The 56,818-nt window shown below is 72.0% G+C and carries 54 protein-coding genes and 1 riboswitch (2 of these 55 only partly in view); of the genes, 24 read left to right on the top strand and 30 right to left on the bottom strand.

Annotated features, from left to right (window positions below):
* Together NIE79_RS31260 and NIE79_RS31255 are read left to right on the top strand one after the other, a co-directional pair.
* Positions 1-1,882, top strand: the 3' portion of a protein-coding gene (locus tag NIE79_RS31260) for a 3-hydroxyacyl-CoA dehydrogenase NAD-binding domain-containing protein (RefSeq protein WP_238681987.1). It extends 275 nt beyond the left edge of the window; only the last 1,882 of its 2,157 coding nucleotides appear in the window; the start codon falls outside the window, past its left edge; the stop codon is at positions 1,880-1,882.
* Positions 1,879-3,000 (top strand): CaiB/BaiF CoA transferase family protein, encoded by a 1,122-nt coding sequence (locus NIE79_RS31255; protein WP_238681986.1) that lies wholly within the window; start codon positions 1,879-1,881, stop codon positions 2,998-3,000. The genes NIE79_RS31260 and NIE79_RS31255 overlap by 4 nt, the downstream gene beginning before the upstream one ends.
* Positions 3,001-3,039: 39 nt before the next feature.
* Here NIE79_RS31255 and NIE79_RS31250 read toward each other — a convergent pair whose 3' ends face one another.
* Positions 3,040-3,915 carry a cytochrome c oxidase assembly protein gene (locus NIE79_RS31250; protein WP_238681985.1) on the bottom strand — a complete coding sequence of 292 codons (876 nt, stop codon included), beginning with the start codon at positions 3,913-3,915 and terminating at the stop codon, positions 3,040-3,042.
* Positions 3,912-4,394: a DUF2243 domain-containing protein gene (locus tag NIE79_RS31245; RefSeq protein WP_238681984.1), complete on the bottom strand. Its 483-nt coding sequence runs from the start codon at positions 4,392-4,394 to the stop codon at positions 3,912-3,914. Before NIE79_RS31245 ends, NIE79_RS31250 begins: the two co-directional genes overlap by 4 nt.
* 189 nt (positions 4,395-4,583) lie before the next feature.
* Between NIE79_RS31245 and NIE79_RS31240 the strand changes: the two genes are divergently transcribed.
* The 4 genes from NIE79_RS31240 to NIE79_RS31225 all read left to right on the top strand — a co-directional run bounded on the left by NIE79_RS31240 (position 4,584) and on the right by NIE79_RS31225 (position 8,348).
* A complete protein-coding gene (locus NIE79_RS31240; protein ID WP_238681983.1) occupies positions 4,584-5,846 on the top strand; it encodes a DUF2786 domain-containing protein in 1,263 nt (420 codons plus the stop codon).
* Positions 5,847-5,993: 147 nt separating this feature from the next.
* A complete protein-coding gene (locus NIE79_RS31235) occupies positions 5,994-6,350 on the top strand; it encodes a YciI family protein (RefSeq protein WP_238682127.1) in 357 nt (118 codons plus the stop codon).
* Entirely contained in the window at positions 6,347-7,600 is a 1,254-nt protein-coding gene (locus NIE79_RS31230) for an RNA polymerase sigma factor (RefSeq protein WP_238681982.1), read from the top strand. The genes NIE79_RS31235 and NIE79_RS31230 overlap by 4 nt, the downstream gene beginning before the upstream one ends.
* 91 nt (positions 7,601-7,691) lie before the next feature.
* Positions 7,692-8,348 carry a class I SAM-dependent methyltransferase gene (locus NIE79_RS31225; RefSeq protein WP_238681981.1) on the top strand — a complete coding sequence of 219 codons (657 nt, stop codon included), beginning with the start codon at positions 7,692-7,694 and terminating at the stop codon, positions 8,346-8,348.
* A gap of 108 nt (positions 8,349-8,456) precedes the next feature.
* Here NIE79_RS31225 and NIE79_RS31220 read toward each other — a convergent pair whose 3' ends face one another.
* The 4 genes from NIE79_RS31220 to NIE79_RS31205 all read right to left on the bottom strand — a co-directional run bounded on the left by NIE79_RS31220 (position 8,457) and on the right by NIE79_RS31205 (position 12,134).
* A complete protein-coding gene (locus NIE79_RS31220; RefSeq protein WP_238681980.1) occupies positions 8,457-8,630 on the bottom strand; it encodes a CsbD family protein in 174 nt (57 codons plus the stop codon).
* A gap of 74 nt (positions 8,631-8,704) precedes the next feature.
* On the bottom strand, positions 8,705-10,951 hold the full coding sequence (locus tag NIE79_RS31215) for a heavy metal translocating P-type ATPase (protein WP_238681979.1): 2,247 nt from the start codon (positions 10,949-10,951) through the stop codon (positions 8,705-8,707).
* 12 nt (positions 10,952-10,963) lie between these two features.
* Positions 10,964-11,911 carry a DUF8832 domain-containing protein gene (locus NIE79_RS31210; protein WP_238681978.1) on the bottom strand — a complete coding sequence of 316 codons (948 nt, stop codon included), beginning with the start codon at positions 11,909-11,911 and terminating at the stop codon, positions 10,964-10,966.
* A 13-nt stretch (positions 11,912-11,924) separates the two neighbouring features.
* Positions 11,925-12,134 carry a heavy-metal-associated domain-containing protein gene (locus NIE79_RS31205; protein ID WP_238681977.1) on the bottom strand — a complete coding sequence of 70 codons (210 nt, stop codon included), beginning with the start codon at positions 12,132-12,134 and terminating at the stop codon, positions 11,925-11,927.
* 95 nt (positions 12,135-12,229) lie between these two features.
* Here NIE79_RS31205 and NIE79_RS31200 point away from each other — a divergent pair, with 95 nt between their 5' ends.
* The 3 genes from NIE79_RS31200 (at position 12,230) to NIE79_RS31190 (ending at position 15,513) form a co-directional block, all read left to right on the top strand.
* A complete protein-coding gene (locus NIE79_RS31200; RefSeq protein WP_030329541.1) occupies positions 12,230-12,526 on the top strand; it encodes a metal-sensitive transcriptional regulator in 297 nt (98 codons plus the stop codon).
* 295 nt (positions 12,527-12,821) lie between these two features.
* On the top strand, positions 12,822-14,192 hold the full coding sequence (locus NIE79_RS31195; protein ID WP_238681976.1) for a YibE/F family protein: 1,371 nt from the start codon (positions 12,822-12,824) through the stop codon (positions 14,190-14,192).
* A gap of 166 nt (positions 14,193-14,358) precedes the next feature.
* Positions 14,359-14,489: riboswitch (cyclic di-AMP (ydaO/yuaA leader) on the top strand.
* A 4-nt stretch (positions 14,490-14,493) separates the two neighbouring features.
* Positions 14,494-15,513 (top strand): coiled-coil domain-containing protein, encoded by a 1,020-nt coding sequence (locus NIE79_RS31190; protein WP_238681975.1) that lies wholly within the window; start codon positions 14,494-14,496, stop codon positions 15,511-15,513.
* 56 nt (positions 15,514-15,569) lie between these two features.
* Here the strand turns inward: NIE79_RS31190 and NIE79_RS31185 are convergent, their stop codons facing one another.
* Positions 15,570-16,307 (bottom strand): carbonic anhydrase, encoded by a 738-nt coding sequence (locus NIE79_RS31185; protein ID WP_238681974.1) that lies wholly within the window; start codon positions 16,305-16,307, stop codon positions 15,570-15,572.
* A gap of 228 nt (positions 16,308-16,535) precedes the next feature.
* Here NIE79_RS31185 and NIE79_RS31180 point away from each other — a divergent pair, with 228 nt between their 5' ends.
* Together NIE79_RS31180 and mycP are read left to right on the top strand one after the other, a co-directional pair.
* Complete coding sequence (locus NIE79_RS31180; RefSeq protein ID WP_238681973.1) at positions 16,536-16,871, top strand: helix-turn-helix transcriptional regulator; 336 nt, start codon at positions 16,536-16,538, stop codon at positions 16,869-16,871.
* Between the two features lie 52 nt (positions 16,872-16,923).
* Positions 16,924-18,153, top strand: a complete 1,230-nt coding sequence (gene mycP, locus NIE79_RS31175; RefSeq protein ID WP_238681972.1) for a type VII secretion-associated serine protease mycosin — start codon at positions 16,924-16,926, stop codon at positions 18,151-18,153.
* Between the two features lie 96 nt (positions 18,154-18,249).
* Here mycP and NIE79_RS31170 read toward each other — a convergent pair whose 3' ends face one another.
* The 3 genes from NIE79_RS31170 to eccCa form a co-directional block, all read right to left on the bottom strand.
* Positions 18,250-18,528 carry a WXG100 family type VII secretion target gene (locus tag NIE79_RS31170; protein ID WP_030329555.1) on the bottom strand — a complete coding sequence of 93 codons (279 nt, stop codon included), beginning with the start codon at positions 18,526-18,528 and terminating at the stop codon, positions 18,250-18,252.
* Positions 18,529-18,553: 25 nt separating this feature from the next.
* Positions 18,554-18,862, bottom strand: a complete 309-nt coding sequence (locus NIE79_RS31165) for a WXG100 family type VII secretion target (RefSeq protein ID WP_030329557.1) — start codon at positions 18,860-18,862, stop codon at positions 18,554-18,556.
* A gap of 203 nt (positions 18,863-19,065) precedes the next feature.
* A complete protein-coding gene (gene eccCa, locus NIE79_RS31160; protein WP_238681971.1) occupies positions 19,066-23,031 on the bottom strand; it encodes a type VII secretion protein EccCa in 3,966 nt (1,321 codons plus the stop codon).
* A gap of 166 nt (positions 23,032-23,197) precedes the next feature.
* Between eccCa and eccD the strand changes: the two genes are divergently transcribed.
* The gene (eccD, locus tag NIE79_RS31155; protein WP_238681970.1) at positions 23,198-24,595 is read left to right on the top strand and encodes a type VII secretion integral membrane protein EccD; all 1,398 of its coding nucleotides are present in this window, start codon (positions 23,198-23,200) and stop codon (positions 24,593-24,595) included.
* A 22-nt stretch (positions 24,596-24,617) separates the two neighbouring features.
* On the opposite strand, the gene NIE79_RS31150 is transcribed toward eccD, so the two are convergent.
* Complete coding sequence (locus tag NIE79_RS31150) at positions 24,618-25,805, bottom strand: type VII secretion protein EccE (RefSeq protein WP_238681969.1); 1,188 nt, start codon at positions 25,803-25,805, stop codon at positions 24,618-24,620.
* A gap of 162 nt (positions 25,806-25,967) precedes the next feature.
* Between NIE79_RS31150 and eccB the strand changes: the two genes are divergently transcribed.
* The 8 genes from eccB (at position 25,968) to NIE79_RS31110 (ending at position 32,531) form a co-directional block, all read left to right on the top strand.
* The gene (gene eccB / locus NIE79_RS31145) at positions 25,968-27,560 is read left to right on the top strand and encodes a type VII secretion protein EccB (protein ID WP_238681968.1); all 1,593 of its coding nucleotides are present in this window, start codon (positions 25,968-25,970) and stop codon (positions 27,558-27,560) included.
* 46 nt (positions 27,561-27,606) lie between these two features.
* Positions 27,607-28,017, top strand: coding sequence for a hypothetical protein (locus NIE79_RS31140; protein ID WP_238681967.1), 411 nt, complete (start codon positions 27,607-27,609; stop codon positions 28,015-28,017).
* Positions 28,010-29,305, top strand: coding sequence for a WXG100 family type VII secretion target (locus tag NIE79_RS31135; protein ID WP_238681966.1), 1,296 nt, complete (start codon positions 28,010-28,012; stop codon positions 29,303-29,305). The genes NIE79_RS31140 and NIE79_RS31135 overlap by 8 nt, the downstream gene beginning before the upstream one ends.
* Positions 29,306-29,550: 245 nt before the next feature.
* The gene (locus NIE79_RS31130; RefSeq protein ID WP_238681965.1) at positions 29,551-29,871 is read left to right on the top strand and encodes a hypothetical protein; all 321 of its coding nucleotides are present in this window, start codon (positions 29,551-29,553) and stop codon (positions 29,869-29,871) included.
* A gap of 158 nt (positions 29,872-30,029) precedes the next feature.
* Positions 30,030-30,848, top strand: coding sequence for a hypothetical protein (locus tag NIE79_RS31125; protein WP_238681964.1), 819 nt, complete (start codon positions 30,030-30,032; stop codon positions 30,846-30,848).
* 33 nt (positions 30,849-30,881) lie between these two features.
* The gene (locus tag NIE79_RS31120; protein WP_091395179.1) at positions 30,882-31,223 is read left to right on the top strand and encodes a YkvA family protein; all 342 of its coding nucleotides are present in this window, start codon (positions 30,882-30,884) and stop codon (positions 31,221-31,223) included.
* Positions 31,224-31,254: 31 nt separating this feature from the next.
* Positions 31,255-31,662, top strand: coding sequence for a pyridoxamine 5'-phosphate oxidase family protein (locus NIE79_RS31115; protein ID WP_238681963.1), 408 nt, complete (start codon positions 31,255-31,257; stop codon positions 31,660-31,662).
* 224 nt (positions 31,663-31,886) lie between these two features.
* Positions 31,887-32,531, top strand: a complete 645-nt coding sequence (locus NIE79_RS31110) for a C39 family peptidase (RefSeq protein WP_238681962.1) — start codon at positions 31,887-31,889, stop codon at positions 32,529-32,531.
* Between the two features lie 10 nt (positions 32,532-32,541).
* On the opposite strand, the gene NIE79_RS31105 is transcribed toward NIE79_RS31110, so the two are convergent.
* A complete protein-coding gene (locus tag NIE79_RS31105; protein ID WP_238681961.1) occupies positions 32,542-33,945 on the bottom strand; it encodes an FUSC family protein in 1,404 nt (467 codons plus the stop codon).
* An 84-nt stretch (positions 33,946-34,029) separates the two neighbouring features.
* Here NIE79_RS31105 and NIE79_RS31100 point away from each other — a divergent pair, with 84 nt between their 5' ends.
* Positions 34,030-34,629 (top strand): hemerythrin domain-containing protein, encoded by a 600-nt coding sequence (locus NIE79_RS31100; RefSeq protein ID WP_238681960.1) that lies wholly within the window; start codon positions 34,030-34,032, stop codon positions 34,627-34,629.
* 72 nt (positions 34,630-34,701) lie between these two features.
* Here NIE79_RS31100 and NIE79_RS31095 read toward each other — a convergent pair whose 3' ends face one another.
* Entirely contained in the window at positions 34,702-34,872 is a 171-nt protein-coding gene (locus NIE79_RS31095; protein WP_231393380.1) for an antitoxin, read from the bottom strand.
* Positions 34,873-35,085: 213 nt separating this feature from the next.
* Between NIE79_RS31095 and NIE79_RS31090 the strand changes: the two genes are divergently transcribed.
* The gene (locus NIE79_RS31090) at positions 35,086-36,186 is read left to right on the top strand and encodes an AI-2E family transporter (protein ID WP_238681959.1); all 1,101 of its coding nucleotides are present in this window, start codon (positions 35,086-35,088) and stop codon (positions 36,184-36,186) included.
* On the opposite strand, the gene NIE79_RS31085 is transcribed toward NIE79_RS31090, so the two are convergent.
* Positions 36,187-36,837 (bottom strand): dienelactone hydrolase family protein, encoded by a 651-nt coding sequence (locus NIE79_RS31085; RefSeq protein WP_238681958.1) that lies wholly within the window; start codon positions 36,835-36,837, stop codon positions 36,187-36,189.
* 189 nt (positions 36,838-37,026) lie between these two features.
* Between NIE79_RS31085 and NIE79_RS31080 the strand changes: the two genes are divergently transcribed.
* Positions 37,027-37,221 (top strand): hypothetical protein, encoded by a 195-nt coding sequence (locus tag NIE79_RS31080; protein ID WP_091395197.1) that lies wholly within the window; start codon positions 37,027-37,029, stop codon positions 37,219-37,221.
* A gap of 45 nt (positions 37,222-37,266) precedes the next feature.
* On the opposite strand, the gene NIE79_RS31075 is transcribed toward NIE79_RS31080, so the two are convergent.
* The 10 genes from NIE79_RS31075 to NIE79_RS31030 form a co-directional block, all read right to left on the bottom strand.
* A complete protein-coding gene (locus tag NIE79_RS31075; protein WP_238681957.1) occupies positions 37,267-39,639 on the bottom strand; it encodes a glycoside hydrolase family 65 protein in 2,373 nt (790 codons plus the stop codon).
* Positions 39,636-40,439 (bottom strand): HAD family hydrolase, encoded by an 804-nt coding sequence (locus NIE79_RS31070; RefSeq protein ID WP_238681956.1) that lies wholly within the window; start codon positions 40,437-40,439, stop codon positions 39,636-39,638. Before NIE79_RS31070 ends, NIE79_RS31075 begins: the two co-directional genes overlap by 4 nt.
* Positions 40,440-40,498: 59 nt before the next feature.
* Positions 40,499-40,963, bottom strand: coding sequence for a DUF4442 domain-containing protein (locus NIE79_RS31065; RefSeq protein WP_238681955.1), 465 nt, complete (start codon positions 40,961-40,963; stop codon positions 40,499-40,501).
* 62 nt (positions 40,964-41,025) lie between these two features.
* Complete coding sequence (locus NIE79_RS31060) at positions 41,026-42,036, bottom strand: hypothetical protein (RefSeq protein WP_238681954.1); 1,011 nt, start codon at positions 42,034-42,036, stop codon at positions 41,026-41,028.
* A 93-nt stretch (positions 42,037-42,129) separates the two neighbouring features.
* Positions 42,130-43,428, bottom strand: coding sequence for an ABC transporter ATP-binding protein (locus NIE79_RS31055; protein WP_238681953.1), 1,299 nt, complete (start codon positions 43,426-43,428; stop codon positions 42,130-42,132).
* A gap of 124 nt (positions 43,429-43,552) precedes the next feature.
* Positions 43,553-45,763 carry a bifunctional glycosyltransferase/CDP-glycerol:glycerophosphate glycerophosphotransferase gene (locus NIE79_RS31050; RefSeq protein WP_238681952.1) on the bottom strand — a complete coding sequence of 737 codons (2,211 nt, stop codon included), beginning with the start codon at positions 45,761-45,763 and terminating at the stop codon, positions 43,553-43,555.
* 14 nt (positions 45,764-45,777) lie between these two features.
* Positions 45,778-47,838 (bottom strand): DUF5941 domain-containing protein, encoded by a 2,061-nt coding sequence (locus tag NIE79_RS31045; RefSeq protein ID WP_372471915.1) that lies wholly within the window; start codon positions 47,836-47,838, stop codon positions 45,778-45,780.
* Positions 47,835-48,581 (bottom strand): ABC transporter ATP-binding protein, encoded by a 747-nt coding sequence (locus NIE79_RS31040; RefSeq protein ID WP_238681951.1) that lies wholly within the window; start codon positions 48,579-48,581, stop codon positions 47,835-47,837. Before NIE79_RS31040 ends, NIE79_RS31045 begins: the two co-directional genes overlap by 4 nt.
* 1 nt (position 48,582) lies before the next feature.
* Positions 48,583-49,410, bottom strand: a complete 828-nt coding sequence (locus NIE79_RS31035; RefSeq protein WP_238681950.1) for an ABC transporter permease — start codon at positions 49,408-49,410, stop codon at positions 48,583-48,585.
* A 71-nt stretch (positions 49,411-49,481) separates the two neighbouring features.
* Complete coding sequence (locus NIE79_RS31030; RefSeq protein WP_238681949.1) at positions 49,482-50,852, bottom strand: L-serine ammonia-lyase; 1,371 nt, start codon at positions 50,850-50,852, stop codon at positions 49,482-49,484.
* Positions 50,853-51,212: 360 nt separating this feature from the next.
* On the opposite strand from NIE79_RS31030, the gene NIE79_RS31025 reads away from it, so the two are divergent.
* On the top strand, positions 51,213-51,422 hold the full coding sequence (locus tag NIE79_RS31025; RefSeq protein ID WP_238681948.1) for a PspC domain-containing protein: 210 nt from the start codon (positions 51,213-51,215) through the stop codon (positions 51,420-51,422).
* Positions 51,423-51,603: 181 nt separating this feature from the next.
* On the opposite strand, the gene NIE79_RS31020 is transcribed toward NIE79_RS31025, so the two are convergent.
* The 6 genes from NIE79_RS31020 to NIE79_RS30995 all read right to left on the bottom strand — a co-directional run.
* Positions 51,604-52,467 (bottom strand): DUF4230 domain-containing protein, encoded by an 864-nt coding sequence (locus NIE79_RS31020; protein ID WP_238681947.1) that lies wholly within the window; start codon positions 52,465-52,467, stop codon positions 51,604-51,606.
* Between the two features lie 99 nt (positions 52,468-52,566).
* Positions 52,567-53,730 carry an acyl-CoA dehydrogenase family protein gene (locus NIE79_RS31015; RefSeq protein WP_238681946.1) on the bottom strand — a complete coding sequence of 388 codons (1,164 nt, stop codon included), beginning with the start codon at positions 53,728-53,730 and terminating at the stop codon, positions 52,567-52,569.
* Positions 53,731-53,774: 44 nt separating this feature from the next.
* Complete coding sequence (locus tag NIE79_RS31010; RefSeq protein ID WP_030329612.1) at positions 53,775-54,080, bottom strand: type II toxin-antitoxin system VapB family antitoxin; 306 nt, start codon at positions 54,078-54,080, stop codon at positions 53,775-53,777.
* Positions 54,081-54,267: 187 nt separating this feature from the next.
* Positions 54,268-54,870, bottom strand: coding sequence for a nitroreductase family protein (locus NIE79_RS31005; RefSeq protein WP_238681945.1), 603 nt, complete (start codon positions 54,868-54,870; stop codon positions 54,268-54,270).
* Positions 54,870-55,799 carry an aldose 1-epimerase family protein gene (locus NIE79_RS31000; protein ID WP_238681944.1) on the bottom strand — a complete coding sequence of 310 codons (930 nt, stop codon included), beginning with the start codon at positions 55,797-55,799 and terminating at the stop codon, positions 54,870-54,872. Before NIE79_RS31000 ends, NIE79_RS31005 begins: the two co-directional genes overlap by 1 nt.
* An 18-nt stretch (positions 55,800-55,817) precedes the next feature.
* Positions 55,818-56,818, bottom strand: partial view of an MFS transporter gene (locus tag NIE79_RS30995; RefSeq protein WP_238681943.1) — the 3' portion only. 298 nt of this gene lie beyond the right edge of the window; the window shows 1,001 of its 1,299 coding nt (coding positions 299-1,299); its start codon lies off the right edge, out of view; it ends in the stop codon at positions 55,818-55,820.

The following is a 56,818-nucleotide window of genomic DNA, read 5'->3' as shown; positions in this document are numbered from 1 at the left end:
CCTGCGCCGGCTGGAGACGCTGGGCCGGCCGGTGGTCGCCGCTGTCAACGGCTCGGCGCTCGGCGGTGGCCTGGAGATCGCGCTCGCCTGCCACCACCGGATCGCGCTGGACGCGCCGGGCAGCCGACTCGGGCTGCCCGAGGTGACCCTGGGCCTGCTGCCCGGGGCGGGCGGCGTCACCCGGACCGTACGGATGCTCGGCCTGGCCGGCGCGCTGACCACAGTGCTGCTGACCGGCCGGCGGATGCGCCCGGCCGACGCCCTGTCCGCCGGGCTGGTCGACGAGGTGGTCGCCACGCCCACCGAACTGTTCGAGCACGCCCGGGCCTGGATCGCTGCGAACCCGCACCCGGCGCAGCCGTGGGACCGGCCGGACTATCGGATGCCGGGTGGCACCCCGGCCAGCCGCTCGCTGGCCGCCCAACTGCCCGCCTTTCCGGCGACGCTGCGCAAGCAACTCAAGGGCGCCCGGCTGCCCGCGCCCGAGGCGATCCTGGCCGCGGCCGTCGAGGGCGCACAGGTCGACCTGGAGACCGCCCTGACCGTGGAGACCCGGCATCTGATCGGCCTGCTCACCGGGCAGGTCGCCAAGAACATGATCGGTGCGTTCTTCTTCGACCTGAAGGCCGTCAACGGTGGCGCGGCCCGACCTGCCGATGTGGACGCCGCACCGGTACGCCGGGTGGCGGTGCTCGGGGCCGGCATGATGGGCGCGGGCATCGCGTACGCCTGCGCGAGCGCCGGGCTGGACGTCGTGGTCAAGGACGTCACGCCGGAGGCCGCCGGCCGGGCCCGTGAGCACGCCGAGCGACTGCTGACCCGGGCGGTTCGCAAGGGCCGCACGACCGAGGCCGACGCCCGCGCCGTACTGGACCGGATCACCACCACCGACCAGGTGGACGCGCTGGCTGGCTGTGACGCGGTCATCGAGGCGGTCTTCGAGGACCCGGCGCTGAAACAGCAGGTCTTCGCCGAGGTGCTGCCCGTGCTGGCGCCCGACGCGCTGCTCGCGTCCAACACCTCCACCCTGCCGATCACCGGGCTGGCCTCCGGCATGGACCGGCCGGCGGACTTCATCGGCATGCACTTCTTCTCCCCGGTGGACCGGATGCCGTTGCTGGAGATCGTGGTGGGCGAACGGACCGGGGACGTGGCACTGGCCCGGGCCTTCGACCTGGGCCGGCGGATCGGCAAGACCCCGATCGTGGTCAACGACGGCCGGGGTTTCTTCACCAGCCGGGTGATCGGCAAGTTCATCGACGAGGCGGTCGGCATGGTCGCCGAGGGTGTCCCCGCCGCATCTGTGGAGCAGGCCGCCCTTCAGGCCGGCTACCCGACCGGGCCGCTGGCACTGGCCGACGAGGTCAGTCTCACGCTGATCCAGCGGATCCGCCGCCAGTTCGAGGCGGCCAGCGAGGAATTCCGACCGCTGCCGGCGCACCGCCTGGTGGACGAACTGGTCGACGCGTACGACCGGCCGGGGCGCGCCGCCGGACGCGGCTTCTACTCCTACGACGACGGCACCCGGGGCCGGCTGTGGCCCGGTCTCGCCGACCTGAGCACCGACGCGGGTCGGGCGGTGCCGTTCACCGACCTCCAGGAGCGGATGCTCTTCGCCGAGGCGCTGGACGCGCTGCGCTGCCTCGACGAGGGGGTGCTGCGCACCGAGACCGACGCCAACATCGGCTCGATCTTCGGCATCGGCTTCCCGGCCTGGACGGGAGGGGTGATCCGTTACGTCCGGCAGTACGCGGGCGGCCCGGCCGGCTTCGCGGCCCGTGCCACCGAATTGGCCGGCCGCTACGGCGACCGGTTCACGCCCCCCGCCGACCTGGCCGACCGGCTCGACGCCCGTCGGGCCGAACCGGTGGACGTCGCGTGACGGCGGCACGCGGCGGGCCGCTGGCCGGGGTGCGGGTGGTCGAGCTGGCCAGCCTCGCCCCGGCGCCGTTCGGCTGCATGGTGCTCGCCGACCTCGGGGCGGACGTGGTGCGGGTGGACCGGCCGGGCGCCCCGGGAGCGGGCCGGCTGGCCGCACCGACCAGCGGGCCGTTGCAACGGGGGCGGCGGGTCGCCGCACTTGACCTGAAGTCCCCGGCCGGGGTGGCGGACCTGCTGCGCCTGGCCGAACGTGCGGACGTGCTGGTCGAGGCGTACCGGCCCGGGGTGGCCGAGCGGCTCGGCATCGGGCCGGAGGTGTGCCAGGCCCGCAACCCCCGACTGGTGTACGCGCGAATGACCGGCTGGGGTCAGGACGGCCCGCTGGCAGCCCGCGCCGGGCACGACATCGACTACATCGCTGTGGCCGGGGCGTTGGAGCCGCTGGGACGGGCCGGCGAACGCCCGTACGCGCCGATGAACCTGCTCGGCGACTTCGGTGGCGGCGGCATGCTGCTCGCCGTCGGGGTGCTGGCCGCGCTGCTGGAGCGGGAGCGCTCCGGCTTCGGCCAGGTGGTCGACGCGGCGATGGTGGACGGCTCCGCGCTGCTCACCTCGTTCCTGCACGGGCTGCTCGGCACCGGCCTGTGGGCCGCCCCGCGTGGGCGCAACATGTTCGACGGCGGGGCGCCGTTCTACGACACGTACGCCACCGCCGACGGTGGATACATGGCCGTCGGCGCGATGGAACCGGCCTTCTACGCCGTACTGCTCAGCGGCCTCGACCTCGCCGACGACCCGGACCTGCCCGCCCAGTACGACCCGAGTGGCTGGGACGAACTGCGCCGCCGGTTCACCGAGCGGTTCGCCGAGCGCTCCCGGGACGAGTGGACGGCGGTCTTCGCCGACCTGGACGCCTGCGTCGCGCCGGTGCTCGCCCCCGGCGAGGCGCATGAGCACCCGCACAACGCGGCACGGGGCACGTTCGTCGAGGTGGGCGGCGAGATCCAGCCGGCTCCCGCACCCCGCTTCGACCGCACGCCGACCGACCGGCCAACCCCGGCACCCGACCCGGAGCAGGACGTCCTACCCGTCGAGGAGATCCTCACCAACTGGCAGTGAGGACGAGATCCGCCCGTTCTTCCGCCGACTCTGAGCTGATCAAGAGCTTTGCGTCAAGGAACCGCCTTCCGGTGACGCAAACCTCTTGATCAACGGGGACGGGGACGGGGATGGGGACGGGGACGGGGACGGGGACGGGCGGGGGCGGCGGGAGTGGTACCAGGCGGCGAAGAGGGCTGCTGCCAGGAGCAGTTCGGCCAGGTCGCCGCCGTAGTACATGAGTTGGGCGGCGGAGCGGAACGCTTCCGGGTCCCGATCGGTGAGGCCGGGCGGGAGGCTGTCGGCCTGGGCGTACAGGTACTTGGCCAGCACGGCGTGGCCGGCCGACGCGGCCAGTAACGCGCCGACCCGTACCGCCAGTCCGGGACGACGCGGCGCAGGGTCGGGCCCGGCCAACGACCAGGCGAAGAGGTACCCGGCGGCCAGGTAGTGCAGGTGCACGGCGTGGTGCAGGACGGGTTGCCGTTCGGCCGCCGCGTACAGCGGGGTGAGCAGCACGAACGCCAACCCGCCGGTCGTCAGCAGCGCGGCGGTGAACGGGTGGGCGAGCAGGTGCAGCGGGCGGGAGCGCAGCAGCCGGCCGACAGCCCGGCGTACCGGCGGCGGCGCCACCCGCAGCAGCAGCGTCACCGGGGCGGCGAGCACCAGCCCCAGCGGGGCCAGCATGCCGAGCAGCAGGTGCTGCGCCATGTGCCCGCGCGGGTTGTCGGGGAGTTGGGCCAGCGGCCCGACGGCTACCGCCAGCAGGGCGCAGCCGACCAACCAGGAGGCGGTGCGGCGGTGGTCCCAACCCCGTGAATTCCGGACGGCGGCCAGCACGTAGCCGGCCGCCAACAACGCGACCGGGAACAGCGGGAGCCAGGTCGGCCCGGCCGCGCCGTGCCCAGCGTGCGCCAGCGGCCCGGCCGCCGTCATCGGGGGCCGGCGCCGGGCCTGCGGGAACGGGCCCGCCACAGGACAGCGGCGCCGGCCAGCAGCAGCACCGCGCCGGCCACGTTCCAGACCACGTCGTACGGCACCAGGTGGACGCCGTAGCGGATCTGGTGCAGCCGGAGCACCTTGTGGTCGACGAGCCCGTCGAAGAGCTGGAATCCGCCGGCGCCGAGCAGGAAGCCACCCCAGGCCGGCCGGCTCGACAGGGCACGCCGTCGACGCAGGTCGGCGAACCAGAAGAATCCGCCGACCAGGGTGATCACCTCGGCGGCGTGCAGCAGCCCGTCCGAGAGCAGCGCCACCGAGGGGGTGGAGCGGTCGTAGAAGTGGTGCCAGGCGAGAAGTTGGTGAAAGACGATCTCGTCCACCGCGGCCATGATGGCGATGCCGATCAGGACGCCGACGAGGGTGGAGGAACGAACGTCGGCGGTACGGGTCCTCGGCAGTGTCGAATCGACCACCACACACCTCGCAGTCAGCTCGAATGAGGTGGCAAATACCCCGAACCGCATGAAACATGCCAGGTCAACGAGGCGGGAAGGCCCAATGGGCCGGTGGCACATCCCCGTTTCGTGACTCCCGGGCCACTGACGGCATGATCATGGAGCCTGGAGGGGCAGCGACAGCCAGATCCCGAGAAGGAGGTGCCCGTGCCGGACGCGGACGAACTCGTCGCCAACGCGCTCGCGGCGGTGCGCGGCACTGACGTACGGCAGGCCGAACGGCAGCTGGACCAACTGATGGTCGGCACCGGCGCCGCGGACGGCACCACGGCGGTGGACGCCGCTCTGCTGCGTCGCCTGGTCCGCGGCCTGAGCTGGCTCTGGCCTCGCGGTTGGCAGCCGGTCGACGTGGACCGGATCACCTGTCGACGGCTCGACGCCCGCGCGGCCCGGCTGGTGCGTGCCGCGATGGCCGCCCAGCGGCGCGACCAGGCCGAGCCGGTCCCGGCCTGGTGGGACGACCAGCTACGCGAGCTGGCGGCCACCGAGGGTGGCGCCGACGGCAGCGAGTTGACCGGCTGGGCCAGCCGGGAGGGTCTGGACCGGGCCGACGCGCTCCGCGCGGCCGTGGACACTCTCGCGCTGGTGGAGAGCCTGCCGCCGATCGCGGTGCTGCGCCCACCGCCGGGCACGAGCGGCGCGGCACTGCCCCGCACGGCGGGCACGGCTCGCAGCGGGTCGCCGATGCTGGATCGGGTACGCGCGCTGCTGGCGAAGGCCGAGTCGACCACCTTCCCGGCGGAGGCGGAGGCGCTGACCGGGAAGGCCCAGGAGCTGATCGCCAGGCACAGCATCGACGAGGCGCTGCTGGCGGCCGGGTCGGAGCGCGGGGACCTGCCCGGCGGGGTGCGCCTGAGCACCGACACCCCGTACGCGGGGGCGAAGGCGCTGCTGGTGCAGGAGGTGGCGGCGGCGAACCGGTGCGAGGCGGTCTGGTCCGACGATCTCGGCTTCGCCACGGTGCTGGGCTGGCCGGCCGATCTGGTGGCGGTGGAGCTGCTCTACACGTCGCTGCTGGTCCAGGCCACGGCGGCGATGCTGCGGGGGCGTGCCGAGCGCCGGGCGGGATCGGGGCGGCGGACGAAGGTCTGGGACGAGTCCTTCCTCAACGCGTTCGCGCTGCGGATCGGCGAGCGGCTGCGGACGGCCACCGAGGCGGCGACCGAAGCGGCGGACCAGGCGGCGGCCGAGACGGCCGGGGCGGAACGGCTGTTGCCGGTGCTCGCGGCGAGGGGCGAGGCGGTCCGGGAGCGGTTGGACACGCTCTTCCCCGGCGTCACCCGCCACCGGCTCAGCGTGCGCGACGCCGAGGGCTGGTCGTCCGGCACCTCGGCCGCCGACCGGGCTTCGCTGGACGTCGGCGGCGCCCGGAAGCCCCGACAGGTGCCCGGCCGACCCGGTCCGCGCTGAACCATTCGGCGTGGGACCGCCCCCGGCGGACGTTTCTGCGATTTTCTTCGGTACGCGGTAGGGATCGGGGGAACGGCTCCGACCCTCCGGTGAGCCGCGCCCCGCTCGGGGTGCGACCAGAGCCTGAGGAGCATCGCCGTGAAGTACATGCTGCTGATCTGGAACCGGCCCGGCTTCACCGAGGAGCTGAGCGAGCAGGAGCGCACAGCCCTCTTCGGTGAGGTCGACGAGATCATGAAGGAGCTGACCGAGACCGGCGAGCTGATCGGCGGCCAGGCGCTGGCCAATCCGTCGCAGTCGTTGACGGTCCGGCTCGTGGACGGCAGCCCCGAGGTCCTCGACGGCCCGTTCATGGAGAGCAAGGAGCAGTTCGCCGGTTACCTGGCCGTCGACTGCGACAGCCCGCAGCGGGCCGCCGAGATCGCCGCCCGCTGGCCGGACGTCCGTTACGGCGGCGCGATGGAGGTCCGCCCGATCATGGACGAGGCCGGGACGGAGATGTGACCGGGGACCGGACGGTCGAGGACCTGCTGCGCACGTTCGCGCCGCAGGTCCTCGGCCTGCTGGTCCGTCGGCACGGACAGTTCGACAGGTGCGAGGACGCGGTTCAGGAGGCCCTGCTCGCCGCCGCGACGCAGTGGCCCGGGCAGGGCGTACCGGATAGTCCGCGCGCCTGGTTGCTCACGGTGGCCACCCGTCGGCTCACCGACGAGTGGCGTAGCGAGAGCGCGCGCCGGGACCGCGAGATGGCGGTGGCGCGGCGCGAACCGGCGTACGCGGGGGTGGCGCCGGCGGCGGACGCGGAGCCCGCCGTCGCGGCCGAGGACGACACCCTCACGCTGCTGTTCCTCTGCTGCCACCCGGCGCTGCCCGGTTCGGCGCAGGTGGCGCTCACCCTGCGAGCGGTCGGCGGTCTCAGCACCGCCCAGATCGCCCGGGCGCACCTGGTGCCCGAGGCGACGATGAGTCAACGGATCCGGCGGGCCAAGCAGCGGATCGAGGCCGCCGGGGCACGGTTCACAATGCCCGGGCCGGCCGAGCGGGGCGAACGGCTGGGAACTGTGCTGCGGGTGCTGTACCTGATCTTCAACGAGGGCTACACCGCGTCCAGTGGCCCGGACCTGCGCCGGGCCGAGCTGACCGGCGAGGCGATCCGGCTGGCTCGCATCCTGCGCGGGCTGCTGCCCGACGACGGCGAGGTCGCCGGGCTGCTGGCGCTGATGCTGCTGACCGACGCGCACCGGGCGGCCCGGGTGGGGCCGGACGGGGATCTGGTGCCGCTGGCGGAGCAGGACCGTTCCCGGTGGGACGCCGCGGCCATCGCGGAGGGGGTCGCGCTGATCACCGAGGCGTTGACGTGGTCGCCGCCCGGCCCGTACCAGCTCCAGGCGGCGATCGCCGCTGTGCACGCCGAGGCGTCGACGGCGGCGGAGACGGACTGGCGGCAGATCGTCGCGCTCTACCGACTGCTGGCCCGGATCGCGCCGAATCCGATGGTCACACTCAATCAGGCGGTGGCGGTGGCCATGGTCGACGGACCCCGGGCCGGGCTCGCCCTGCTCACACCGCTGGACGCCGACGAACGCACGGCCGGGCACCACCGGCTGGCCGCCGTCCGGGCTCACCTGTTGGACCTGGCCGGGGACGTCGGTGCGGCCCGGGAGGCGTACCTGGCGGCGGCGCGGGGCACCACGAGCCGGCCCGAGCAGCGCTACCTGGAGGTGCGGGCGGCCCGGTTGACCGGGCAGGGGTGAGCGACGCCGCGTTGCCGTTTTGGCAACAATCTTTGCACATTTGCCCGGTCGGCGGTCACAGTCGTGGGCGACCCGCGAAGGAGCAGGACAGATGACCGAGCAGCACGAGTTCGACAAGGACTACTGGGAGCGGCACTGGCACCAGGCGCACCACGACCGCCCCGGTGCGATGAGCACGAGTCCCGCGCACCCGTACCTGGCCCGGGAGACCAACACTCTGGTGCCGGGCTCGGCGTTGGACGCCGGGTGCGGCGCCGGCGCCGAGGCGATCTGGCTCGCCTCCCAGGGCTGGCAGGTCACCGCAGTCGACATCGCACCCGTCGCCCTCGCCCGGGCCGCGGAGCGCGCGACGGAGAGCGGGGTGTCCGAGCGGGTGCGGTGGGTGGAGGCGGACCTGACGGCCTGGGCGCCGGAGACGCGGTTCGACCTGGTCACGACGCACTACGCGCACCCCGCGATGCCGCAGCTGGCCTTCTACGACCGCATCGCCGGGTGGGTGGCCCCCGGCGGCACCCTCCTGATCGTCGGGCATCTGCACACCTCGGACGCCACCGAGGCGGGGCACGGACACGGGCAGGGGCACGGGCACCACCCGCCGGACGAGGCATCGGTCACCCTCGCGGACATCACCGCCGGCCTGGACAGCAGCACCTGGGAGATCAGCACCGCCGAGGAGCACCGCCGCACGATGCCGGGCCGGGAAGCTCCGCTGCACGACGTGGTCGTACGCGCCACCCGACGCCCCTGAGCACACAGCGGGTTCGATGGCCGGGCAGCTGCCGCCCCGGACGGGCCGGACACACAGCACGCCGGGCCGGTGATCATCACCGGCCCGGCGTGCGGGGTACGTCGTACGTCAGCTCTTGAAGGCGTCCTTGATCTTCTCGCCCGCCTGCTTGAGCTTGGCGGTGGACTGGTCAGCGCGACCCTCCGCCTCCAGCTGCTCGTTGTCGGTGGCCCGACCGGCGCCTTCCTTCAGCTTGCCGGTCGTGTCCTCGGCGGCGTTGTTGATCTTATCGTCGATACCCATTGCCAACCTCCATTGCAAGCGTCGCTACAACCACAGAGGTACCCCCGTCGTCACCGGCCCAACCATTACCGTCGTCACAGATCGGCGGCAGCCGGACGAAAGCGACGCAGCCGCAGGCTGTTGGCCACCACGAAGACCGAGGACAGCGCCATCGTGGCGCCGGCGATCATCGGGTTGAGCAGCCCGGCGGCGGCCAACGGCAGGGCCGCCACGTTGTAGCCGAACGCCCAGACCAGGTTGCCCCGGATGATGCCGAGCGTGCGTCGGGACAACCGGATGGCGTCCACCGCGGCGTCCAGGTCGCCCCGGACGAGGGTGAGGTCGGCCGCCTCGATCGCCACGTCGGTGCCGGTGCCCATGGCCAACCCCAGGTCGGCCTGGGCCAGCGCCGGGGCGTCGTTGACCCCGTCACCGACCATCGCCACCGACCGCCCCTCGGCCTGGAGACGCTTGATCACGTCGACCTTCCCGGCCGGCAGCACCTCGGCGATCACCTCGTCGACACCCACCTCGGCGGCGACCGCGCGAGCCACGGTGGTGTTGTCACCGGTCAGCAGGACCGGGGTCAGCCCCAGCCCTCGCAGCCGGGCCACCGCCGCCCGGCTGGTCGGCCGGACCACGTCGGCGACGGTGAGCACGCCGCGGGCCCGTCCGTCCCAGCCGGCGACGATCGCCGTACGTCCGGCAGCCTCCGCGTCTCGCACGGCCCACTCGACCTCCGGCGGTACGTCGATCTCGTGCTCGCGCAGCAGCCGGACCCGGCCGACCAGCACGGCACGCCCGTCGACGGTGCCGGTCACCCCGAGCCCTTCGAGGTTGCCGAAGGCGGTCACCGGCGGCAGCGCGCCGGCGTCGGTGGCAGCGGCGGCGACCGCACGGGCGATCGGGTGCTCGGAGGCGGCCTCCACCGCCCCGGCGAGCCGGAGCAGCTCGGCCCGGTCCACACCGCTCGCCGGCACCACGTCCACCAGTGTCATCCGGCCGGTCGTCACGGTGCCGGTCTTGTCGAGCACCACGGTGTCGACCCGACGGGTCGACTCCAGCACCTCCGGGCCCTTGATCAGCACGCCGAGCTGAGCGCCCCGACCGGTGCCGACCAGCAGCGCGGTCGGGGTCGCCAGGCCGAGCGCGCACGGACAGGCGATGATCAGCACGGCCACGGCGGCGGTGAACGCGGCGGTCGGGCCGGCCCCGGTGCCGAGCCACCAGCCGAGCGTGCCGACCGCGAGGGTGATGACGATCGGCACGAAGACCCCGGAGATCCGGTCCGCCAACCGCTGGACGGCCGCCTTGCCGCTCTGCGCCTGCTCCACCAGGTCGGCCATCCGGGCCAGCTGGGTGTCCGCGCCGACCCGGGTGGCGGTGACGATCAGCCGACCACCCGCGTTGATCGTGGCGCCGACCACGCCGTCGCCCGGGGCGACCTCGACCGGCACCGACTCACCGGTGAGCATGCTGGCGTCGACAGCGGAGGTGCCCTCGTCGACCACCCCGTCGGTGGCGATCTTCTCCCCGGGGCGGACCACGAACCGGTCACCGACGGCGAGCTGGCCCACAGGAATCAGGGTCTCCACGCCGTCGCGCAGGACCGCCACGTCCTTGGCGCCGAGGTCGAGCAGAGCGCGCAGGGCGGCGCCGGCGGTCCGCTTGGACCGGGCCTCGAAGTAGCGGCCGGCCAGGATGAACACAGTGACGCCGGCGGCCGCCTCCAGGTAGATGTTGCCGGCGCCGTCGGTCCGGGTGATGTCGAAGCGGAACGGGTGCGTCATCCCGGGCATCCCCGCGTCACCGAGGAAGAGCGCCCAGAGCGACCAGCCGAACGCGGCCAGGGTGCCGAGCGACACCAGCGTGTCCATGGTGGCCGCGCCGTGCCGCAGGTTCGTCCAGGCGGCCCTGTGGAACGGCAGCCCACCCCAGATCACCACCGGGGCGGCCAGCGTCAACGACAGCCACTGCCAGTAGTCGAACTGCCAGGCCGGGACCATGGCCAGCAGGACCACCGGCACGCTCAGGGCCACCGACACCCAGAGCCGGGTACGCGGCCCCCGCAATGGGTCCACCGGAGGTTCCGCGCTGGGCGGGGCCGGCAACGCCGCTGTGTAGCCGGTCTTCTGCACCGTCCCGATCAGGTCGTCCGGCGTGACACCGTCGGCGTACCGGACGGTCGCCTTCTCGGTGGCGTAGTTGACGGTGGCGCTCACCCCGTCCATCCGGTTGAGCTTCTTCTCGATCCGGGCTGCGCACGCGGCGCAGGTCATCCCGCCGATCGCCAGTTCGATCCGGTTCGGCGCCTCGGGCAGCGGTCTGCTGGTGGTGGTCATCGTCTGGTCCCGTCAGTTGTGTCCGTGCCCGGGGGTGCCGTGGCCGGCCCCGCCGGTCGGTGCGGGTCCGCTCGGGGTGGGGGCGTCTGCGGTCGGGGCAGCGCCGGCGACCACCGTGAACTCGGCAGTGTGCACTCGCCCCCCGTGTTGGAAGTCGAGGTAGAGCCGGTAGCTGCCGGCCGAGGGCACCTCGGCGAGGAAGGTGACGGCCGGACCGGGCCGGGTGCGCCCATCGCCAGGCGTCCCGTCCGGGTGCACGTGCAGGTAGGCCAGATCACCCCGGCGCAGCGCCACCAGGTGCCCGTACGCGCCCAGGTAGGGCTCCAGGTCGGTGACCGGCTGCCCGTCCCGACTGACGGTCAGGGTCAGCGACGACGTGCGGCCCGGCTGCGGCGTACCGGTCAGGGCGACCGTGTAGCCGTCGACGGTGGTGCTGGTCGCCGGGGCGGGCAACGGCCGTTCGGTCAGCTCGCCGGGGACTGTCACGTCCACGCCGAGGGTCAGCGGCTCGCCACCGGTCGGGGCAAAGTCGGCGAACGCCCGCCACTGCCCGGGGCCGGTCAGCGGGGTGTCGACCCGCCAGGTGCCGTCCGGAGCCAGCTCGGGGTGGACGTGGCGGAAGCCGGAGAGGTCCCGTCGGGCGACGATCAGGTGCATCTGCTTGTCGTGCGCCACGTCGTACCGGGTGACCGGTTGACCGTCCGGCCCCGCGATCCGGAAGGCGAACTCGCCGGTGGGGGCGTCGAGCGGTTGGAGGGTGTAGCCCCGGTCGGAGACGAGCAGCCCGCCGGGAAGCCGGGCGGCCGTCTCGTCGTGCCCGCCCGTCGCACGGGCGGCGCCGCCGTCGTGCCGGCCCTCGACCGCCGGGGCGCGCTCGACGACCCGGCCGATCCCGTACGTCGTGCCGAAGACCGCCGCGAGGCCGACGGCGAACCCGGCCAGTCTCGTCACGGTACGCACGCCGGCCCCCCGATCACGCGTCGACGAGGTCGTAGCCGGCCTCGTCGACGGCGGCCCGGACAACGGCGGTGTCCAGCGGCTGATCGCTGCTGACAGTGACCCGGCCGGCCGCGAGGTCGACCTGGACGTCGCGCACCCCCGCGATGGCGCCGACCTCGGCGCTCACCGCGCTGACGCAGTGCCCGCAGGTCATGCCCTGCACCTGGTACGTCGTGTCGACCATTGAATCGTCTCCTTTACGGTACCGGTACCCGGTGGGGGTATCTCACCAGAACACGACCGTACCATACCCCCTGGGGGTACGCTATCCTGGTCGGCATGACCGCACCCACCCCGATCCGCGGATACACCGCCAGCAAGGACCAGCTGCTCGCGCGGCTCCGCCGCGTCGAGGGGCAGGTCCGGGGCATCGAGAAGATGGTCGACGACGACCGCTACTGCATCGACGTGCTCACCCAGATCTCCGCCATCCAGGCCGCCCTCGACAAGGTGGCCCTCGGGCTGCTCGACGGTCACGCCCGGCACTGCATGCACGAGGGCGCCGCCGAAGGTCGGGCCGACGAGATGGCCACCGAGATGATGGCGGCGGTCGGCCGGCTCATGAAGCGCGGCTGACCGCCGGGCCGCCACGCGGGCGCCTCGAGTACCCGACACTCCGCCACGACCTGCGACCCCCGGGCGGGCTGGCTAGCATCTCCCACGATGGCTCTCCGTATGCCGCTGCACGGTCGGGCACCGGCGCCGCCACCTCGTGGCGTCGTCCCCGGCCGACCGGGCCGAGCACTGACCGTCCGTGATCAAGCGGTCGTCAGGCAGCGATCCGCCGCGCCGTCCGCAGCGTTTCCACCGCAACGGTGAACCGCCCGGCCCGCTGACCCGTATCCCGCACCGGATCGTTGGGAGACTCGCCTTGGCCGCCGACCACACTCACAGTGCTCCGTCCGCCCCACCACGGGTGCGACGGATCCTCATCGTGACTGTGGTACCCCTGTTCGTCGCCACAGTGCTGGCCGCGGTGCTGCTCTGGCCGCGCGGCGGATCACCGCAGACCGATGGTGGTGCGGACGTGCCGCGCTACCCCGGGACGGTCACCCGGGTGGTGAGCGAGCCGTGCCCGCCGGCGCCGTCGGCCCCCGAGGGCACACCCAGGGTCGGCGACGGGCGGTGCGGCACTGTCGACGTCCTGGTGGACGACGGGCCGACCGCCGGCCAGCAGGTACGGACACCGGTGCCCGACGGGCCCGGCGCACCCCGGGTCGAGGTCGGCGACGAGGTCATCCTGGTCGAGCTGGCCGACCCGACCGATCCCACCACCAGCAACTGGAACATCGCCGAGCACCAACGCGGCACCCCGATGGTGTGGCTGGCGGTGATCTTCGCGGCCGCGATCGTCGCGTTCGGTCGGTGGCGAGGTCTGGCCGCGCTCGCCGGGCTGGCCGCCAGCTTCGCCATCCTGCTCACCTTCGTGCTGCCGGGTATCAGCGCCGGCAGGTCACCGCTGCTGGTGGCGGTGGTCGGCGCGGCCCTCATCATGTTCGTGGTGCTCTATCTGACCCACGGGGTCACCGCACAGACCTCGGTCGCGGTGCTGGGCACCCTGGGTAGCCTGGTGCTGACCGGCGTGCTCGCCACCATCGCCACTGCCGCGACCCACCTCACCGGCTTCGGCAGCGAGGACGCCACCACCCTGTCGATGTTCCAGGGCGACGTGGACCTGCACGGTCTGCTGCTCGCCGGGATCATCATCGGCTCGCTCGGGGTGCTCGACGACGTGACTGTCACCCAGGCGGCCACAGTCACCGAACTGGCGAACGCCAACCCCGGGCTGACCCGGTTGCAGCTGTACCGCGCGGCCACCCGGGTCGGCCGCGCGCACATCGCCTCCACTGTCAACACCATCGTGCTGGCGTACGCGGGCGCGTCACTGCCGCTGCTGCTCCTGCTCACCGCCGACGCACGGCCGATCGGGCAGATCCTCACCAGTGAGTTCCTCGCGCAGGAGATCGTCCGGAGCGCGGTCGCCACCCTCGGTCTGATCGCCGCCGTGCCGCTGACCACCGGGCTGGCCGCGGTGGTGACCGCCGCCGGGCGTAGCGCTGCCACGGCGTCCACCGACGCTCCGGCGTCCCGGCCCCAACCGGACCGCCGCGAGGCACTGGCCGCACTCATCTCACCGCGAACGGCCGGCTCCGACGAGCCGGACCAGACGCGGGCCACACCCCCATCCGAGGCCACCGACCGGTGGCCGGAGTCGAACAGGAGCACGGATACGGCATGGTGACACTCCTCAGCGTGACCAGATCGGGCATCCACCCTGAGAACCGCGTCACTGGTCACTCAACGCTATGGCGAAATGACGCTTTTGGTCGGCATCCAGGCGTAGCTCACCTGGTCGACTCTCGGGTAACCTCGCTGCCGGTTACCGATGAAGGCGCGAAGCGGCGCCTGCGGTGCCACCGCCCAATCGCCAACCGGCGAGCCGGGGACCCAGGTACCTGGGGTGAATCCGCGTCAGCGGTAGGGGCCACTTCCGCCCCGAACCCGTCAGCTAACCCGGTCGGCGGTCGACGGAAGGGAACATTGTGACGGCACCCCTACGCCGCTGGTTGACTCCCGTGGTGGCCGTGATCGCCGCACTTACCGTGCTCGCCGGGCCGCTCCCGGCGCACGCCGCCCCGACGACCCCCACACCGTCCGGGCACGAGGAGGACGGCGAACCCAAGCTGCTCAACGACGTCATCGAGCAGGCCAACCGCGACTACTCCGCCGCGAAGTCCAAGCTGGACAAGTCCAAGAAGCGGCAGGGCGAGTTGGCCGCGGAGGTCAACCGGGCCAAGGCCGACCTGGACGCGTTGGCCCCGCAGGTCGGGCAAATCGCCGCCCAGGCGTACCGGACCGGCCGGATCGGCGCGGTCGCGATGCTGCTGGAGAGCGAAGCGCCCGACTCGTTCGTCCAGCGCGCCGGGATGCTCGACGAGATGAACATGGTCAACGAGAAGAAGCTCTCCGAGGTCAACGAGGTGAAGGCCCGCGCCGAGCAGGCCAAGCTGGCCCTCGACACCGAGGTCCGCGAGCAGCAGAAGCAGACCGCCCTGATGGCGAAGCGCAAGAGCGAGGCCGACAAGGCGCTCTCCCTCGTCGGCGGCAAGGGTTTCACCGGCGGCCTGGTGGATGCCACCTCCAAGGTCGCGAAGATCGGCCCGGGTCGCACGGCCGACGGTGACTGGAAGGCCCAGTCGTGCAGCGAGAAGGACCCCACCACGTCCGGCTGCATCACGCCGCGCACGCTGCACGCGTACAAGGAGGTCAAGGCGGCCGGCTTCAACCGGTTCGTCGGCTGTTACCGCCCCGGCGGGCCGTGGGAGCACCCGAAGGGCCGCGCCTGCGACTGGTCGCTACAGAAGAGCGGGTTCTCCCCGTGGCACAACAACGACACCCGGACGTACGGCAACAACGTCGCCGCGTTCCTCATCCGTAACGCCGACCGGCTCGGCATCTACTACGTGATCTGGAACCGGCAGATCTGGTTCCCGGCCACCGGTTGGAGTTCGTACAGCGGGCCGTCGAACCACACCGACCACGTCCACATGTCGCTGCTCTGACCCGCACGATCCCCGTCGAGGGCCGTTCCGCGTGACGCGGAGCGGCCCTCGTCGCGTCAGACGGTGGTAGCAGCGGCCGGGTCGGTCGACTCGGGCGATCCGGCCGGGTTCTCCAACATCGCGAAGCCAGCTGGCACGGCGGCCACCGGGCGCACCGCTCCGGCGGAGAGTCGGTAGGACACCCCCACCACCGCGCACCGCCCCAGCGCCACCTCGTCGGCCAGCACCGGGGACTGCCCGAGCAACGTCTCGACGGTCTGGGCGATGTGGATGTCGACGATGCCGTCGATGTCGTCCACGCCCTCGGCCTCGGCCCGGCGCAGGCTGGGCAGCACGGCGTCGACCACAGCGCGCAGATGCCCACTCGGTGCGGTACCGGTCGCGGCGGACTCCCGGGCGGCCTGCACCGCACCGCACGAGTCGTGGCCGAGCACCACCACCAGCGGGGTGCCGAGCACTGTCACCGCGTACTCGACGCTGCCGAGCACCTCGGGACCGGCGGTGTGCCCGGCGGTGCGAACCACGAACAGGTCGCCCAGACCCCGGTCGAAGATGATCTCGGCGGCCAGCCGTGAGTCGGAGCAGCCGACGATCACCGCGAACGGGTGTTGCCCGTCGGCCACGGCAGCCCGGTGCCCTGCGTCCTGGTTGGGGTGGCGTGGTGCGCCATCGACGAAGCGCCGGTTGCCGGCGACCAACTCGGCGTACGCCCGGGTCGGCTCGCTGAGCGTGGCGGCCCGGTCGGTGGTCCGCTGCGGACCCGGCTGGCCGCCGGAGCTCCCGGTATGACTCATCCCGCACCTCGTCTCGACGCATCTGACCTGGTCAAGCCGGCTTTCCGCCGGCCGGGCGGGCGGGCGCTGGCTCGTGCTCCACCGTCACACGCACCGTAAGATGCGTCAAGGTATGCGTGATTTAGATTTCATACGTTGACTCCGGCCACCCCCTGGGCAACCTTCCCGGCGCAGGGCGGACCAGACTCTCGCGAGGGCAGGCGGACATCGGAGAAAGGCGGTCACACGATGGCGAGCACGGTGACGGACGACACCGGCGGCGGGCGGAACTGGACGTTCCTCACCAATCACGGGCACGTCCTGCTGGCCATCGCCCGCGATCCGACCGCCCGGCTGCGCGACGTCGCGGCCGAGGTCGGGGTGACCGAACGAGCCGCGCAGGCGATCGTCGCCGACCTGGAGGCGGGCGGTTACCTGCACCGCACCCGGGTCGGGCGACGCAACGAGTACACCCTCAACCCGGCCGGCCGGTTCCGACATCCCGCCGAGGCCGACCGGCAGGTCGGCGACCTGCTCGCGCTGTTCGCCGACGACCCCGCCGCGAAGGCACAGCCCCAGGCCTGACACCGGTAACCGGGGGGCCGCTGACCGACGGTCACGGCGGTAACCTTTGCGGGTGCGCGAATGCCCGCCGTTGAGCGCGACCCCGTCCCGCCGTGCCCTTCGCGGCGTCCTCAGTGGAACGCTGGCGGTCCTGCTCGGCGCCGGCCTGGTGGCGCCCTCCCCCGCGACCGCCGCGCCGCCCCTCTGCGGTCCCACCGGCACCGACAGCCTGACCCAGATGCCGTGGGCGCTCCGCCGGTTGGAGCCGTCCTCGGCGTGGCCGCTGTCCCGGGGCGCCGGGATCACGGTGGCCGTGATCGACTCCGGAGTCTCCGCCGCCCACCCACTCCTCAAGGGGCAGGTGCTCGAGGGTCGCGACTTCAACGGCCTGCCGGCCCAGCAGGGCCAGTGCGACGAGGCCGGGCACGGCACGCTGATCGCCGGCATCATCGCGGGCCGGGAGGGCACTGTCGTCCCCTTCAGCGGCATCGCCCCGGCCGCCCGCATCCTGCCGATCCGGGTTCTGCCGCAGCTCGGGGCGGTCAACAACCCGCAGCTCCCCGCGCAGATCGCGGCAGCCATCGACTGGGCTGTCGCGCAGGGCGCCGACGTGATCAACCTGTCCCTGACCACAATTCCCCGCCCCGAACTGACGGCTGCCGTCGACCGGGCGCTGGCCAAAGGGGTGGTGCTGGTCGCCGCCGCAGGCAACCGGTCGGAAGATTCGCAGAACCTGCCGGGTTACCCGGCCGCGTACCCCGGGGTGATCGCGGTCGGCGGGGTGGACGAGCAGGGCGGCCACGTCGGCACCTCGATCAGCGGCGACTATGTCGACATCGCCGCACCGGGGATGAACATCGTCGGGCCGGCGCCCGGAAACACCGGCTACCGCACCGTGCCGGAGGGCGGCACCAGCTACGCGGCCGCGTACGTGTCGGGAGTGGCAGCGCTGGTCCGGGCCGCCTACCCGAGTCTCGACCCGCAGCAGGTCGCGGATCGGCTGAAACGCACCGCCGACAACCCACCCGAGGGTCGCAACGCCGACATCGGGCACGGGATGGTCAACCCGTACCGGGCGGTGTCGAGTCTGCTCGGCACCCGGGCGAACCCGCCCGCCAGCATGCTTCCGGCGCCCGCCGTGCGGGACGACCCGCTGAGCTGGCAGCGCCCCACCGCGATCTGGGCGGCGGTCATCGGCGGGCTACTCGCCGCGCTGCTGCTGGTCGCGCGACCGATCATGGCCCTGGGCCGCCGACGTGACTGGCGCCCCGGCCGACGCACCGACGCACCGACTGCCGGCTGAGCGGCGCGGCGCAGCCCGACGCCTACGCCCGCCTACGCCACACACAGAGCGGCTCCGGGCCGGGCGAACCGGACCGGAGCCGCTCGTGCGAATCCCTCAGCTCCACACCTTGGAGTTGCTCATCTCCGTGGTGAGGTAGTTTTCGCGGGCGATGCCCACGGCACCGCCGATCTCGTTCAGGATCCGGTTGATGTCCCGGACCGCCGCGTCCCACTTCGCCTGGTGCTGCTCGTAGGCAACCCGGTCCTCGCCGTCCCAGTGCAGCTTGGTCAGCATCGACCGCAGCGTGTCAAGCTTTTCCTCGAGGGTCTTCGAGATGGCCTGCATCTGCTGGTTGCTGCTCTCGAGGACCGCATAGTCAACTTTGATCGTCACGATTTCCTCCTCTGCCGGCTACGGATCACGGGTTGAGAGCAGAGTGGAACTTGTCCAGCATCTGCTGCTGCTCTTCGTCGTTGACCTGGTGCGTCGTACCCGACTTGTCGAGCAGGTCAGCGATGCTGTCCATCGCCGTCAGCAGTTTGACGGTGTCCTCGTTCCAGCGCGTCATCAGCGACTGGAAGCCCGTGGACGCCTGACCCTTCCACGCGATGGCCAGGTCGTCGACAACGTTCCACAGCTTCTTCAGCTCGCCGTCGACCTCGCTGCGCGTGGACCGCACGTCACTCGCGGCGGTATGCAGAGTCGCAGCTTCGACCTCGAACGCCATGCTTCACACCCTTCCGTCTGTTGTGGTGGCGGCTTCGCCGCGCCCTCCCCCGCGGCAAGGCAGCAACACCCCACCGACGGACACTCCTGTGAAGACCGTAGCGGAACGTGTCCAGCCCTCGCAGCCCTGACCGGTGACGTTCGATGGATGGTGGTGAATCGGACCGGACGGTCCACCACCCCCTACCGAACGACCGACAGCGCTCAGGTCGGCTCGGACCAGGCGGTCTGAATCAGTTGCTGGCCATCGCGACGGCGAACCAGGGTGCCCCGGCCGGGCGGTTGCGGGCTCGGCCGCAACGTGCCGAAGACCGCGCCCTCCTCCCGGTTGCCGGACATCAGCAGGCCCGGCGAGTCCAACTCGCGCAGCCGTTGCAGCACCGGCTCGTAGAGCGCCCTTGACACACCACCGACCCGGCGCGTGACGATCAGGTGCAGACCGATGTCGCGGGCCTGCGGCAACAACTCGTGGAGAGCGCTCAGCGGGTTGCTGCCGCCGGAGGCCACCAGGTCGTAGTCGTCCACCAGGATGTACAGGTCCGGACCCTTCCACCAGCTCCGGTCACGCAGCTGGGCGGTGGTCACGTCCGGGCCGGGCAGCCGGTTCGAGAGCGCGCTGCGGATCGACCCGAGCCCCTGGGCGAACGCCTGGTTCGACGGGGCGTAGTCGAGCAGGTGATCACCCTCCACCGCCCCCAGCAGACCACGCCGGTAATCGGCGATCACCAGCCGGGCCTGCGCCGGCGTGTACCGCTCGGTGATCCCCCGGGCGATCAGGCGCAGCAGGTTGGTCTTGCCGCACTCCGCGTCGCCGAAGACCGTCAGGTGCGGCTCGTTGGCCAGGTCCAGGTAGACCGGCGCGAGTGCCGACTCGTTGACACCGATCGGAAGCCCGGGTGCCGAGCGGTCGATGATCCGGGCCAGCTCCGCCACCGGCAGCCGGCGCGGCAGCAACCGCACCTTCGGCGCCGGACGACCCGGCCAGTTCGCCGCCACGTGCCCGGCCAGGGACAGCGAGGCCTCGCTCAGGTCGTCGATGTCGCGCCGACCGTCGATCCGCGAAATGGCAGTGAGGAAGTGCAGCTTGTCCCTGGTCAGGCCGCGACCGGGCGACTTTTCCGGCACGTTGTTCGCCGCGCGGCGGTCGATCTCGGACTCCGACGCGTCGCCGAGGCGCAGCTCCAACTTGGTGCCGAGCAGATCCCGCATGTTGATCCGGATCTCCGCCCACCGTACGGCGGTGAGCACCACGTGCACCCCGAAGCCCAGGCCCCGGTTGGCCAACGTGGTGATGGTCTGCTCCAGCTCCTCGTACTCCTGGCGCAGGGTGTTCCACCCGTCCACCACCAGGAACACGTCGCCGAACGGGTCGTCCGCGAACTCACCAGCGGCACGGCGACGGCGGTAGCTCGCCACCGAGTCGATGCCGTGCTGGGCGAAACGACCCTCCCGCTCGTCCAGGATGGCGACGACCTCGGCCACCGTCCGGCGGACCGCCTCGACGTCGCGCCGACCGGCCACCCCGGCCAGGTGCGGCAACCGCTCCATGCTGCGCAGCGCGCCCCCACCGAAGTCCAGGCAGAAGAACTGCACCTCCCGCGGCGTGTGCGTGAGCGCCAGCGAGGCCAGCAACGTACGCAGCATCGTGCTCTTGCCACTCATCGACCGACCGACGATGACCACGTTGCCGCCGGCCCCGGCCAGCTCGACCATCATCGGGTCCCGACGCTGCTCGTAGGGGCGGTCCACCACGCCGACCGGCACCGTCAGTCGCCCGCGCCCGGGCCAGGATGCCGTGCACAGCCCGTAGGTCGGGTCGACCGCCAGCGGGCCGAGCAGCTCACCCAGGCCCGGCGGGTCGGCAAGCGGCGGCAGCCACACCTGGTGCGCCGGGCGACCCCGACCCTTGAGCTGGTCGATCAGCACGTCGAGCATCGCCACGGCCTTACCATCGGCCGGCTGCTCCGGCTCCGGGGCGGTGGCCACCGGCACCTGCGGGACCTGCACCGGAACGAAGTCGAGACCGTAGGGCACGATCCGCCGCTGCACCAACGCCTGCGAGGCCGAGGCCTGCTGCCCCGGCGCTCGGTACGCCCCCGACACGTACGCGGCCCGGAACCGCAGCATGGTGCTGGTGTCCGTCTTCAGGTAGCCGTGGCCCGGCGCGTTCGGCAGCTCGTACGCGTCCGGAACACCGAGCACGATCCGGCTCTCCACTGCGGAGAACGTCCGCAGACCGATCCGGTACGACAGGTGCGTGTCGAGGCCCCGCAGCTTGCCCTCCTCGAGGCGCTGGCTGGCCAGCAGCAGGTGCACGCCGAGGGACCGACCCAACCGGCCGATCATCACGAACAGGTCGATGAAGTCGGGCTTGGCGGCGAGCAGTTCGCTGAACTCGTCGCAGATGATCAACAAGCTGGGCATCGGCGCCAGCGCCTCACCGGCCGAGCGCGCCTTCTCGTACTCGAAGCGGGAGACGTAGTTGCCGGCCGCCCGCAGCAGCTCCTGCCGGCGCACCATCTCGCCGGCGAGGGCGTCGCGCATCCGGTCGACCAACGGCAGCTCGTCGGCCAGGTTGGTGATCACCGCGCTGGTGTGCGGCAGCGCCTCCAGCGAGGCGAAGGTGGCGCCACCCTTGAAGTCGACCAGGACGAAGTTCAGTTCCTCAGACGAGTGGGTCACCGCCAACGCGGCCACCACGGTACGCAGCAGCTCACTCTTGCCGGAACCGGTCGCGCCGATCACCAGACCGTGCGGGCCCATGCCCTCGTGCGCCGACTCCTTGAAGTCGAGCTCGACCACGTTGCCGTCCGGGCCGACACCGAGCGGGATGCGCAGCCGGTCCCGGTGCCCACGCGGGCGCCAGGTGTTCTGCACGTCCACCGCCGCGGCGTCACCGACGCCGAGCAGGTCCGGCAGCTCCGTGCTGCGAGCCAGCGGCTCGTCGCCGCCGGTCTGCTGCTGGGAGAGCCGGAAGGGGGCGATCTGTCGGGCCAGCCCCTCGGCGGCCTCCGCGCCGAGCCGGTCGGGCCGACCCAGCGTCGACGACGAGCTGCCCCGGACCAGGTCGAGTGAGCTGCCGTCACCCACGTCGAGGCAGAGCAGCCAGCGGCCGGCGTCACGCGGCACCGTGCCGGAGAGGTCGATCACTGTGGCGCCGAGCAGCCCCGGACCGACCAGCTGGCAGGTCGGTGAGACCTCCCCGCCGTCGATCACCACGACCAGGTGTTGGGCGGTCGTCAGCGGCTTGGCCTCCGGCGCGAACCGAGGCCGCCCGCCCAGCTCGGCGGCGAGCGACGCCTCGGCCTCGGCCAGGCTGGCGAAGACCAGCCGGCGCGCGCCGGCCGCGTCCGTACGACCGCTGTGGTGGGCGTGCGGCAGCCACTTCACCCAGCCCCAGGACGACTGCCGGTCTGGTGCGGCGACCACAGCGATCACCAGGTCGTCCGGTGCGTGGAAGGTGGCCAGCTGGCCCAGCGCCGCCCGGGTCAGGTCGAGCACCGGCTCGCGGTCGCCACGCAGCACCACCCGGCTGAACGCGCGCACCGACAACGCCGTCGGCAGGTCGGGCACCGTGGAGTGCGCCCGGACGAACCGGCGAAGCGCGATGGCGCTCATCGGCTCCAGGTCCTCCACCGGCTTCGTCTCCGGTGGAACGATCTCCACGGCGAGCCGCTGCGGGCCGAGGGCGATCCGGGTCTCGCCGAAGTCGTCCTCGGTGATCCGCCGCTCCCAGAGTCGCCGGGACGCGGCGATCGACCACAGTGCGTCGGGCTCGGGGTGCCGCCAGGCCATCGCGGCCCGCTGCTGCTCGGCGGCGCGCCGGGTGCGCTTGCGCATCTGCGCCAGGTAGCGCATGTAGTCGCGGCGATCGGCGTTCAGCTCGGCCTTGTCCTTGCCGCCGCTGTTGGCCAGCGAGCCGATCGCCATGCCGAGCATCGAGACACCGAACAGACCACCGGCGACGTAGGTCATCATGCCGCCGCCCTTGCCGGCGTAGAGGAACGCCATGGCGCCGACCCCGCAGAACATCGGCAGGATCATGAGCAGCTGCCCCATCCCGCGGGGCGTCGGCTCCGGCAGCTCGGGAGGCGACTCCAGCAGCACCTCGCCGCGCGGTAAGGCCGGCCCCGGCTGACGCGTGAGCCGGCGGAACACCACAGTGCTCACGGCTGTCTCCTCCCCAGAAGCGGCCCTGATGACGTGCGGCCCGTGGAACACCGCCCGCGGGTGGGCATCGTACGTGCCGTCATCGTAGGTAATCTGCCGTGTGCGCGGTGGACCCGGACCGCAGCATCACAGCCAGCCGATCACAGACGCACACCTGGAGGCCACTGTGGCGACGAAGACGGCGACCGGTGGTCTGAGCCGGATCACCATCGTGGCTCCACGTACCCGGATGGATCTGGCGCTGCCGTCGGACGTCCCGATGGCCGACCTGCTCCCCACCCTGCTGCGCTACGCCGGCGAGGACATGGCCGACGAGGGTGCGCGGCACGGTGGCTGGGCACTGTCCCGATTGGGCGGTGCGCCCCTCGACGGTGGTCGTTCCGCAGCGCAGCTCAGCGTCCGCGACGGCGAGGTGCTCTACTTCAACCCCCGGTCCGACGCCGCACCGGAGATCGTCTTCGACGACGTGGTGGACGCGGTCGCCACCGCTACCAACCAACGCCCCGGCGCCTGGCAGGTCGGCGCGACCCGCTCCTTCGCTGTGGTCTTCGCGGCGGCGGCGTTCGGCGCCGGCGCGCTGGCAGCCCTCTTCGCCGGTCCGCCGCACCTGCCCGGCGCGCTGGCCGCGCTTCTGGTCGCTGTGGCGCTGCTGGTGGGCGCCGCGGTGCTGTCCAGGGCCGCCGGTGACAGTGGCATCGGCGCGGTGCTGGCCCTTGTCGGCCTGGTGCACGCGGCCACCGGCGGCCTGCTGCTGCTGGCCGGCGACCGATCGCTGACCGACCTGGCCAGTCCGCATGTCCTGCTCGCGGCAACCGCCGCGGTGGTGGCCGGCGCGGTGGCCGTGCTGGCGGTCGGCGACCGGTACCCCCTCTTCTTCGCCGCGATCGGGGTCGCCGCCGCGACCGGCCTGGGCGCGGTGCTCTGCCTGGCCCTGGGCCTCGACGCGGCGGCCTCCGCAGCGGTGGTCGCGGCTGTCGCGTTCGGCGTGGTGCCGGCGCTGCCGATGATGGCCTACCGGCTGGCCCGGCTGCCGGTGCCGTCGATCCCGACCGGTCCGGAGGACCTGAAGACCGACAGCGAGTCGGTGGACGGCCGGCAGGTGCTCCAGCAGAGCGAGCGCGCCGACCAGTTCCTGACCGGTCTGCTGTGGACCGTCTCGCTGCTGGTGCTCGGCGCGCAATTCGTACTGGCCCTGGACGGGCGCCTGCCCGCGGTGCTGCTGTGCCTGGTGCTGGCCCTGTTGGCACTGCTGCGGGCCCGCCCCCTCCTGGGCCGGGCCCAGCGCACCCCGGTGCTGCTGGCCGGCACAGTGGGTCTGGGCCTGGCCGCCGCTACCACCTTCGCCGGCGGGTCACTGCCGGTCCGGCTCGGCCTGATCCTGGGCGGGCTGGTGCTCGCCGCGGTGATCAGCCTGATCTACGGTCTGACCATCGCCGGCAAGCGCATCTCGCCGGTCTGGGGTCGCCTGCTCGACATCGCCGAGATCCTGCTCATCATCTCGCTGGTGCCGCTCGCCTTCTGGGTCTGCGGCCTCTACGGCTGGATCGTCAACCTCCGACCCTGACCGTGCGCCGCCGCCGCACCGGTCAGCGCGACCGCGAACCGGTGGAGACGCCCAGCGCCGACGCGACCGGAGCGGTGGCGTAGACGCCCGGAGCATGCTGACCGTCCATCGGCCGGGTGGACGCGCCCACCCGGCCGGCGACCTCGCGAACCACCTTGACCAGGGCCTCGACGTGGTTGTCCATCGCCGCGACCCGCAGCAGCGGTGCCGCCACCCGACCGTCCGACGAGACGGTCACGGCCACCGTGTGCGACGGCGCCGAGGTCGCGGTGATCGCGTCCACGAGCGGACCGAGCGGCGCGTCGAAGCGGCCCCGCAGAGCCATGCAGCGGTGCGTCCAGCCGCCGCCGCGCAACCCACGCCAACTCTCCGCCGGCGCCTCGGGCACCAGGTCCAGACCGGCGGCCGAGACGATGGCGGCGCGTAGTTCCTCCCGGCCCAACGGACGATGGGCCAGCCCCGCCGAGGTCAGCGCCTTGCCGAGCCGGCCGATCCCGGCCGCCACCGTCCGGTGTACGCCGGTCAGCCCGCCGCCCCGGCTCACCGCCTCGACCCGCGCGTCCCGGACGGTGAGGCGCACCGCCACCCAGACGGTCCGGTGCGCCGCCGGCGGCGCACCGGGTGCCGGGTACCAGACCAACGTGTGCGCGACGACCTGGGCCCGGGAGACCGGGGCGCTGAAGTCCGTGAGCACCCTCAGCGCGCGGTCCACAGCGGCGGCGTCGACCGAGCCGACCGCCGCACCGGTCGCGGACTGCAACGCGACGGCGGCGAACCAGCCCTGGTCGTCACGCCCGATGCCGAGCCGGGTGCCTCGGTCGGTCAGCTCGATGACGCTCAGCTCAGGGGCGAGCGCAGCCAACCTCGGGTCGGTCGCCGTGCCGCTGGCCAGTGCCGCCGACGCCCGCTCACCGCGTCGCCGCAGCCGCCGACGCAGCAGCAGGTCCTCGAACCACCAGCGGCCACCTCGCCGGGCGAAGGCCGCCAGGGCGACCAGCAGCGCCGCCGCGCCCACCGCGGCGAGCACCCAGCTGGGTCCGGCCGTGGCGGCCCAGACACCGACCACGCACAACTCCAGCACGACGAGCTGCCCGACCAGCACGGGGCCGACCCGCCCACGGCCGGACCGCTCGGCCGGGGGCACCGGCCGGGTCGGAACGTCGACAGGGTCCGTGACCGCTCGAGCGGGTGCCGCCTGAACCTGCGTCATCGCTGACTGTCCCTCCTGCACGGTACGACTCTGCGCCGGGTCGGTCCGGTGCCGGCCACGAGCGGTGGTCCCAAGGAACCACCGTCGGCCCCTTATCGTAGGGAAGCCCGCGACGGCACCCCGACCCTGATCGTCGCGGATCCACCCCGCCGGAGGTAAGTCATGCGGACCCGCCGCGATCAGGTGCAGGCGTACCGCTTCGTCACCCGCCGCATCGTCTCCGCCTTGCTGTCGGGCGATCCGGAGACCACCAACCTGCCGATGCGCCGGCTCGGCATGGCCGTCTTCGGCAGTGTCCTCACCGCGGCCATCGTGCTCGGCGGGGTGGGTGCCTACGGCCAGTTGACAGGTGGCACGGCACCGCTGGACGACCAGACCCTGGTCATCGAGCGGGAGACCGGCGCGACGTACGTGTTCATCCAGGGCAAGCTGCACCCGACGCTCAACTACACCTCGGCGCGGCTCATCGTGAACGATGCGAGTGCCCAGGTGCGGACGATGTCCCAGGCCTCGCTGCGGGACCGGCCCCGCGGCGTCACCGTCGGCATCGTCGGTGCACCGGACGCCCTGCCGGACCGCAAGTCGCTGACCGGGCTGCCCTGGTCGGTCTGCGACGTGCCCGACCCGGTCGACCGGCAGCGGTCCAGCACCCGGCTGGTGATCGACAGGGCCCTGCCCGGCGGCACGCCGCTGGGCGACCGGGCGGTGCTGGTCTCCGTGAACGACCAGAGGTACCTGGTCACCAACAACACTCGACTCCAGCTACTCGACCCGTCCCGCACGATCACGGCACTGCGGATGGCCGGCACCGAGCGACTCCAGGTCGGGCAGCAACTGCTCAACGCCGTGCCGGCCGGGCCGCCGTTGCGCCGGCCGTCGCTGCCCGGTGAGGGCGAGCCCAGCAGCCGCAACGTGGCCGGGCAGATCCACAACGTCGGTTCGGTGTTCAAGGCCGCCGGGCGGCACTACGTGCTGACCCGGGACGCTCTCGTCTCGATCAGTGAGATCACCGCTCTTCTGCTCGTCAGCAACGGCGGTCGGATCACCGACATCACCCCGAATCAGGCCAGCGAGGCATTCGAGGAGCGGCGGATCGAGGAGGCGGGGGTGCCCCCGACGATGCCCGCCCTCTACCCGGCCCAGCCCGGTCAGACCACGCTGTGCGCGACGTACCGTCAGGGCAGCGCGGGCGGCCCGCCGACCACCACCCTGGAGGTCTTCGACCGGGTGCCGAGCGAGTTGACCGACAGCGACCCGGGCCTGGTGCCGGTGCGCCAGACCAGGCGCGATGCCGTACGCACCGCCGAGGCGGTGCTGCTGCCCGGCGGCAAGGGTGTCATCGCGCAGGCCTCGCCCGGTGCCGGGACCAGCGGGTCCGGTGCCGCCGGGTCGACGATCTACCTGATCAGCCCGCAGGGCATCCGGTATCCGCTCGGCTCGGCGGCGACCCTGGACGTGCTCGGCTACGGCGGGATCACCCCGCTGGCGGTGCCCGGTTCCCTGCTCGCACTGATCCCGACCGGGCCGACCCTGGACCGCGAGGACGCGTTCGCCGTCTTCGCTTCCGACGGGCCGGCACCGGCCGCATCACCGTCGGCCGCGCCGAGGTCGGGCTCACCATCCGCGGCGCCGCCCTCGGGCACGCCGTCCGCCGCGCCACCGTCGGGGTCGACACCGTCGAGTCCGGCCAGTGGCACCCCGTCGAGCGGCGGGACCGGCGGGGGCTCAACGGAATCGACAGGCGCCGACGGCTGAGCAGCTTCGACGGGTCGCCCGGAGTCGCACTGGTGGACTAACCTGGATGTCGCTGACGGTTGTCAACCAGAACGACGGGGATGTTGCCATGGCCGGGCGTACGGAAGTCGACCTGTTGTCCCTTGAGGACTTCCACGAGCACCTGGCGTCGCGGTTGAGCCAGGCCGAGTCGGTGCTGCGCAAGCTCAACACCGAGATGCAGTGCCGTCCTCCGGCCCTGGGCTCGTTCTTCGACGCCACCGACAAGGCGCGTCGCTACAGCGAGGTGCACCAGTCCTATGTCGACCAGGCCGAACGGATCCGGCAGGCGGTGTTGGCGGCACAGCAGGCCACCAGCACGATCCTGAGCAACTACCGCACCGCCGAGGCGCGTAACGCGGCCAACGCCGACGACGTCACCGCCGCGCTGACGCCTGTCGACCGCGTGTTGCAGCCGAAGGAGGACGGGCGTGTCTGAATACACCCAGCGCTACCAGGGCAACAGCCACCAGCAGCTGTACGACGGCCTGATGGCGGGCAAGCCGGAGCAGATCGACGGCGTGGCCACCCAGTGGGCCGAGCTCAAGGGCATCCTCGACGGCCTCGGCCGGGAGCTGAGCGGCGACCTCGACAAGCTCAGCAACACGTGGACGGGTTCGGCGGGTCGGGAGTTTCACCGGCGACTCAGCTTCATCGTCGCTCACACCGACGCGTTGGGTGAGGGGATGGCCGGCATCAAGCAGGGGTTGACCATGATGGCCGACCATCTGCGCGCCGCCCACAAGCAGGCCGAGAGCCCTGAGGAGACCGACGACAACGACAAGGCGATCGGCGGTGCGATCAAGGGTGGCGCCACCTTCGGTCTGACCGGTCTGATCGTCGGGGGCATCGCGGGTCACCAGCAGGACAAGGCCGAGCAGGAGAAGGCCCACCAGCGGATGGTGAACCTGGTGGCCGGCCTGGCCAACAGTTACGAGATCTCCGCCTACGACCGGGTGGTCGAACCGCCCCCGCCCGACCCGGATACTCCGACCACCGCCCGCAAGGATCCGACGACGCCACAGAGCGTCTCGGCCATCGCCAGGGTGTCCGGCGGTCCCAACACCGGCGCTGACACCGCGCGCACCGGCGACGCGACCATCTCGTCGCCGGACCGCGTCGCCCAACTGCCGGGCGACGGTTCGACTCCGGGCGAGGTCGGCTCGGGCACCGGTGGCAGCCCGGCTGTCGGCACCGCTCCGATCGGCGCTGGCAGCGGCCTCGTTGGCAGCGGCACCTCCCTCGCCGGAGCGGACCCACTGGTCGGCGGCGCTCTGCTCGGCGGGGGTGCCGCCGGGCTGGCCGGGCTGTCCGGGCCGGCCGGCGGGCCCGCTGCGTCGAGCACCGGTCCCGGCCTGCTCTACGGAGCACAGGGCGGGGCACCGGCCGGCGGGGTGTTGCGCAGCGGCGCGCTCGCGGGCTCGGGCAACGCGCCCCCCACCTCGGCTCGACCGACCGGCGGTGGTGCGCCCCCGGCGGAGAATCGCGCCGCCAACGGGGTCGGGCGCAGCATCGACGGCCAGCGCGGTGGGAGCGGCGGACGCCCTGCCATGACCGGTGGCAACGCCCGGCCGGGGTCCGGCGGCGGCCGTCCCGGTGTGCTCGGCGGGCGCGGTGCAGCCCAGGACGACGACACCGACGAGCGGCTGACCTGGTTGACCGAGGACGAGATGGTGTGGCAGGGCGACGAGAAGCCCGCACCCCCGGTGCTCGGCAGCGGCGACTGACCACCGCCCAACGCCTGCACGCGCGCACCACCGGCGGTGCCACCAAGACAGCGAGCGGTGCCCCCGATCGGACCCGATCCGGTCGGGGGCTCCGCCGTTTCCAGGCCGCGATCAACGGCGTCCACAGTGCGCATGGTGGTAGCGGTCACGCCCGCGCGGTCCATCGCCGTGCTGCGCTGGGCCAGGGCGGGCGATAGGTTGGTCGGGTGTCGTCCGCAGCGTCTGTCCGCCCAGCAAGGTGGGCTGTGCTGCGGTCACTGCGGGACCTGACCCGCCTGGCGGTCACCGCGCTGGTGCTCGCGGTCGGCCTCGGCGCCGCTCTCGCAGCGACCCCGCCGCCCGCCTCCACGCATCTGCAGCCCAGTGCCGTGAGCAGCCGGGTGGCAAGTGTCCGCCCCGACGCCGGTCCGGCCAACGAGCGGGCCGGCCAGCCCGCTGAGACCCCGCCGGCGGGCACGCTCGACACCGCCACGGCTACCGGTCCGGCCGCGTCGGGCCCGGTGCACATCCCGGCCATCGATCCCGGCCGTGGCACTCCTGCGCGACGCGGCCCGCCCGCCCGCTGAGCCCGGCCCGGCGCTCCCCGAGGCCCGCTCCCGGCTGATCCTCCCGCACGGCACCTGAGTTCGCCGTCGCCGGGACGACCCCGCCACCGGGCCGACCGGTGCTGCAACGCCTTCCCTGCCGCCCGTCGATACCCGCCTTCGACCGCGAGGTGCTGATCATGCAAACCATCCTCTCCGCCGTACTGCCAGACCTCTCCCGGGCCGCCGTCATCTGGCTGAGCCTGCTCGGGGTGGTCGCCGTCTCCGTCTCCGCTCTGCTGCTGCGGCCCGGCCGGCTCCGCTTCGACCCGGGCGCCCGGATCCGCCGCGCCGCCATGCCGAGCCAACTCGAGCAGGCGCAGGAGGAGCGGGAGCAGAGCCGCTACGCGCAGGAGGTCGCTGTGGCCGCGGAGCGGGCGACCACAACAGTGCGGCGCCGCCGGGCGGAGTGGGAGGCCGCGCAGGAGGCGGTCGAGGTGGCCTGGCAGGCGTACGAGGGGGCCGAGGCTGGCGTACGACGGCTCGACGCGGCGGCCGCGATGCCGCTGCCGCACACCGCACGGACCCCCGCCGAGTACGCGGACCGCGAGCGCTACCTGCACCGGGCGGCGCTGGACGCGTACTGGCGGCGGGAGCTGTCGGTGGAGCAGCTCAGCGACGTCTTCGGACACCGCGACGGCTGGGATCCGCGACTGCACCCGGTCGAGCAGGAGTTGGTGCTCCAGCGGGCGATCCGGGACAACCTGGCGGCCCGGCACGCCGCAGCCCGCGAGCGGGAGCAGGCCGCGTGGCGGGCGGCGGAGTTGGCGGTGGCCGCGGCTCGCAGTCTGCGCGAGGAGGCGTACGCCGCGACCGGACGACGGGTCGTCGAGTCGGCGTCGGTGCTGCCGCTGAGTGAGGTTGGCCGAGCGGTGGGCGCGCAGACCCGGGAGAACGTCGAGCAGACCCGGGAGAACAAGGTGGCCGCGCGCGGCCGTGCGACGGTGCCCGCGTTCTGAGCCGCGCGGGCTCGGGTGGGCTAGCGTGACGGCATGTCCCGACAGGCGTGGGTCCTCGTGGTGATCGCCAGCATCCTGGCGCTCGCCACACTCGTCGGTGCCGTGGTGCTGGCGGTGCGGGTGGTGCGTACCCGGCGGATGCTGACCGGGCTCGGCGCGGGCGGCAAGGTCGCCTTCTACGGGGCGCTGATCTACACGATCTTCCCGGTCGACGTGCTGCCGGACCCGATCTACCTGGACGACATGGGTGTCCTGGCCGCCGCCCTGATCTACCTGACCCGGCTGGTGCACCAACGTCGGGCGGCGGGTCGCCAGTTGCCCGGTCAGCCGGACGCCCCGCCGGATCGGGGCCAGGTGCGCCGCCGCGTGCCATGATCGAGGTCGGATCGGCGGACAGGGGACGGGCATGGCGGGCGATCATCGGTTGGACGTGCACGATGAGCGGGTTGTCGCCTTCTGCGCCGAACGACACCTGGCGACGCTGACCACACTGCGGGCGGACGGCACTCCGCACGTCGTACCGGTCGGTGTGACTCTCGACCCGGCGGCCGGACTGGCCCGGGTCATCACCTCCGGCGCCTCCCGCAAGGCCCGTCAGGTGGCGGCGGCCGGCGCGGCGGGCGCGGCGGTGGCGGTGTGTCACGTGGATGGCCGCCGCTGGTTGACCATCGAGGGTCGCGCGGTGCTGCGGTCGGATCCGGCCGCCGTGGCGGAGGCGGAGCGGCGGTACGCCGAGCGGTATCGGACACCGCGCCCGAATCCGGAGCGGGTGGTCCTTGAAATCACCGTGACCAGGCTGATGGGCAGCCTCTGAGCTGACCGTTCGTCCCCGATGACCGGTTCGGGTCGGAGCCGGGATGCTGCGCGACTCCGGCGCCCGCAGCCGGCGGAATTCTCCGTGGAGCAGAGCGGTTACGCCCTCGGTACGCCCAGGGCCGAGACCACCGATGGTCGGCCCCCGTGTTGCGCCGAGCGCCATTCCCGGTGCTGCCGCCCTCCGCTGGCCGGAGGCGCCAACCCCCGAACGGAGACTCGACCATGAACCCGATCGTCCAGAAGAGCGGTCTTTCCGTCGTCGGCCTGCTCGTCGCCGGCGGCTGCGCCCTCGGCCCGGCGGTGGCCGCGCAGGCCGCCCCGACGCCTGCCGCTCCGGCCTCGTCGAGCCAGAACGACAGGCACGCCGAGCGGATCCTCGGCATCGACTACCAAGCCCAGCCGAACTTCTACTACTGCGGCCCGGCCGCGACCCGGATCGCGTTGTCCGCCCAGGGCAAGGCGCTCTCCCAGGACGAGGTGGCCCGACTGCTCGGCACCACCGAGGCGGGTACCCCCTCGGCCCTGGACACCACGCGGGTGCTCAACGAGCTGACCGGCGGCAAGTACCGGACCACCGAGATCAGTGATTCGGTGGCCCGTCCCGACCAGGTCGAGCAGTTGCGCCGTGACGTGCTGACCGCTGTGGACGCCGGCCGTCCGGTGGTGGCCAACATCAAGGGCACGACAGTCGACACCGACGGCAACCCACACTCGTACGAGGGCGGGCACTACCTGACCCTCGTCGGCTATCGCGACGGTGGTGACACGATCCGGGTCGCCGACCCGGCCGACCCGGCGTTGGGCGAGTACTGGATGAGCCTGCCGAAGGTCGCCAACTGGATCGCCGAGCGCGGCTACTCCTCCTGATCCGAACGGTTCACCGGGCCGGCCTCTCCCGTGCGGGGAGGCCGGCCCGACCGTCGTTACGGGCCCGGGCGGCGAGGTGGGCGCGTCGCCGGGCTCGGGCGGCCCGCGTCGGTCGGGACCGGTGCAGTTGTCGCCGGACCGGCGGGTGGATCTCCCGCTCGCCGACACCGGCCGCCCGGCGCACGATCCGGTTCGCGTCGTCCGGTTCGGAGCCGGCGGCCCGGAGCAGGTCGCTGGCCGCGGTACGCAGTCCGGTGACGAGGGACTCGCCGAACGACTTGACCCCGGTCGCGGCGGCCCGCCCGGCCAACTCGGCGCACTGCTCGACCAACCGACGGGTGCGCCGGGGGTCGTCACCGACCTTGCACTCCACCCGCATCTCCGCCACCGCATGACCCAACCGGCCCATCGCGTCCGGCAGCTCCGGCGGGATCGGCTCGTCGTACTGCAACGCCGTGCTCGACCACCGGGCCATGGCACGGCTGTCCAGCAGCAACCGTTCCAGGTGACCCGCGCTGCGCGCGTAACGGTGGTACTGCTGCCGGCGGTGCCAGCGCACCGGGGCGATCGTCACCACCTCCTCGGCGCCGCTGAGCGCGTCGTGCAGACGGCCCAGGTCGTCCTCGGTGCTGCGGAGCCGCTCCAGGACGCCCATGGTTCCGGCGCCGTCGCGCTCGCGCAGCGCTCGCGCCAGCTCGGCGAGTTGCTCGCAGAGGATCGCGAAGATCGGTGTCGCGGCGCGGTCCAGCACCCGCATCGGGTTGATCGGCAACAGGAGCGCTACCACCACCAGGCCGACCGCCCCGCCGACGAGCGCGTCGAAGATCCGGGGCACCTCCAGGCCACGCTCCATCGGGGCCAGCGTGGCGATCAGCACGGCGGTACCGCCCGCCTGACCGACAAGCGGACCACCCTTGCCGGCCACCAGCAACGCGGCGGCGATGGCCAGCGCGACCACCACGCCGGTCTGCCACGGGCCCGAGCCGAGCAGGAACCGCAGCGTGTCCCCGATGATGATGCCCAGGGCCACGCCGCCCAACAGCTCGAAGGTCCGGCGGGCCCGCTGCCCGATGGCGGTGGCGATCGTACCGACGGCGGCGGCGGGCGCGAAGACGTGCGATCCGGGGCCGAGCAGGTTCTTGGCGAGCAGGGCGGCGATCGCCGCGGCCAGCCCGGCCTGGATGGAGATCACCAGGGTGACCTCCCACTGCCGGGCCCGGATCCGGCTGGCCTGCCCACCACGGTGCCGCACCCGCCGGACCGTCCGCTCGGCGGTCTCATCGAACCGCGACTGATCGCGGTCGGCGGGTGGGCGATCGTCGGCCATGGCGGCGGTTACCCCGGCGGCGGCAGGGCAATCGTTGCGGCTGGGCACCACCGCCACCATCGGCACCACCGACACCGTCGAGCACATCGTCAACCGTGGGTTTGTGCAGCCCCGTCGGGGTACCAGAGCCACACACCTCCCACCGATCCGCAACCGGTAAGGGGCCGTGACATGACCAATCCACCGACCACCGACGAACACGATGCCGTCGACATCCTGGTCTCCGATCATCGTGAGATCGAGGCAGTCCTCGTCGAGTTGGCGACCCGGCAGGGCACCCCCGAGCACCGTAGAGGCCTCGCCGACGTGGTGATCGCCGAACTCGTCCGCCACTCGGTGGCCGAGGAGGCGTACGTCTATCCGATCGCCCGCGAGGTGCTGCCCGACGGCCACGAGATCGCCGACCGGGAGATCGCGGAGCACTCCGACGCCGAGCGGACGATGAAGGAGTTGGAGTCCGCCGATCCGGCCGACCCCCGCTTCGACGAGCTGCTCGCCCAACTGACCAGCGCCATCCGACACCATGTGGCGGAAGAGGAGAAGGAACTGTTTCCCCGGCTGCGCGCGGCGACGGCCCGGGAGGAGCTGGTCGAGATCGCCGCCCGGATCACGGCGATCAAGAAGATCGGGCCGACCCGGCCACATCCGGGGAGCCCGGAGCACCCGCCGGCCAACAAGCTGCTCGCCCCCGGCATCGGTCTGGTCGACCGGTTGCGCGACGCGTTGAGCGGCCGGCCCACCTCGATGGACGAGCTACGCGACAAGGGCTGACCCACACACCATCCGGACCGGGCACTCCCGGGTTCACCGACAGTTTCGGTGGCCCGGGAGGAGCGCGGCGCGTCAGCGGACCTGGTCGCCCTCACCGGTACGCGCCTGGGCCTGGTCCACGCCCTTGTCGATCTGGTCGCCGTACTTGCCGCCGGTGCGCTTGTCGGCCATGTCGCCGGCCTTCTCCGCACCCTGGTCGACCTGCTTGTCGTGCTTGTCCGCGAAGTCCTTGGCCTTGTCCATGAAGTCACCCACGGTGTTCCTCCTCAGTCCGGTCCGTCCCCTTCGCGTTCCCTCGGCCGGACCAGGCAAACGCCGCCGCTCCGGATGTGATTCGCGAACACCCACCCACGTCGCGGCGGCCGACGTACGATCCGCGCGGGCGACGGCCGGCGATTCGGGTGTCGGGGCACGACCGACCGGGTACCGACCTCGTCGACATCGAGGAGGACCGACATGGCCGCAGAGGAACCCGGACCGACAGACGGCCCCGGGCCGCGCCAGACCTGGGCGGCGCTGCCGTGGCTGGTCCGGACCGCGGTGTTGTGGAGCGCCTGCCTGGTGGTGATCGCCGCGGGGCTCTACCTGCTCGGCCGGATCGCCGTGCTGTTGGCACCGCTGGCCATCGCGCTGGCCGCCACCATCTTCCTCACGGCGCTGCTCGACCCGGTCCTGCTGCTGCTGCGCCGGTTGCGCCTGCCGGCGGCGCTGGCCGCGCTCTGCACCGTGCTGCTGCTGCTCGGCATCCTGGTCGGCGTCGGCGCCCTGGTGTGGAACCTGACCGCCAGCCAGTTCGACCAGCTCAGCCAGGAGTTGACGCAGGGGGTCGAACGCAGCCGGGACTTCGTGACGTCCACCCTTCCGGTCAGCGAGGCACAGCTGGACCGGCTGGTCGACCAGGCCCGGGAAGGGCTCAGTGGCAGCTCTCCGGACCCGGTCGCCGGCGCCCGGACCGCCACCGAGGTGTTCGGCTCCGCGCTGCTGGCTCTGGTGCTGCTCTTCTTCCTGCTCAAGGACGGCCGGTCGATGTGGCACTGGGTACTGTCCCGGGTCTCCGGCCCGACCCAGCCGGTGATGGCCGAGGCCGGCAGGAACGGTTGGCAGACGTTGGGCGCGTACAGCCGGGGCACCATGTTCATCGCCGCGATCGACGCGCTGGGCATCGGGCTGGCTCTCGTGGTGCTGCGGGTGCCACTCGCCCTGCCGCTGGCGTTGATCACGTTCCTCGGCGGGTTCGTGCCGATCATCGGGGCGACTGTGGCCGGCGCGGTGGCGGTGCTGGTGGCGCTGGCCGCGAACGGTCCCACCACGGCGCTGCTCACCCTCGCGGCGGTGATCGCCGTGCAGCAGATCGAGGGCAACCTGCTGGAGCCGCTGGTCATGAAACGTCAGGTCCGACTGCATCCGGCGGTGATTCTGGTGGCGGTCACCGCGGGCACGCTGATCGCGGGCATCGCTGGCGCCTTCGTCAGCGTCCCGATCACCGCCGTCCTCTGGCGCGTCATCGACACCGTCCAACAGCGCCGTTCGGCCTCGGCTCTCCTGCCCGCGGACTGATCACCGACCGAGGTACGTGGTGAACCAGGTGCCGGCCTGATCGGCGACCTGCTCAAGCGTGCCGGGCTCCTCGAAGAGATGGGTGGCACCGGGGATCACCCGCAGCTCGCCGACCTCCCCCAACTCGGCCAGCGCCCGCTCGTTGAGCGTGATCACCTCTTCGTCCAGCCCGCCGACCAGGAGCAACGTCGGGGTCCGCACCTGGGCCAGCGCGTTCCCGGCCAGGTCCGGCCGACCGCCCCGGCTGACCACGGCGGCCACCCGATCGGCGCGGGACGACGCCGCGACCAGGGCAGCGGCAGCGCCCGTGCTGGCCCCGAACAGGCCGATCGGCACGTCGCCGGCGGGACGCTCGACGGCCAGCCAGTCGACGATCCCGGCCAGTCGGCTGGCCAGCAACCCGATGTCGAAGCGCAGTTCGGCGGTTCGCGTGTCCACCTCGTCCTCGGCCGGGGTGAGCAGGTCCGCCAGCACAGTGCCGAGCCCACTGTCGTTCAGCGTCCGGGCCACCGCCACGTTGCGCGGGCTGTGCCGGGAACTGCCGCTGCCGTGCGCGAACAGCACCACGCCGACCGGCCGGGCGGGCAGCGTCAGATCGGCGGGGAGTCGGGCGTCCCCGATCGGAATGGTCACGCTGCGCTGCTCGTCCATGCCCCACCTCCGCGTGCTCGCCGGTGGTCCGGGTACCCCGCTCGCCGCCGGGCACGCACGCCGCGACGGCGTCACCCCCGGGCCGTGGGCCCCGCCGGGCCGCGTTTGCCCGCTGGGGCGTCGGGTACGCGACGAACGACCGCAGACCGTGTCGGCGCAGCCGCGCCCCGACGGATCGCGAGGATCGTCATGGCCAAGCAGCAGATCTCCCGGCAGCAGCAGCTGACCGAGCGGACCCAGCGCGAACAGGACGCCGAGCGCAACCAGGACGTCGGGGACCAGGATTTCGGGGACCAGGCCGCTTCGGCCCGGCTGCCCGACGACCCGAAGGCGGCGGCGCCCCGGGACGCGATCGGGCGACCATCAACCGGCGAGCCGGTCTGACCTACGGTGCGGGCGGGCGGGGCGGGAAGGCTCCCGCCCCGCCCGTCACTGTTCGCGTTCGGGCAACCGCAGCAGCGGAGACCGGCCCGGTGGCTGCTCGGGCGGCGGGCCGGACGGCTCGGCCGGCGGCACCGGCACCGTCACCGGCTCGTCGCAGGTCACCCGCAGAACCTGGTCGTGGTGGCGCAGTTCCACCACGTCGTCCGGGCCGCCGTGGCGCAGCGAGTACGTCGTCTGGTGCGGCCGGACATCCACCCGCAGCGCCAACCCCCGCCACTGGAGCGAGAACTCCAACCGGCTGAGTCGGCTGGAGAGCCGGGGGGCGAAGGACAGCGCGCCGTCGTGGTCCCGCAGACCGCCGAGCCCGCTGACCAGGGCGAGCCACGCGCCGGCCAACGACGCCATGTGTACGCCGTCGCGGGTGTTCTCGTTGAGGTCGTGCAGGTCCATCAGAGCGGCTTCACGCAGGTAGGTGTGCGCCAGCTCGGGGTGGCCCACCTCGGCGGCGAGCACGGACTGGGTGCAGGCCGACAGCGACGAGTCGCGGACGGTGCGGCGCTCGTAGTAGAGGAAGTTGCGCACCTTCTCCTCGGGGGTGAAGGCGTCCCCCCGCCAGTGCATGGCGAGGACCAGGTCGGCCTGCTTCACCACCTGCTTGCGGTACAGCTCGAAGTACGGGTAGTGCAGCAGCAACGGGTACTTCTCCGCCGGGGTGTGCGTGAAGTCCCACTCCTGGAGTCGGGTGAAGCCCTCCACCTGCTGATGGACCTCGAGCTCCTCGTCGTACGGGACGTGCATGGAGGTGGCGGCGTCCCGCCAGCTCGCGGCCTCCTCGTCGGTGACCCCGAGGTGGAACGCCTCGTCGCGGTAGCGCATGACCACGTCGGCGGCGGCGAGCAGGTTCCGCTGCGCCATCAGGTTGGTGTAGACGTTGTCGTTCTTCACTGCGGTGTACTCGTCCGGGCCGGTGACACCGTCGATGTGGAACTGCCCGTGCCGGTCGTGGTGGCCGATCGAGCGCCACAGCCGGGCGGTCTCCACCAGCAGTTCCAGCCCGATGTCCCGTTCGAACTGGGTGTCCCCGGTGACCATCACGTAGCGGCGCACGGCGTCGGCGATGTCGGCGGCGATGTGGAAGGCAGCCGTCCCGGCCGGCCAGTATCCGGAGGATTCCGGGCCTCCGATCGTCCGCCAGGGGAAGGCAGCGCCCCGGAGGTTGAGCGTCTCGGCGCGTTCCCGCGCCGAATCCAGCGTGCTGTGTCGCCACTGCAACGCGCTGCGCACCGCGCTCGGCTGGGTGTACGTGAGCACCGGCAGGACGAACATCTCGGTGTCCCAGAAGGCGTGACCGTCGTAGCCGGGGCCGGTCAGCCCCTTCGCGGAGATCGGCCGCTGCTCGGCCCGCGCTCCGGCCTGCAACACGTGGAAGAGCCCGAACCGGACCGCCTGCTGCACCTCTGGGTCGCCCTCGACCAGCACGTCGGAGGCATCCCAGAACGCGTCGAGGTAGTTGCGCTGCTCCCGGTGCAGCCCGTCCCACCCGTCGAGCCGGGCACCGGCCAGTGCCGCGCCGACCTGGTCGCGCAGCGCCGGCAGGGACCGGCGACTCGACCAGCTGTACGTCAGATACTTGATCACGCGCAGTTTCTCGCCGGGCTGGAGCACGCAGGCGATGGTGGTACGCACCCAGTCCTGGTATCCCTCGGACTCGATGGTGGTGTGGTCCGGGCCGTGCACCTCGTGCTCCATGGCGGCGGCGACCCGCAGACCGGAGACCTTGGTGCGGTGGATCAACTGCCCGCCGTCGGGGGTGGTCAGTTCCTCCTCGGCCTGGAGCGGTGACTCCAGTACGGCCGCGACCCGAGGGTCCTTGCTCTGCGCGGGCAGCGACTCGTTCGCGACCAGCTCGGACTGCACGATCAGCCGCAGCGGGCCGCCGACGGCCTCCACCTCGTAGCTGATGGCGGCCACGGACCGCTGGGTGAACGAGACGAGACGGGTGCTGCGGACCTTGACCTCCCGGCCGGCGGGCGAGCGCCAGTGCAGCTCCCGGTGCAGCGTGCCGGCGCGCAGGTCGAGGACCCGCTCGTGGGCGATCAGCTCGCCGTAGCGCACGTCGAGGGGTTCGTCGTCGACCAGCAGCCGGATCAGTTTGCCGTTCGTGACGTTGACGATGGTCTGCCCGGACTCGGGGAAGCCGTAGCCCGCCTCTGCGTACGGCAACGGACGCAGTTCGTAGAAGGAGTTGAGGTAGGTGCCGGGCAGGCCGTGCGGTTCGCCCTCGTCGAGGTTGCCCCGCAGGCCGACGTGCCCGTTGGAGAGCGCGAAGACCGACTCCGACTGGGCCAGCACGTCCATGTCCAGCCGGGTCTCCCGGACGTGCCACGGCTCTACCGGATAGGCGCGTTCCCGAATCATCCGGAGCCTCGTTCGGCGGCGAGCGGGTCGGTCGCGGTGCGGTTCGGCGCCGGTGGGTCCGCGCTGTCGAGCAGGTCGGCGAGGTCCGTCACCACGATGTCGGCGCCGTGGGCCAGCAACTCGTCGGCCTGCCCGACCCGGTCGACGCCGACCACGTAGCCGAAGCCACCGGCGCGGCCGGCGGCCACCCCGGAGAGCGCGTCCTCGAAGACGGCGGCCCGCGTCGGGTCGACGCCGAGCAGCCTGGCCCCGGCGAGGAAGGTGTCGGGGTGTGGTTTGCCGCGCAGCCCCTGCGCACGAGCGACCAGCCCGTCCACCCGGGCCTCCAGCAGCGGCTCGAACCCGGCGGCGGCGACCACCTCAGCCCCGTTCGCGCTGGCGGTGACCACGGCTCGGCGGAGCCCGGCGGCGGTCGCCGCCTTCAGATACCGCACCGAGCCCGGGTAGACCTCGATGCCGGCGGTACGCAGGCGTTGCAGCAGCAGGACGTTCTTGCGGTTGCCCAGGCCGTTGACGGTCTCGGCCTCCGGCGGGTCGTCCGGGCCGCCCTCGGGCAGCACGATCCCCCGGGAGGCGAGGAATGACCGGACGCCGTCGGCCCGGGGGCGGCCGTCGACATAGCGGTTGTAGTCCGGGCCCGGATCGAACGGTTGGAACGGCACGCCGGAGGCCGTGGCACGCTGGCGGAGAAACTCGTCGAACGTCTGCGTCCAGGCGGCGTTGTGTACGCGGGCGGTCTGCGTCAGCACACCGTCCAGATCGAAGAGACAGGCGGTCACGTGAGCAGGTAGGCCCAGCACGGTACGAATCTATCCACCCTGCTGGGCTCGCAAACCCTTTTCGGCAGCCCTGAGGCGTTTCAGTTCGGCCGCAGCGTCCAGATCACCGTCATCTCCGAGGTCGGCTTGCCATCCTCGGTGGCGATCTGGACCGCGACGGGGAATTCCGGGCGCCGACCGGCGGCGAGTTCCTCGGTCACCTCGGCCGCCGGCCGGCCGAGCCGCGCGGTCGCCAGAACCGGACCCATGGCGAGTTTCCGGTAGGCGATCTCGGCCCGGACGGCCAACGGCACGGCCCGGTCGAGCAGCTGCCCGAAGGCAGCCAGCACGACCGCGCCGGAGGCCGTCTCGCCGAGGGTGAACATGGCGCCGGCGTGCGGCCCGCCGATGTGGTTGTGGGTGGCCGACGAGTCGGGCAGCCGGACGACCGCCCGTACGCCGCCCTCCGCCTCGGGTGCCACCTCGACGAACTCGATGCCGAGCGTACGAGCGAACGGCACCGCTTCCAGCATGCCGGCCGCCACCTGGCGGGAGTCGATAGTCATGGCCTGACGTTACTAACCGGTAACCAGGCCGGCAACCAGCGACTCCTGCCGTCGGCGCACGGTCAGAGGTTGGCGATGGTGCGCAGGATCTCCGCGTAGAAGTTGCCGTCGATGCTGCGGAAGAAGGCGAAGTCCTGGCCGGGGTCGCCGAAGAACGGCCGCAGCGTCCAGGCCAGCTGGGTGCCGACGAAGCCGAAGAGCAGGATCCAGATGTAGAGCAGGGTCATGCTTGCCGGCCGTTGCGTCGGCTCGCCGCGTCGGGCCGAACGGCCGTCCCACGGGCGTTGCGCCACGTAGCCGGGCGGCAGCATGCCGGGCGGGAACGAGGCACCGGCGGGTTGCCCGGGCCACTGCGCCGGCACCTGGGTCGGAGCAGGCGCGGTGGTCACGGCACCGTTCGGAGTCGACTCGGCCACCGCGGCCCCGGCCGGCACGGCGACCGGCTCGGCGCTCTGACCGGCGACCGGCGCGGCGGCCGGCGTCGCCCCGACGGGCACCGCGGCCGGCACGGCCTGGACCGGCGCCGGGGCGCTGGCCTTCTCGTCGACAGTGGCCTTGGCGGCCTCCGGCGCGAGCAGGCCGTGGTCGTTGAGCACCTGCATGCCGCTGGTCAGGAAGCGCAACCCGACCAGCGCCGACAGGGTCAGGATCGCCACGTTGAGCAGCTTGAAGAACCCGTAGTCGTTGGCGGTGATCAGGAAGAAGAGGCTGATCGGCGCGAACGCCACAGCGAGCATCGAGGTGACAGTGATCGCCACCATCACCAGCGCCAACGACTGCCGCACCGAGAGCCGAGCACCGAAGACCAGGTTGAACAGGTAGAGCGTGGGCAGGCAGATGGCCAGCGTGACCAGGAACAGCAGTGGCAGCTTCACCGCCGAGGTCAGCGCCATCAGCGGGCTGTGGAAGAAGCCCAGCACCGCCCCGTAGCAGGCCAACGCGATGGCGGAGCTGGCCAGCATCCGCCCGGTCAGGGCGTTGAGGTCACGCTCGGCAACGATCTGCTGCCAGATGCTCCCGCGATCCCGCAGGATGCGCTCGATGACGAGCGGGCTGGGACGGTCACCCGACACGGGTGCACCCCTCTCGGTGGTGTTTCACAGTGGACTGGTGGGGAGACGGTAGGGCACCGGATAGTGGGCCCGCCACCCCGCCCGGGGACGTCGTCAGCGCCAACCCACGTCGATCCGGTCGCCGCGCTCGTCGAAGAAGTGCAGGGCGTCCATCCGTACCGAGACGGCGAGCGGGTGGCCGGCGCTGACCGCCGGGTACGGCGCCAGCCGCACCGCCAGCTCCGCCGGGCGCCGGTGGTGCCGGCCCGGGTCGGGGAGCACGCTGGTCTGGACGCCACTGGCCGGGGCCTCCTGCGGGTCCACCGGCTTGCCGGTGAGCCGCTGCATCACCGAGCCGAACCGGCGCAGGCCGCGCTGGCCGACCGGCGGCGTCTCCTGCGGCGCGCCCATCTCGTCGACCACGATCGCTGTCGCGCCGATGTCGAGGAACGCCAATGACTCGTGTCCGTGATGCTCCAGGTAACGGATCCGCCCGCGCAGCACGTCGCCGGGGCTGTCCGGTGCGACAGGGGTGAGCGCCTCGGCCCGCATGCCGACCACGATCCGCTCACCGTGGTAGTGCGCCACCGCCCGACTGCGGATGTCGTTCCAGGGCAGGTAGAGCGACTGGTCGCCGAGGTTGAGCGTGACGTACCGGTCGAGATGGACGTAGACCGACGCCTCCAGCAGGTTCATCCGTGGGCTGCCCAGGAACGCCGCCACGTAGAGCGTCGCCGGTCGGCCGTACACCTGGGTCGGTGTGCCCACGTCCTGGAGCACGCCGCGGCGCATGATGGCCACCCGGTCGGCCATGGTGAGCGCCTCGGCCTGGTCGTGCGTGACGTAGACGGTGGTGACGCCCAGCTCGCGGGTCAGGCCGGAGATCTCCGCGCGCAACTCGGCCCGCAGGCCGCTGTCCAGGTTGGACAGCGGCTCGTCCATCAGGAACAGGCCCGGCCGGCGGACGATCGCGCGGCCCATGGCCACCCGCTGCCGTTGCCCGCCGGAGAGCTGACCCGGCTTGCGGGCGAGCACGTCACCGATGCCCAGCGCGCTCGCCACGTCGCTGACCCGCTCGCCCCGCGGCTCGGGCTCGACCCCGGCGAGCCGCAGCGGAAAGGCGATGTTGTCGCCGACGGTCATGTGCGGGTAGAGGGCGAAGTCCTGGAAGACCATGGCGATCTTGCGGTCCCGTGGGGGGAGGTCGTTCGCCAACTCCCCGTCGAGCATGACCGCTCCGGTGGTCGGTTCCTCCAACCCGGCGATCATTCGCAGCACTGTCGACTTGCCGCACCCGGACGGCCCAAGCAGCACCATGAACTCGCCGTCGTTCACATCGAGATTGACGCTGTCGACGGCCAGCGTGCCATCCCGGAAAACCTTGGTCACATCCTTGAGCGTGACGGTGCTCACCGTCTTCCCCCTCAGCGCGTCGGCCGAACCCCACAAGACTGTGACCAGGATCATGGGTTTGTGACATCGGGTAAACGTCTCATGTTCGATCGATGACACTGCCATTACACGACAGAAGCGGCGATCAGCAGCGCGTGGACCGCTCGCCCGGCTCACCGAGGAACACCTGCCGCACCACCCGCTCCGCCGCCCGCCCGTCGTCCAACGTGCAGAACCGGGCCCGGAAATGCTCGCGGGCCTTCACCGCCGCGTCCGAGCGCACCCCGTCGGTACGGAACAGGTCGAGCAGGTCGGCGAAAGTGGAGGCTACCGCGCCCGGCGGTTCGGCGGTGACGTCGAAGTAGACCCCCCGGGCCAGTCGGTACGCCTCCCAGTCCGGGGTGTAGAGCACGATCGGCCGGTCCAGAACTGCATAGTCGAACATGGCCGACGAGTAGTCGGTGACCAGCACGTCCGCCACCAGATAGAGATCCTCCACCCGCTGATGGCCGCTGACGTCACGGACCCGCTCCCAGTCCTTCGGCTGGCCAGGACGTCGATCACGGTCGTGGAAGTAGTGGCTGCGCATCAACAACCGGCCCGAGTCACCCAGCGCCTGGACGAACCGGTCCGGGTCGAACGGCGGCCGGTGGCCGGGCAGGTGCTCGCGGTGCGTCGGGGCGTACAGGACGACCTGCTCGTCGGGGTCGAGGCCGAACTCCGCGCGGAGTCGGCGCACCTCGTCCGGGCCGGCGGTGACCAGGCGGTCGTTGCGCGGGTACCCCACCTCCAGCGTGGTGTACGTGGCCGGGTACGCCCGGTCCCACATCTGGGTGGAGAAGCTGTTGGCGCTGACGCTGTAGTCCCAGCGGTCCACCCGGCGCAGCAGCCCGGCGAAGTCCATCCGGCCCGCGCCGATCGGGTAGCGCTGCTGATCCAGCCCCATCACCTTGACCGGCGTGCCGTGGTGGGTCTGCACGTGCACCTGTTCCGGTCGCTTGCGGACGAAGTCCGGAAAGTTGACGTTGTTGACCAACCATCGGGCGCGGGCGAGCACCCGGTAGTACGCCGGCGTGCCGGCCACCACGTACTCCACCCCGGCCGGCACGGTGTCCACCCGGTCCCGTCGCACCACCCACACCCCGCGCACCCCCGGCGCCAACCGGCGGGCGACCTCGTAGATGGCGGCCGGGTTGCAGGAGTAACCCCGGTACCAGTACGCCGCGTAAACAGCGAGCGTCGGGTCGACCGGCCGCCGCATCTCGGCCCGGTAGTACTCGCGCAACAGCCCGTCGCGGGTCAGCCGGGCACCGCGCCGGGCGGCCGGGCCGACAGTGCGCCGGGCGGTGCGGGTGTGCCGACGGGCGGCGTCGCGGGCCCGGCTGGCGGCCCGCAACGCGCTGAAGGTGCGCCACCGACCCGAGGCGACAAGCTTGTGCTTGATCCCCTCGACCCCGTCCGGCACCGGATAGCCGCCGGGCGGCAGCCAGCGCTCGTAGTCGGCGGTGATCTGCGCGAAGAACGCCTCCCGCAGCTCCGGCGCGATCCGCTGACCGTTGCCGAGCACTGTCAGGTAGTGCCAGATCATCCGTTCGAAGACCGCCGGCCGCAGGGCCTCCGTCGCCGACCCCCACGAATCCATCAGGTGGAAGACCCGGTGCCACTGCGGAAAGACCTCGAAGTGCCGGTCACCCCGGGTCCGAGTGATCGCGCCGGCACGGCGTTGGCGGTAGTTGACGCAGACCCGATCCAGTACGCCGATCCGGTGCGCGGCCATCAGCACCGGGTAGCTGAACGAGACGTCCTCGTACCAGCCGGGCGCGAAGCGCAGCCCCAAATCGGCGAGGAACTCCCGACGGACCAGCCGGTTCCACGCGGTGTGCAGCAGGTGCATCGCCTGCGGCCGGTCCCGCAGCCGGAAGGTGCCCGGGCCCGGCGACTCCGGAAACACCTCGGCCATCGCGCTGCGGGTGGCGGTGTCGTTCCAGTGGGTGCGGACATGGTCGACCAGCAGGACGTCCGGACGGGTGACCCGCAGGCGCTCGGCGACCTCGGTCAGGCACTCCGGAGCCAGCCAGTCGTCGCCGTCGAGGAACCACACGTACTCGCCGAGGGCCCGGTCCAGCCCGATGTTGCGGGCCGGACCGAGGCCGACGTTCTCCGGCAGCCGGACCGACTGGACCCGCCGGTCGCGGGCCGCGTACTCGTCGATGATGTCGCCGCTGGCGTCCGGCGAGCAGTCGTCGACGGCGATCACCTCGATGTCGGTCTCCGGCTGACCGAGGATGGAGTCCAGGCACTCCCGCAGGTATCCCTGCACCCGGAAGGCCGGCACCACGAAGCTGATCAGGGTCATCCGGCCGCCCTCCGTCAGCGCGGCGCGGCACCTCCAGCGCCCGCCGGCGCCACCGACGCCCGCGCGCTACGGGCCGGTCGCACGAACCAGGCCAGGACGACGCTCACCACGAAAACCACGAGAAGGTACGCACCGAGTGTAGCCAGTCCGATACCCACAATACCGGCGATCGCTGCGAGGGCCAGCAGCACCGAGCGCCCCTCCCAGCCCAGCGTCGCCGCGTGCAGCGGCGGTGCCGTCTGCCGCTTCTCCAGCCGGGCGGTCAGGTCGTAGTGGTGCACGGTGAGCACGAAGACGTACCCGAAGATCAGCCAGCCGGGCACCGCACCGACCACCCCGACCGCGATGGCGAACAGGTACTCGGCGGCCCGCAGCGCGGCGGGCACCAGCCAGTCCAGCGGACCGTTGTGCGCCGCCCCGGCGCCCAGGCCACCGACCAGCAGCACCAGCAGCGCCACCGGCACCGCCCAGCGCAGCCCCTCGGGCTCGCCAGCCAGCAGCGCCCCGACCAGCAGCGCCGCCGGGCCGAGCGCGGCGATCACCGCCAGGGTCAGCGGCCCCATCGGACGGACCACCGGCAACCAGCGGGCCAACGGCCCGTCGTCGCGGTGCAGTGTGGCATCGACGGTGTCCAGCACCGGCACCCACATCCAGCGGGCCCGCAGCGTCCGCAGCGCCCCGGTGTACGCGAACGCCAGCACCCCCCAGACCAGCACGGCGATCAGGCTGACCAGCGGGTTGAACAGCGCCACCGTCAGCGCGATCAACGCCCAGCGCTCACCGATCGGGAAGACCACTGTCCGCTTCAGCCAGTACGACACCGAGCCGGTGTCCGCCTGCACCCGGGTCGACGCCGCGTTGAGCCGGTCGCCGATCCCGCCGCTGGCGTTCGTCGCCGTACGCGGGCGGCGGGCCGCCTCGTCGTGCAGCACCCCGTACCAGGTGTCGGTCATGTGCCGGACGGTCTGCAACGTCATAGCGGCGATCGCCAGCGCCCACCCGTTGCCCAGCCCGGCGTGACTCACCCCGAAACCCAGCCCGGCGTAGACCAGGTACTCCTTGGCCCGGTCCGCCATCGTGTCCAGCCAGCCACCCCAGGCGCTGAAGTGCCGGGTGTAGCGGGCCAGCTGGCCATCCACGCAGTCCAGCACGAAGCCCAGGTAGAGCAGCACCGCGCCACCGACCAACGCGGGCCGCCCGCCGACCCCGAACAGCACCGCAGCGCCCAGCGCGAAGAGCACCGAGATCACCGTCACCCCGGTCGGGGTGAGCCGGAGCCGGGCCGAGAGCCGGACCACGTACGGCGACCAGGTGCTGACGAAGTAGGTGGAGAAGAAGTCGTCCTTCTCCTTCACCGACAGCCGCAGCTCGGCCCGGTCCTCGTCGACTGCCGTCACCGCCGCCTCGGCAGCGGTCAGCCCGGTCTGGTCCTCGACCCGGTGGGCGACGAGCAGGCGTACCCGCTGGGCGAAGATCAGGGTGCCGAGCGCCGCGAGACCCGCGAAGAGCCGGTCCACGGCGGATCCAGGGCCGCCGGCAGCGACCGACCTCCCGGGCCCGGCCCCGCGGGTCGCCGGCAGCGGCGCCACGTCGCCGGCCGGGCCGATCGGGGCGGCGACGGGGAGCATCCCCGACGCGGCGGCCCGGGCGGCGGCCGCGAGGGTCGGCAGATCGTCCACGCCGACCCGCAGCGCACCGCCGAACACGCCGGTGGCGGTGCCGTCGAGGGAGTCCAACGCGCCGGCGTCGACCACCTGCCCGCGCTCCTCCCGCACTGCCGTCCGACCGGGGATCGGCGGGTCGCCGAGCACCAGCGCCACAGTGGGTCCCACCGGGCTGGTGGCCAGGTGCCGCAGGACGGCGGTGTGCGCGACCAGGTCCGTGCCGGTGATCAGCACCGGGGCGGTCGCGGTGGCGACCAGGTCGGTCAGCTCGTCGAGGGTGGCGGCGAAGCGCACCTCGTCCGCCCCGGCCAGGCGCAACTGGGCGGCCAGCCGGTCCGCCAACGGCTCACCGGTCGCGGTGGTCAGGCCCGCCGCGGGCGTCCCGGCGGCGAGCACGATCGCGAGCGTCACCGCGGGACCGCGGCGTGGTACGCGTCGAGCGCCTCGGCGATGGTGCCGTCGAGCGTCAACCGGCCCGCGTCGAGGTACAACCCCCGACGGCAGAACCGGGTCAGGTCCTTTTCGTTGTGTGACACCAGCACGAGCGTGCGCCCCTCCCCGAGCAGACGATCAATCGTCGCGTAACACTTCTTGCGGAACTCCGCGTCCCCGACCGCGGTCACCTCGTCCATCAGCAGGATCGGGTGCGGCAGGTGCGAGATGATCGCGAAGCCCAGCCGCACCTTCATCCCCGACGAGTAGTGCCGCACCGACGTGTCGATGGCCCGTTCCACCTGCTCACCGGCGAACTCGACGATCTCGTCGAAGTGCCGCTTCAGGTAGCCCGTCGACAGTCCGTGCAGCCCACCGACCAGGTGCAGGTTCTCCCGCCCGGTCAGGTCGTTGGAGAAACCGGCGGACAACTCCAGCAACGGCGCCACGGCGCCGTGCACCCGGATGCCGCCCTCATCCGGTATGAGCACCCCGGCGATCAGCCGCAGCAGTGTGCTCTTGCCGGTGCCGTTGCGCCCGATCACTCCGACGGTCTCACCGGGCTGCACGGTGAACGACACGTCCCGCAGCGGCCAGAACTGGCCGGGCAACGCGCCACGGCCGCCCCGGTGGATGAACAACTCCCGCAGCCGAAGCTGGCGGCGACGGTTGCGGACGAACCGGATGCCCAGGCCGTCCGCCTCGATGATCGGCGCGGCCACGTCAGAGCTCCTTGAGCACGGCGGGCTCCAACCGGCGGAACGACCACCAACCGGCAGCCAGCACCAGCACACTGCCGACGATCGTGGTGGCGAGCAGCCGGGCGTCCGGGAACTCGTCCGGGTACCAGATCGCGTGGTGCAGCTGGAAGATCCCGACCAGCGGGTTCAGCTCGTACACCACCTTCAACCAACCGGGCAGCCCCGACTCCCGGACCAGGCTGAGCGGATAGATGATCGGCGTGGCATAGAAGAGCACCCGGATGATCAACCGCATCAACCGTTCCACGTCGCGCATCAGCACGTTCCACGCGGAGAGCAGCAGGGCGAGCCCGGTCAACAGGACGGCCTGAACGGCCACCGCCAGCGGCAGGGAGAGCAGCGACCAGCCGGGGTGGATCCGACCGTGCACCGCGTAGATCACCGCGATGGCAATCAGGATCGGCAGGCCGGCCGCGTACTCGGCGAACCGGCCGGTGACCCGGCCGATCGGAAAGACCTGACGCGGCACGTTCATCGTGGTGATCAGCCGGGACTGGCCGGTCAGCGCGTTCGTCGCCTCGCTCAGCGCCGAACTGGTCCACATCCAGGCGAAGATTCCGGTGATCAGGAACAACGGGTACGACTCGGCGGCCTCACCGAGGTGCCGACCGGTGTCCCGGGAGTAGAGCACCCCGAAGACGAACCAGTAGATGGCGCCCATGCCGAGCGGCTCGATCAACGACCAGAAGTAGCCCAGCACCGACTGCTGGTACTTGACCGCCAGATCCCGCCTGACCAGGATGCGCAGCGAGTTGCGGTGCGACCACAACGCCGCGACGCCAGAGGTCACCGCAGCCTCCCGCCTCCTGAAACGGACGACAGGTTAGCAGTCGGTGAACGATTGCCCCGAATCGACCGGACTCAGCACTCGATCACGTTGACGGCCAAACCGCCACGCGCCGTCTCCTTGTACTTGACCTTCATGTCGGCGCCCGTCTCCCGCATGGTCTTGATGACCTTGTCCAGCGACACCTTGTGCACCCCGTCGCCGCGCAGCGCCAGCCGGGCGGCCGTGATCGCCTTGATGCTAGCCACCGCGTTCCGCTCGATGCAGGGGATCTGCACCAGGCCACCCACCGGGTCACAGGTCAACCCGAGGTTGTGCTCCATCCCGATCTCGGCAGCGTTCTCCACCTGCTCCGGGGTGCCACCGAGCGCCTCGGCCAACCCCGCCGCCGCCATCGAGCACGCCGAACCGACCTCACCCTGGCAGCCCACCTCGGCGCCCGAGATCGACGCGTTCTCCTTGAACAGCACACCGATCGCCCCTGCCGTCAGCAGGAACCGCACCACACCCTCGTCATCGGCGTCCGGAACGAACCGGGTGTAGTAGTGCAGCACCGCCGGAATGATCCCGGCCGCGCCGTTTGTCGGCGCGGTGACCACCCGGCCGCCCGCGGCGTTCTCCTCGTTGACAGCGAGCGCGAACAGCGTCACCCAGTCCATCACGTGCAGCGGGTCGACCGACCCGGCCTCCGCCTCCAGGCCGCGCCGCAGCTCCGCCGCGCGCCGCCGAACCTTCAACCCCCCAGGAAGTACGCCGTCCCGCTCGCAGCCGCGCTGCACGCACTCCTGCATCACCCGCCAGATCTCCAGCAGACCGGCCCGGATGTCCGCCTCGCTGCGCCAGGAACGCTCGTTGGCCAGCATGACCTCGCTGATCGACAGGCCGGTGGAGGTGGTGACGTCGAGCAGCTGCGCCCCGGTCAGGAAGGGGTACCGCACCGCCGTGTTGTCCGGCTTGATCCGGTCCGCTCCCGCCGCTGCCTCGTCCACCACGAAACCGCCACCGACGGAGTAGTAGGTGCGGCTCCGCAGTTCTGCGCCGGCCCCGTCGTACGCCACGAAGGTCATCCCGTTCGGGTGGTACGGCAACGACCGGCGGCGGTGCAGCGTCAGGTCCCGATCCGGGTCAAAGTCGATCTCGTGCGCGGCCAGGATGTTGATCCGCCGCTCGGCCCGGATCCGCTCGACCCGAGGACCGACGGTGTCAGTATCGACAGTCTCCGGCGACTCGCCGGCCAACCCGAGCAGCACCGCCGGACCGCTGCCGTGGCCGTGCCCGGTGGCACCCAGCGAGCCGAACAGCTCGGCCTGCACCCGCGCCGTGTCGCTGAGCAGCCCGTCGGCCTTCAGCCCACCGACGAACGTACGCGCGGCCCGCATCGGCCCCACCGTGTGCGAGCTGGACGGCCCGATACCGACGCTGAAGAGGTCGAAAACACTGATCATGGCTGCGCTTCCTCGCCGTCGTCCCGGCGTACGGGACCCGGCCGGGTCGTGACCGCCGGTCTGGCGGGCCCGCTCGTGACCGTCCGGGGTATGGGGTGCCGGCCCTCCGGGGTGTGGAAGGCCGATCAGCCAGCCTACCCGCCCAGCTCACCGCCCACCCGGGCCGGGACGTGAACACCCGACCACCGTCTCCCACCCGCGCGGCCGGGCGGTTCGGGAGGCGTCAGCGGGGGGCTGCCCGGGTAAAGCACCTACGGGTCCACGGGTCACCGCTCCTCCTCGGGACCGAGGGCGAGGTGGTCATCCCTTTCTACCGTGGATTGCAGACGCGGCGCACCGCCGCAGAGTGGGAGTACGACGATGAGTCGCAAACTGGTCCGGCCCCGCGAGGGGCGCATGATCGCCGGTGTCTGCGCCGGCCTCGGACGGCGGTTCGGCATGTCGGCCGGAATGGTCCGACTGCTGTTCCTGCTGTCGCTGCTGCTGCCCGGCACGCAGGTGATCGTCTACCTGGTCCTCTGGGTGCTGATGCCGAACGAGGACCGCTACCTCGCCTCCACCGGCCGCTGACCCGCCCGCGCACCTGACGTAATCGCAGATCTTGGACAGTTTCCGTTAGCAGCTAACGGAAACTGTCCAAGATTGCTCGGCCCGCCACCACGAAGCTGCCGGCACGGGACCGAGGGCACCACACGGAAGCGCCCGCTCCGACGAGAGTCGGTGCGGGCGCTTCGGCGTACGGAGGGTCAGGTCAGGGAGCCACGTAGGTGACAGTGACCTGCTGGTAACCGAGGGAGCGGAGCAGCCCCTCCAGCATCTTGCGCGTGTTTTCCTCGGCTCGGGCGGAGAGCCCGCTGTCCCGGGCGGCGGCGGTGATCCGGTCCTCGGCGAGCTTGTAGACCTGCTGCTGCCGGTTGGGGTCGTTGCCGACCAGGTCACCGAGTCGGTTGAGCAGACCGCGCTGCTCGGCGAAGACGTAGCTCTTCTCCATGTCGAGGTTCGTCTCGCCGAGCTGCGGCGCGGGCAGCTTGATCTCGACGGACTTGCCGTCGGCGGACTGGACGATGGCGCCCTCAGCGATCTTGGTGAAGTCGACGTACGCCTCGACGCTGCCGGCCCCGACGAACAGGGTGCGCTCGTTGAGCAGGAAGTCCGGAACGTTGCGCCGGTCGTTCTGCGTGTCGACCACCACCTGGAAGTTGCCTTCCGCGGCCACGTAACGGCTGAGGTCCTGGATCGACTTCAGCAGCGGTGGCTGACTGCGGTCGGTCTGCTCCTTGGCGAACGGGTTGCGGAACTCCGGCAGGATGCCGGTCGCCTGGATGCCGAGCAGCACGACCACGGCCAGCGCGGCGGCGCCGAGCAGCAGGAGCAGACCACGGGCCGCCCCACCACCACCGCCACCACCGGGGCCTTCGCCACCGCTCGTCGGGCCACCCGGCCCGCCGGGGCCACCAGGCCCGCCAGGACCAGCGGGACCACCAGGCCCGCCGGGGTCACCCGGCGTGTCAGTGCTCCACTCGGGTGTCGCGCTCGACCGCGCCTTGAGATCGTCACCGGTCGGATAACCGGGGAACTCTCTCGTGGGCTCGTTGCTGCCAGCGTCGCGGGCCATCACCCTCACCGTCCTCGTCAGACACGTCGTCTGTCAATGACGGTACGGCCCCGATACGACAGTCGCGCGGCGAGCGCCAGGAAGCGACAAACGGGCAGGTCAGGCGAACGCGGAGAGCCCGGTCAGCCGCTGCCCGATGACCAGTTGGTGGATCTCGGAGGTGCCCTCGTAGGTCAGCACGCTCTCCAGGTTGTTGGCGTGCCGCATCACCGGGTACTCACCGGAGACACCGTTTGCGCCGAGGATGGTGCGGCACTGCCGGGCGATGGCCAGCGCCTCCCGCACGTTGTTCAGCTTGCCCACGCTGACCTGCTCGGGCCGCAGCCGCCGGGCGTCGGCGAGCCGGCCCAGGTGCAGCGCGAGCAGTTGCCCCTTCACCAATTCGACGGCCATGTCGGCGAGCTTCGCCTGGGTGAGCTGGAAGCCGGCCAGTGGGCGACCGAACTGGGTGCGGGTGGTCGCGTACGCCAGGGTGGTCTCCAGGCAGTCGCGGGCCGCGCCGAGCGCGCCCCAGACGATGCCGTAGCGGGCCTCGGTGAGGCAGCTCAGCGGCGCCTTGAGCCCGGCCGCCTCGGGCAGTTGGGCGTCGGCCGGGAGCCGGACGTCGTCGAGCACGATCTCGCCGGTCACCGACGCGCGCAGCGACATCTTGCGGCGGATCTCCCGGGCCGTGACGCCGGGCGTGTCCATGGGTACGGCGAAACCCCGTACGCCCTCGTCGGTGCGGGCCCAGATCACCGCGACGTCCGCGATCGGGGCGTTGGTGATCCACATCTTCCCGCCGGTGAGCACCCAGTCGTCGCCGTCGCGGCGGGCCCGGGTGGCCATCGAGGCGGGGTCCGAGCCGTGGTCCGGCTCGGTCAGGCCGAAGCAGCCGATGGCCTCACCGGTGGCCATCGACGGCAGCCAGCGTTGCTTCTGCTCCTCGCTGCCGTAGCGCCAGATGGCGTACATGGCGAGCGATCCCTGCACGGAGACCAGGGAGCGGAGGCCGGAGTCACCGGCTTCCAACTCCTGGCAGGCCAGCCCGTAGGCGACAGCGGAGGCGCCGGCGCAGCCGTAGCCGGTCAGGTGCATGCCGAGCAGGCCGAGCTTGCCGAACTCGCGGGCCAGCTCGCGGGCCGGCACCCGGCCGTCCTCGTACCAGTCGGCGACGTGCGGGCGCACCCGGTCGTCGACGAGTTGGCGGACGACGTCGCGGATCTGCCGCTCCTCCTCGCTGAGCGACGGGTCCAGGTCGAGCAGGTCCAGCGCAGCGGTCATGGACGCCACCCTAACGAAGGTTCAGCGCACGAAAGAAGGGCTCGTCACTCGATCGGCTCGGAGAGCACCAGCACTCGCGCGTGGATCTGGTTGCGCTGCTGGAGGGCGGCGCGCAACGCCCGGTGCAGCCCGTCCTCCAGGTAGAGCCCGCCGTTCCACTGCACGACGTGCGGAAAGAGGTCACCGTAGAAGGTGGAATCCTCGGCGAGGAGCTTGTCCAGCGCCAGCTCGCGCTTGGTGGTGATCATCTGATCCAGGCGCAGTGGCCGCGGCGGAATCTCCGCCCACTGCTTGAGCGTCAGATTGTGCTCCGGATAGGGACGCCCGTCCCGGACCGCTCTGAAGATCACGACGGCACGCTCCCCTCCCCGTGGCCGGGCCGACCGACGGCGCCGAGCCGGGCCGCGGCGGGCACCGCGCGGCGCGGCACCGATGACCGTGCCAGCCTAGCCGCCCAGCGCACGCTACGTTCTGCTCCCTGATGTCAGTTTCGCTATCGCTCGTCCGATCCTCAACCGGACGAACGGGACGTCCGCCTCAGTTCCACCGGCCGCGTCGCACGACTTCGTCCATGGGGCGGCGCCCACGGCGCAACGATGGTGACCGATGGTCGGCTGCCCGGTAACCGATTGTGACGGCACCGATGGGTTGGTACTCCGCCGGCACACCGAACGCGTCCCGGTAGGCGGCGAGCCGCTGCGGCGGAATGCCGAAGAAGCACGCCCCCAGCCCCTCGTCCACGGCGGTGAGCAGCATCAGCAACGCCGCGAAGCCGGCATCCACGTGCCAGTACGGCACCGGCCACCGGTCCGTGGACTGATCCGTCCAACCCTTGTCCGGCTCCGCGTACCGCCGCAGGTAGGCCGACTCGTTGGCGTGCGGCACCACGATCAGGGGTGCCCGGCGCATGCCCGCGAGCCAGCGCTCCCGCCCACCGCCATCGGGGGTGGTGGCGGCCCAGAACCGTTCCCGATCGGCCGGCTCCTCCAACACCAGAAAACCCCAGCCCTGGGCGAAGCCGGCCGACGGCGCGCGGACCGCGTGGTCGAGCAGCCGGTCCACCACGTCGGGCGGGACCGGACGGTCCGGGTCGTAGTTGCGCACCATCCGCCGACGACGGACGACCTCGGCGAACTCCATCAGGCGCCGGGGCGGATGCCCCAGACCCCTCGCCAGGTCGTGCCGGGCTTGAGCGTGAGCAGATCCTTGCCCGACCGGAACGCGTCCGGTGGGCAGGTCATCGGCTCGACCGCCACCGAACGACGGTGCCGCTCGCCGGTGAGGGCGTCCCCGGTGAACACCTGCCACCAACCGAACTCGGCATCCGCCCAGATGCTCACCCCGGCCGAACCGTCCGGCGCGGCGAGGCTCACCGACGAACCGCCGTCGGCGTCGGAGATCACGTCGCCGAAGCAGGAGTCCAGCACGGCCGCGCCGATCCGGCGAGGGCTGGTCCAGTCGTACTCGGTGCCGGCCACCGGGGTCACCCCGACCGGCAGCAGCCGACCGTCCACGAGCACCCGGCTCCGGGTGGGCAGCCGCAGCACCAGGTCGTCGACCGCGACGCCCGGCAGTTGCAGGTACGGGTGCACGGAGAAGCCGAACGGGGCCAACTCTCCGCCGACGTTCGTCACCTCGTGCTCGGCGCGCAGCCCGTCCGCGTCGACGCTCCACCGGCTGCGCAGCCGCAGCGGCCACTGATAGCCGGGCTGCGGCGGCAGGTCGTAGCCGACAGTCACGGCGTCGGCCGACTGCTCCAGCAGCTGCCACGGCACCCAGTTGACCAGCCCGTGGATGGCCACGTGCCGCTCCGGCTCGGTCAGTGAAAGCTGGTGCGTCCGCCCGTCGAACGAGTAGCGACCATCGCGGATCCGGTTCGGCCAGGGTGCCAGCACCTGCCCGGTGCAACCGGGGCAGACCTCATCGGTCTGGTACCCGTCGAGCAGGTCGACACCGTCGTGCCGGTACGTCCGGAGCCCACCGCCGACCTCCACGATGACGGCTTCGTGGCCGGCGGCGGAGATGGTCCACTGGGCGCCGGAGAACGGGCGCGGATCGGGGCTTTCCATGCCGGCGACCCTAACCGGTCAGGTCCGGTCGTCGCTCGACGCCGTCGCCGCCCGGTAGCGCAGCAGTGCCGGGAACGCGACAGCGAGCACCACCACGAGCACCGCGGAGGCGAGCCCACCGGCCACCCAGGCCACCCCGCCACCGAACCCGGCGGCCATGGTCCCGGCACGCAGGTCGCCCAGGCGCGGGCCACCCGCCACCACGACGGTGTTGACGCCCTGGAGTCGGCCGCGCATCCGGTCCGGTGCGTAGACCAGCAGCATCGACTGACGCAGCACCGCGCTGATCAGGTCGGCGGCGCCGGCCACGGCGAGCAGCACGACCATCAGCCAGAGCTGGTGGGCCAACCCGGCCGCGGCGATCGCCAGGCCCCAACCGACCACAGCGAGCACCAGGCCGAGCCCCTGGCGGCGGAGTCGGCCGATCCAGCCGGAGGTCAACCCACCGATCATCGAGCCGATCGCGATGGCGCTGTAGAGCAGACCGACAGAACCACCGCCACCGAACCGCTCGTGGGCGATCTCCGGAAAGAGGGCCCGTGGCATGGCGAGGATCATCGCGATCAGGTCCACCCCGAAGGACAGCAGCAGGACCGGGGTGGTGGCCAGGTAGCGGAACCCGTCGACGACGCTGGCCAGACCGGCACGCCGCGCCTGGCCGTCGGCCGTGGGCTCGGGCGGGAGCGAGGGCAGCCGCAGCGCGGCCCAGAGCATCGCTGTGAACAGCACCGCGTCCAACCCGTAGGCGATCGGCAGGACCACAGTGGTGTCCGGGGAGGCGGAGAGGATCAGGCCGGCGGCGAGCGGGCCGGCGACCGAGGCGGCGGTGAAGGTCGTGTAGTTCAGGGTGGTGGCGGACGCCACCAGGTCTTCCGGCACCAGCCGGGGCAGCATGGCGCTGCGGGCCGGCGAGCTGATCGCGAACGCCACCGACTGCAACGCCATCAGCGCCAGCAGCAGCACCGGGCTGCCCACGTCCAGCACCGCCTGGAGCAACAGCCCGAGAGTGGATGCCCAGA

The sequence above is a fragment of the Micromonospora trifolii genome (assembly GCF_022229005.1).
Classification (GTDB): domain Bacteria; phylum Actinomycetota; class Actinomycetes; order Mycobacteriales; family Micromonosporaceae; genus Micromonospora; species Micromonospora trifolii.
This window is presented reverse-complemented; position numbering and strand designations above follow the sequence as displayed.

Excerpts from the sequence above, each read along its gene's own strand:
- NIE79_RS31115 (WP_238681963.1), top strand. The coding sequence starts at position 31,255 with ATGGCGGGCGATCATCGGTTGGACGTGCACGATGAGCGGGTTGTCGCC.
- NIE79_RS31000 (WP_238681944.1), bottom strand. The coding sequence starts at position 55,799 with ATGGAAAGCCCCGATCCGCGCCCGTTCTCCGGCGCCCAGTGGACCATC.
- eccB (WP_238681968.1), top strand. The coding sequence starts at position 25,968 with ATGCGGACCCGCCGCGATCAGGTGCAGGCGTACCGCTTCGTCACCCGC.
- NIE79_RS31095 (WP_231393380.1), bottom strand. The coding sequence starts at position 34,872 with ATGGACAAGGCCAAGGACTTCGCGGACAAGCACGACAAGCAGGTCGAC.
- NIE79_RS31050 (WP_238681952.1), bottom strand. The coding sequence starts at position 45,763 with ATGACCCTGATCAGCTTCGTGGTGCCGGCCTTCCGGGTGCAGGGATAC.
- NIE79_RS31030 (WP_238681949.1), bottom strand. The coding sequence starts at position 50,852 with ATGATCAGTGTTTTCGACCTCTTCAGCGTCGGTATCGGGCCGTCCAGC.
- NIE79_RS31180 (WP_238681973.1), top strand. The coding sequence starts at position 16,536 with ATGGCGAGCACGGTGACGGACGACACCGGCGGCGGGCGGAACTGGACG.
- NIE79_RS31080 (WP_091395197.1), top strand. The coding sequence starts at position 37,027 with ATGGCCAAGCAGCAGATCTCCCGGCAGCAGCAGCTGACCGAGCGGACC.
- NIE79_RS31085 (WP_238681958.1), bottom strand. The coding sequence starts at position 36,837 with ATGGACGAGCAGCGCAGCGTGACCATTCCGATCGGGGACGCCCGACTC.
- NIE79_RS31025 (WP_238681948.1), top strand. The coding sequence starts at position 51,213 with ATGAGTCGCAAACTGGTCCGGCCCCGCGAGGGGCGCATGATCGCCGGT.
- NIE79_RS31225 (WP_238681981.1), top strand. The coding sequence starts at position 7,692 with ATGACCGAGCAGCACGAGTTCGACAAGGACTACTGGGAGCGGCACTGG.
- NIE79_RS31235 (WP_238682127.1), top strand. The coding sequence starts at position 5,994 with ATGCTGCTGATCTGGAACCGGCCCGGCTTCACCGAGGAGCTGAGCGAG.
- NIE79_RS31140 (WP_238681967.1), top strand. The coding sequence starts at position 27,607 with ATGTCGCTGACGGTTGTCAACCAGAACGACGGGGATGTTGCCATGGCC.
- NIE79_RS31020 (WP_238681947.1), bottom strand. The coding sequence starts at position 52,467 with ATGGCCCGCGACGCTGGCAGCAACGAGCCCACGAGAGAGTTCCCCGGT.
- NIE79_RS31015 (WP_238681946.1), bottom strand. The coding sequence starts at position 53,730 with ATGACCGCTGCGCTGGACCTGCTCGACCTGGACCCGTCGCTCAGCGAG.
- NIE79_RS31075 (WP_238681957.1), bottom strand. The coding sequence starts at position 39,639 with ATGATTCGGGAACGCGCCTATCCGGTAGAGCCGTGGCACGTCCGGGAG.
- NIE79_RS31215 (WP_238681979.1), bottom strand. The coding sequence starts at position 10,951 with ATGACCACCACCAGCAGACCGCTGCCCGAGGCGCCGAACCGGATCGAA.
- NIE79_RS31150 (WP_238681969.1), bottom strand. The coding sequence starts at position 25,805 with ATGACGCAGGTTCAGGCGGCACCCGCTCGAGCGGTCACGGACCCTGTC.
- NIE79_RS31205 (WP_238681977.1), bottom strand. The coding sequence starts at position 12,134 with ATGGTCGACACGACGTACCAGGTGCAGGGCATGACCTGCGGGCACTGC.
- NIE79_RS31065 (WP_238681955.1), bottom strand. The coding sequence starts at position 40,963 with ATGACTATCGACTCCCGCCAGGTGGCGGCCGGCATGCTGGAAGCGGTG.
- NIE79_RS31105 (WP_238681961.1), bottom strand. The coding sequence starts at position 33,945 with ATGTGCTCGACGGTGTCGGTGGTGCCGATGGTGGCGGTGGTGCCCAGC.
- NIE79_RS31005 (WP_238681945.1), bottom strand. The coding sequence starts at position 54,870 with ATGGAGTTCGCCGAGGTCGTCCGTCGTCGGCGGATGGTGCGCAACTAC.
- NIE79_RS31220 (WP_238681980.1), bottom strand. The coding sequence starts at position 8,630 with ATGGGTATCGACGATAAGATCAACAACGCCGCCGAGGACACGACCGGC.
- NIE79_RS31165 (WP_030329557.1), bottom strand. The coding sequence starts at position 18,862 with ATGGCGTTCGAGGTCGAAGCTGCGACTCTGCATACCGCCGCGAGTGAC.
- NIE79_RS31110 (WP_238681962.1), top strand. The coding sequence starts at position 31,887 with ATGAACCCGATCGTCCAGAAGAGCGGTCTTTCCGTCGTCGGCCTGCTC.
- NIE79_RS31200 (WP_030329541.1), top strand. The coding sequence starts at position 12,230 with ATGACCGCACCCACCCCGATCCGCGGATACACCGCCAGCAAGGACCAG.
- NIE79_RS31125 (WP_238681964.1), top strand. The coding sequence starts at position 30,030 with ATGCAAACCATCCTCTCCGCCGTACTGCCAGACCTCTCCCGGGCCGCC.
- NIE79_RS31100 (WP_238681960.1), top strand. The coding sequence starts at position 34,030 with ATGACCAATCCACCGACCACCGACGAACACGATGCCGTCGACATCCTG.
- NIE79_RS31250 (WP_238681985.1), bottom strand. The coding sequence starts at position 3,915 with ATGACGGCGGCCGGGCCGCTGGCGCACGCTGGGCACGGCGCGGCCGGG.
- NIE79_RS31120 (WP_091395179.1), top strand. The coding sequence starts at position 30,882 with ATGTCCCGACAGGCGTGGGTCCTCGTGGTGATCGCCAGCATCCTGGCG.
- NIE79_RS31185 (WP_238681974.1), bottom strand. The coding sequence starts at position 16,307 with ATGAGTCATACCGGGAGCTCCGGCGGCCAGCCGGGTCCGCAGCGGACC.
- NIE79_RS31090 (WP_238681959.1), top strand. The coding sequence starts at position 35,086 with ATGGCCGCAGAGGAACCCGGACCGACAGACGGCCCCGGGCCGCGCCAG.